The 57,671-nt window shown below is 71.4% G+C and carries 49 protein-coding genes (2 of these 49 running past the window's edge); 28 read left to right on the top strand and 21 right to left on the bottom strand.

The features are described from left to right. Together ACQVFL_RS26995 and hemB are read left to right on the top strand one after the other, a co-directional pair. Window positions 1-85 carry the 3' portion of a uroporphyrinogen-III synthase gene (locus ACQVFL_RS26995; RefSeq protein ID WP_396690104.1) on the top strand. Its footprint begins 1,496 nt before the window's first position, so 85 of the gene's 1,581 nt are visible here — the last part of the coding sequence; the start codon falls outside the window, past its left edge; the stop codon is at window positions 83-85. 17 nt (window positions 86-102) lie between these two features. Beyond that, window positions 103-1,086, top strand: coding sequence for a porphobilinogen synthase (hemB, locus tag ACQVFL_RS26990; protein WP_431727855.1), 984 nt, complete (start codon window positions 103-105; stop codon window positions 1,084-1,086). A gap of 49 nt (window positions 1,087-1,135) precedes the next feature. Here hemB and ACQVFL_RS26985 read toward each other — a convergent pair whose 3' ends face one another. Together ACQVFL_RS26985 and ACQVFL_RS26980 are read right to left on the bottom strand one after the other, a co-directional pair. Beyond that, the gene (locus ACQVFL_RS26985) at window positions 1,136-2,152 is read right to left on the bottom strand and encodes a GNAT family N-acetyltransferase (RefSeq protein WP_396690959.1); all 1,017 of its coding nucleotides are present in this window, start codon (window positions 2,150-2,152) and stop codon (window positions 1,136-1,138) included. A gap of 72 nt (window positions 2,153-2,224) precedes the next feature. Next, window positions 2,225-3,592, bottom strand: coding sequence for a lytic murein transglycosylase (locus ACQVFL_RS26980; RefSeq protein ID WP_431727854.1), 1,368 nt, complete (start codon window positions 3,590-3,592; stop codon window positions 2,225-2,227). 176 nt (window positions 3,593-3,768) lie between these two features. Between ACQVFL_RS26980 and ACQVFL_RS26975 the strand changes: the two genes are divergently transcribed. Both ACQVFL_RS26975 and ACQVFL_RS26970 read left to right on the top strand, forming a co-directional pair. Next, window positions 3,769-3,987, top strand: a complete 219-nt coding sequence (locus ACQVFL_RS26975; protein WP_396690110.1) for a zinc ribbon domain-containing protein — start codon at window positions 3,769-3,771, stop codon at window positions 3,985-3,987. A gap of 202 nt (window positions 3,988-4,189) precedes the next feature. Then, window positions 4,190-7,021, top strand: coding sequence for an ATP-binding protein (locus tag ACQVFL_RS26970; RefSeq protein ID WP_431727853.1), 2,832 nt, complete (start codon window positions 4,190-4,192; stop codon window positions 7,019-7,021). Window positions 7,022-7,062: 41 nt separating this feature from the next. On the opposite strand, the gene ACQVFL_RS26965 is transcribed toward ACQVFL_RS26970, so the two are convergent. The 4 genes from ACQVFL_RS26965 to ACQVFL_RS26950 form a co-directional block, all read right to left on the bottom strand. Beyond that, the gene (locus ACQVFL_RS26965; RefSeq protein ID WP_396690114.1) at window positions 7,063-7,599 is read right to left on the bottom strand and encodes a phospholipase; all 537 of its coding nucleotides are present in this window, start codon (window positions 7,597-7,599) and stop codon (window positions 7,063-7,065) included. A gap of 222 nt (window positions 7,600-7,821) precedes the next feature. Beyond that, on the bottom strand, window positions 7,822-8,547 hold the full coding sequence (locus ACQVFL_RS26960) for a methyltransferase domain-containing protein (RefSeq protein ID WP_396690116.1): 726 nt from the start codon (window positions 8,545-8,547) through the stop codon (window positions 7,822-7,824). A 110-nt stretch (window positions 8,548-8,657) separates the two neighbouring features. Beyond that, the gene (locus ACQVFL_RS26955) at window positions 8,658-8,969 is read right to left on the bottom strand and encodes a hypothetical protein (protein ID WP_350692997.1); all 312 of its coding nucleotides are present in this window, start codon (window positions 8,967-8,969) and stop codon (window positions 8,658-8,660) included. 38 nt (window positions 8,970-9,007) lie between these two features. After that, window positions 9,008-10,645: an ABC-F family ATP-binding cassette domain-containing protein gene (locus tag ACQVFL_RS26950; protein WP_431727852.1), complete on the bottom strand. Its 1,638-nt coding sequence runs from the start codon at window positions 10,643-10,645 to the stop codon at window positions 9,008-9,010. 79 nt (window positions 10,646-10,724) lie between these two features. Here ACQVFL_RS26950 and ACQVFL_RS26945 point away from each other — a divergent pair, with 79 nt between their 5' ends. The 3 genes from ACQVFL_RS26945 (at window position 10,725) to ACQVFL_RS26935 (ending at window position 12,478) form a co-directional block, all read left to right on the top strand. Continuing rightward, window positions 10,725-11,477: an ROK family protein gene (locus ACQVFL_RS26945; RefSeq protein WP_396690120.1), complete on the top strand. Its 753-nt coding sequence runs from the start codon at window positions 10,725-10,727 to the stop codon at window positions 11,475-11,477. Window positions 11,478-11,732: 255 nt separating this feature from the next. Beyond that, window positions 11,733-12,101 (top strand): tetratricopeptide repeat protein, encoded by a 369-nt coding sequence (locus ACQVFL_RS26940; RefSeq protein WP_396690122.1) that lies wholly within the window; start codon window positions 11,733-11,735, stop codon window positions 12,099-12,101. A 122-nt stretch (window positions 12,102-12,223) separates the two neighbouring features. Then, window positions 12,224-12,478, top strand: a complete 255-nt coding sequence (locus ACQVFL_RS26935) for a Smr/MutS family protein (protein ID WP_013736060.1) — start codon at window positions 12,224-12,226, stop codon at window positions 12,476-12,478. Window positions 12,479-12,567: 89 nt separating this feature from the next. Here ACQVFL_RS26935 and ACQVFL_RS26930 read toward each other — a convergent pair whose 3' ends face one another. Next, window positions 12,568-13,872, bottom strand: coding sequence for an IS256 family transposase (locus ACQVFL_RS26930; RefSeq protein WP_431727848.1), 1,305 nt, complete (start codon window positions 13,870-13,872; stop codon window positions 12,568-12,570). A 290-nt stretch (window positions 13,873-14,162) separates the two neighbouring features. On the opposite strand from ACQVFL_RS26930, the gene ACQVFL_RS26925 reads away from it, so the two are divergent. The 3 genes from ACQVFL_RS26925 (at window position 14,163) to ACQVFL_RS26915 (ending at window position 19,723) form a co-directional block, all read left to right on the top strand. After that, on the top strand, window positions 14,163-15,407 hold the full coding sequence (locus tag ACQVFL_RS26925; RefSeq protein WP_431727851.1) for an IS256 family transposase: 1,245 nt from the start codon (window positions 14,163-14,165) through the stop codon (window positions 15,405-15,407). Window positions 15,408-16,879: 1,472 nt separating this feature from the next. Next, window positions 16,880-18,445 carry a DNA methyltransferase gene (locus ACQVFL_RS26920; protein ID WP_431727850.1) on the top strand — a complete coding sequence of 522 codons (1,566 nt, stop codon included), beginning with the start codon at window positions 16,880-16,882 and terminating at the stop codon, window positions 18,443-18,445. Between the two features lie 18 nt (window positions 18,446-18,463). Further along, complete coding sequence (locus ACQVFL_RS26915; protein ID WP_431727849.1) at window positions 18,464-19,723, top strand: phospholipase D family protein; 1,260 nt, start codon at window positions 18,464-18,466, stop codon at window positions 19,721-19,723. A gap of 281 nt (window positions 19,724-20,004) precedes the next feature. On the opposite strand, the gene ACQVFL_RS26910 is transcribed toward ACQVFL_RS26915, so the two are convergent. After that, a complete protein-coding gene (locus tag ACQVFL_RS26910; RefSeq protein ID WP_431727848.1) occupies window positions 20,005-21,309 on the bottom strand; it encodes an IS256 family transposase in 1,305 nt (434 codons plus the stop codon). 143 nt (window positions 21,310-21,452) lie between these two features. Here ACQVFL_RS26910 and ACQVFL_RS26905 point away from each other — a divergent pair, with 143 nt between their 5' ends. Further along, window positions 21,453-21,635 carry a hypothetical protein gene (locus ACQVFL_RS26905; protein ID WP_431727847.1) on the top strand — a complete coding sequence of 61 codons (183 nt, stop codon included), beginning with the start codon at window positions 21,453-21,455 and terminating at the stop codon, window positions 21,633-21,635. 57 nt (window positions 21,636-21,692) lie between these two features. On the opposite strand, the gene ACQVFL_RS26900 is transcribed toward ACQVFL_RS26905, so the two are convergent. After that, window positions 21,693-21,980 carry a replication initiator gene (locus tag ACQVFL_RS26900; RefSeq protein WP_431729899.1) on the bottom strand — a complete coding sequence of 96 codons (288 nt, stop codon included), beginning with the start codon at window positions 21,978-21,980 and terminating at the stop codon, window positions 21,693-21,695. Between the two features lie 435 nt (window positions 21,981-22,415). Next, a protein-coding gene (locus ACQVFL_RS26895; RefSeq protein WP_431727846.1) for an IS5 family transposase occupies window positions 22,416-23,320 on the bottom strand; the annotation gives its coding sequence in 2 pieces (ribosomal slippage) (window positions 22,416-22,759 and window positions 22,759-23,320; 906 coding nt in all). 291 nt (window positions 23,321-23,611) lie between these two features. Between ACQVFL_RS26895 and ACQVFL_RS26890 the strand changes: the two genes are divergently transcribed. Further along, entirely contained in the window at window positions 23,612-24,394 is a 783-nt protein-coding gene (locus ACQVFL_RS26890; protein WP_431727845.1) for an IS5 family transposase, read from the top strand. Between the two features lie 259 nt (window positions 24,395-24,653). On the opposite strand, the gene ACQVFL_RS26885 is transcribed toward ACQVFL_RS26890, so the two are convergent. Next, window positions 24,654-27,032 (bottom strand): M28 family peptidase, encoded by a 2,379-nt coding sequence (locus ACQVFL_RS26885; protein WP_396690123.1) that lies wholly within the window; start codon window positions 27,030-27,032, stop codon window positions 24,654-24,656. A 157-nt stretch (window positions 27,033-27,189) separates the two neighbouring features. Here ACQVFL_RS26885 and ACQVFL_RS26880 point away from each other — a divergent pair, with 157 nt between their 5' ends. The 7 genes from ACQVFL_RS26880 to ACQVFL_RS26850 all read left to right on the top strand — a co-directional run bounded on the left by ACQVFL_RS26880 (window position 27,190) and on the right by ACQVFL_RS26850 (window position 36,173). Further along, window positions 27,190-28,440 (top strand): PP2C family protein-serine/threonine phosphatase, encoded by a 1,251-nt coding sequence (locus tag ACQVFL_RS26880; protein WP_396690125.1) that lies wholly within the window; start codon window positions 27,190-27,192, stop codon window positions 28,438-28,440. Continuing rightward, a complete protein-coding gene (locus tag ACQVFL_RS26875; RefSeq protein ID WP_431727844.1) occupies window positions 28,437-30,320 on the top strand; it encodes a CHASE3 domain-containing protein in 1,884 nt (627 codons plus the stop codon). Before ACQVFL_RS26880 ends, ACQVFL_RS26875 begins: the two co-directional genes overlap by 4 nt. Further along, the gene (locus tag ACQVFL_RS26870; protein WP_396690128.1) at window positions 30,317-30,769 is read left to right on the top strand and encodes a response regulator; all 453 of its coding nucleotides are present in this window, start codon (window positions 30,317-30,319) and stop codon (window positions 30,767-30,769) included. The genes ACQVFL_RS26875 and ACQVFL_RS26870 overlap by 4 nt, the downstream gene beginning before the upstream one ends. Next, window positions 30,762-31,571: an inositol monophosphatase family protein gene (locus tag ACQVFL_RS26865; RefSeq protein WP_431727843.1), complete on the top strand. Its 810-nt coding sequence runs from the start codon at window positions 30,762-30,764 to the stop codon at window positions 31,569-31,571. The genes ACQVFL_RS26870 and ACQVFL_RS26865 overlap by 8 nt, the downstream gene beginning before the upstream one ends. Window positions 31,572-31,822: 251 nt before the next feature. Next, window positions 31,823-32,839 carry a coiled-coil domain-containing protein gene (locus tag ACQVFL_RS26860; protein WP_396690132.1) on the top strand — a complete coding sequence of 339 codons (1,017 nt, stop codon included), beginning with the start codon at window positions 31,823-31,825 and terminating at the stop codon, window positions 32,837-32,839. A 36-nt stretch (window positions 32,840-32,875) separates the two neighbouring features. Further along, window positions 32,876-34,429 (top strand): fused MFS/spermidine synthase, encoded by a 1,554-nt coding sequence (locus tag ACQVFL_RS26855; RefSeq protein WP_431727842.1) that lies wholly within the window; start codon window positions 32,876-32,878, stop codon window positions 34,427-34,429. A 70-nt stretch (window positions 34,430-34,499) separates the two neighbouring features. After that, on the top strand, window positions 34,500-36,173 hold the full coding sequence (locus tag ACQVFL_RS26850; protein WP_431727841.1) for a protein kinase domain-containing protein: 1,674 nt from the start codon (window positions 34,500-34,502) through the stop codon (window positions 36,171-36,173). Between the two features lie 2 nt (window positions 36,174-36,175). Here ACQVFL_RS26850 and ACQVFL_RS26845 read toward each other — a convergent pair whose 3' ends face one another. The 3 genes from ACQVFL_RS26845 to ACQVFL_RS26835 form a co-directional block, all read right to left on the bottom strand. Next, window positions 36,176-36,847, bottom strand: a complete 672-nt coding sequence (locus ACQVFL_RS26845; RefSeq protein ID WP_431727840.1) for a potassium channel family protein — start codon at window positions 36,845-36,847, stop codon at window positions 36,176-36,178. After that, window positions 36,837-38,171 (bottom strand): TrkH family potassium uptake protein, encoded by a 1,335-nt coding sequence (locus ACQVFL_RS26840; protein WP_396690139.1) that lies wholly within the window; start codon window positions 38,169-38,171, stop codon window positions 36,837-36,839. The genes ACQVFL_RS26845 and ACQVFL_RS26840 overlap by 11 nt, the downstream gene beginning before the upstream one ends. A gap of 80 nt (window positions 38,172-38,251) precedes the next feature. Beyond that, window positions 38,252-39,040: a hypothetical protein gene (locus tag ACQVFL_RS26835; RefSeq protein ID WP_431727839.1), complete on the bottom strand. Its 789-nt coding sequence runs from the start codon at window positions 39,038-39,040 to the stop codon at window positions 38,252-38,254. A 209-nt stretch (window positions 39,041-39,249) separates the two neighbouring features. Between ACQVFL_RS26835 and ACQVFL_RS26830 the strand changes: the two genes are divergently transcribed. Continuing rightward, entirely contained in the window at window positions 39,250-41,409 is a 2,160-nt protein-coding gene (locus ACQVFL_RS26830; RefSeq protein WP_431727838.1) for a DEAD/DEAH box helicase, read from the top strand. Between the two features lie 132 nt (window positions 41,410-41,541). After that, window positions 41,542-42,543, top strand: coding sequence for a hypothetical protein (locus ACQVFL_RS26825; RefSeq protein ID WP_396690144.1), 1,002 nt, complete (start codon window positions 41,542-41,544; stop codon window positions 42,541-42,543). A 1-nt stretch (window position 42,544) separates the two neighbouring features. On the opposite strand, the gene ACQVFL_RS26820 is transcribed toward ACQVFL_RS26825, so the two are convergent. The 3 genes from ACQVFL_RS26820 to ACQVFL_RS26810 form a co-directional block, all read right to left on the bottom strand. Further along, window positions 42,545-42,961 carry a helix-turn-helix domain-containing protein gene (locus ACQVFL_RS26820; RefSeq protein WP_396690146.1) on the bottom strand — a complete coding sequence of 139 codons (417 nt, stop codon included), beginning with the start codon at window positions 42,959-42,961 and terminating at the stop codon, window positions 42,545-42,547. A 118-nt stretch (window positions 42,962-43,079) separates the two neighbouring features. Beyond that, window positions 43,080-44,234 (bottom strand): class I SAM-dependent methyltransferase, encoded by a 1,155-nt coding sequence (locus ACQVFL_RS26815; protein WP_396690148.1) that lies wholly within the window; start codon window positions 44,232-44,234, stop codon window positions 43,080-43,082. A gap of 250 nt (window positions 44,235-44,484) precedes the next feature. Then, window positions 44,485-46,209, bottom strand: a complete 1,725-nt coding sequence (locus ACQVFL_RS26810) for a DEAD/DEAH box helicase (protein ID WP_431727837.1) — start codon at window positions 46,207-46,209, stop codon at window positions 44,485-44,487. Between the two features lie 356 nt (window positions 46,210-46,565). Here ACQVFL_RS26810 and ACQVFL_RS26805 point away from each other — a divergent pair, with 356 nt between their 5' ends. Continuing rightward, entirely contained in the window at window positions 46,566-47,219 is a 654-nt protein-coding gene (locus ACQVFL_RS26805; RefSeq protein ID WP_396690152.1) for a ferritin-like fold-containing protein, read from the top strand. 3 nt (window positions 47,220-47,222) lie between these two features. Here ACQVFL_RS26805 and ACQVFL_RS26800 read toward each other — a convergent pair whose 3' ends face one another. Together ACQVFL_RS26800 and ACQVFL_RS26795 are read right to left on the bottom strand one after the other, a co-directional pair. Next, entirely contained in the window at window positions 47,223-47,453 is a 231-nt protein-coding gene (locus ACQVFL_RS26800) for a DUF3107 domain-containing protein (protein ID WP_131056703.1), read from the bottom strand. Between the two features lie 63 nt (window positions 47,454-47,516). Beyond that, window positions 47,517-48,155: a TetR/AcrR family transcriptional regulator gene (locus ACQVFL_RS26795; RefSeq protein WP_350692955.1), complete on the bottom strand. Its 639-nt coding sequence runs from the start codon at window positions 48,153-48,155 to the stop codon at window positions 47,517-47,519. 145 nt (window positions 48,156-48,300) lie between these two features. Here ACQVFL_RS26795 and ACQVFL_RS26790 point away from each other — a divergent pair, with 145 nt between their 5' ends. The 6 genes from ACQVFL_RS26790 (at window position 48,301) to ACQVFL_RS26765 (ending at window position 56,259) form a co-directional block, all read left to right on the top strand. Beyond that, the gene (locus ACQVFL_RS26790) at window positions 48,301-51,177 is read left to right on the top strand and encodes a hypothetical protein (RefSeq protein WP_431727836.1); all 2,877 of its coding nucleotides are present in this window, start codon (window positions 48,301-48,303) and stop codon (window positions 51,175-51,177) included. 23 nt (window positions 51,178-51,200) lie between these two features. Further along, entirely contained in the window at window positions 51,201-52,163 is a 963-nt protein-coding gene (locus tag ACQVFL_RS26785) for an alpha/beta fold hydrolase (RefSeq protein ID WP_396690156.1), read from the top strand. Window positions 52,164-52,181: 18 nt separating this feature from the next. Next, window positions 52,182-53,090: a DUF3152 domain-containing protein gene (locus ACQVFL_RS26780; RefSeq protein ID WP_396690157.1), complete on the top strand. Its 909-nt coding sequence runs from the start codon at window positions 52,182-52,184 to the stop codon at window positions 53,088-53,090. A 60-nt stretch (window positions 53,091-53,150) separates the two neighbouring features. Next, on the top strand, window positions 53,151-53,969 hold the full coding sequence (locus tag ACQVFL_RS26775) for a DUF3152 domain-containing protein (RefSeq protein ID WP_431727835.1): 819 nt from the start codon (window positions 53,151-53,153) through the stop codon (window positions 53,967-53,969). A gap of 92 nt (window positions 53,970-54,061) precedes the next feature. Continuing rightward, window positions 54,062-55,285: an adenylyltransferase/sulfurtransferase MoeZ gene (gene moeZ / locus ACQVFL_RS26770; protein WP_396690159.1), complete on the top strand. Its 1,224-nt coding sequence runs from the start codon at window positions 54,062-54,064 to the stop codon at window positions 55,283-55,285. A gap of 101 nt (window positions 55,286-55,386) precedes the next feature. Next, entirely contained in the window at window positions 55,387-56,259 is an 873-nt protein-coding gene (locus ACQVFL_RS26765) for a prenyltransferase/squalene oxidase repeat-containing protein (protein ID WP_431729898.1), read from the top strand. Between the two features lie 69 nt (window positions 56,260-56,328). Here ACQVFL_RS26765 and ACQVFL_RS26760 read toward each other — a convergent pair whose 3' ends face one another. Continuing rightward, entirely contained in the window at window positions 56,329-57,573 is a 1,245-nt protein-coding gene (locus tag ACQVFL_RS26760; protein WP_396690161.1) for a glutamate-5-semialdehyde dehydrogenase, read from the bottom strand. A 77-nt stretch (window positions 57,574-57,650) separates the two neighbouring features. After that, window positions 57,651-57,671, bottom strand: the end of a protein-coding gene (proB, locus tag ACQVFL_RS26755) for a glutamate 5-kinase (protein WP_396690163.1). Its footprint extends 1,137 nt past the window's final position; 21 of the gene's 1,158 nt are visible here — the last part of the coding sequence; its start codon lies off the right edge, out of view; the stop codon is at window positions 57,651-57,653.

Genomic DNA, 57,671 nt, shown 5'->3' with positions numbered 1-57,671 from the left:
GCTGCGGGAGAAGCTCGCCGCGATGCCGGCGAAGCAGCGCCGTGGCTCGAAGGTCCAGGGGCCGACCGCGCTCAGGTTCCGGTAGTCGTCAGGGAGGGCACCGTGCCGTACCCCGAGAACCGCCCCCGCCGGCTGCGGCGTTCCGCAGCCGTGCGGCGGCTGGTCTCCGAGACCCGTCTCGACCCGGCCGAGCTGATCGTGCCGATGTTCGTCAAGGAGGGGCTGACCGAGCCCCGGGCCATCGGCTCGCTGCCCGGGGTGCTCCAGCACTCCCGCGACTCGCTGCGCAAGGCGGCCGTCGAGGCGGTACGCGCCGGGGTCGGCGGGATCATGCTGTTCGGGGTGCCGACGTCGCGCGACGAGCGTGGCTCCGGCGGCCTCGACCCGAACGGGATCCTCAACGTCGCCATCCGGGACGTGGTCTCCGAGGTGGGTGACGCCACCGTCGTGATGAGCGACCTCTGCCTGGACGAGTTCACCTCGCACGGGCACTGCGGCCTGCTCCGGCCGGACGGTTCGGTGGACAACGACGCCACCCTGGCGGCGTACGCCGAGATGGCGGTGGCCCAGGCCGACGCCGGAGTCGGCATGGTCGGCCCGTCCGGGATGATGGACGGCCAGGTCGCAGTGGTACGCCGGGCGCTCGACGCGGCCGGTCACACCGACGTCGCCGTGCTGGCCTACACCGCCAAGTACGCGTCGGCGTTCTACGGTCCGTTCCGCGACGCGGTCGAGTCGGCGCTCGACGGCGACCGCCGGACCTACCAGCAGGACCCGGCGAACCTGCGCGAGTCCCTGCGCGAGGTCGAACTGGACGTGGCCGAGGGCGCCGACATCGTGATGGTCAAGCCGGCCCTGCCCTACCTCGACGTGGTCGCCGCGGTCCGGGCCGCGGTCGACGTGCCGGTCGCCGCCTACCAGGTCTCCGGCGAGTACGCCATGGTCGAGGCCGCCGCCGCCAACGGCTGGATCGACCGCGAGCGGGTGATGCTGGAGACGCTCACCTCGATCCGCCGCGCCGGAGCGCAGATCATCCTCACCTACTGGGCCGTGGAGGCCGCCGGCCTGCTCCGCGACCGCTACTGATCTCCACCCCGGTCCTGACCGACCACGACCCGGCGGCGCGACCCGAGCCCTAGCGGGCGGCGTCGAGGCGGTGCACCAACTCGGCCACGTCGACGCTGTATTCGCACCACTCCCGGTCGGGCCGGTAGCCCAGCTCCGCGTTGACCTTGAGCATGGCCTCGTTGGCCTGGGCGTTCCACGTCTGGACCTCGGTGAGCTGCGGCTCGGCCGAGCGCAACTCCAACAACATGCGGGCCTTGATCGCGCGGTCGATCCCGTAGCCACGGTGATCCTGCACCACGATCGTGTCGTACTGGTCCGCGCGGGTCGGGTGCTGCGCCGGCACGACCACCTCGGTCAGGCCGGCCACCTCGCCCGTCTGCTCGTGCAGGGCGAGCACGATGTACGGCTTCATCCCCCGACGGTGCAGGCAGTCGAGACTGTCGCGCAGCCGCTGCGGGTCGTACGAGCTGGGCCGTAGCTCGCCGTCCTCGACGTCCCGGATCTCGGCCTTGGCCCGGGCGTACGCCTCGATCAGCTCGTCCGGCGGCCCGCCGGGGTGGAACTGCACGTGGTAGCCGGCGCCGACACCGGTCGACATCTCGGCCAGCTCGGTCCAGTCGACACCGGCGAGGTCGAGCACGCTGCGGGTCTCGACGTACTCCCGGCTGAAGCCCAGCGACTCGTAGAAGCCGACGGCCGGGGTGTCACCCACCACCTCGACGCCGATCGACTCGAATCCCTCCTGGTAGACCCGGCGGGAGGCACGCAGGACGAGGTCACGGCCGAGGCCCCGGCGTCGGTGGTCGGGATGCACCAGCACCTCCAGCACACCGATGCTGCCGAGCAGCAGCACGTGCACCTGACCCAGGATCGGGCCGGGTGTCCCGTCGGCGGCCGGCTCGGCCTGGGCCACCCAGGCGATCCGTCGTTCGCCGGGCATCACCTCGGTGAGGTACTCCCGCACGGAACTCTCCCGCCACGGCGGATCCTGCGGAAGATCGACCGCCAGGACCGCGTTCAGCGTGTCCAACAGCGACGCGATCTCGGCGGACGACGCGGTCCTGGGGTCCCACTCGCGCACCATCACGCGTCTAGCTTGCCGTTAACCGCTGCCGGGGGGAAGTGTCCAGTCCTCCAATGTGCGCGGACGATCACTTCAGGTGCGACTGGCCTGTCCGTACCGGTTGGCCGTTTCGAAGACGGCCTGGGCGTACCGGCCGACGTTGTTGTACGACAGGATGGCGTTCCACCAGTCACCCGGAACGGTGAGGTTGCGGCCCCCCTTGCACAGGTACATTCCGGCGGCCAGCGCGGCGTCGTGGATGTTGTGCGGGTCCTTGACCCCGTCGCCGTCCGCGTCGGCGCCGTTCTCCTGCCAGGTGGTCGGGATGAACTGCATCGGTCCGACCGCCCGGTCGTAGGTGGTGTCCCGGTCCAGCTCGCCCCGGTCGGTGTCGGCGATCCGCATCCGGCCGCCCTGCCCGTCCAGCGGCAGTCCGATGATCTCCGGAGTGGCCCGGCCGTCCGGTCCGAGCCGCGCGTTGTTGGCCTGCCCGTGCCGGGACTCGACGAAGCCGATCGCGGCCAGCGTGGTCCAGCTCAGGCCGCAGGCCCGGTTGGTCTCGGCGAGCACCAACTCGGCGTAGCCGTACGCCTGCACCGCGATCGGGTCGATGCCGGTCTTGGCGCCGACCTCGCGGGCCCAGCCGGCGAGCGCGTCGGAGGGGCGGGCGCCCACCGGCGCCGTACCACCCGTCGCGCCCGGGAACGGCGTGGTCCCCGGCGGCAGCGTCCCGGTGGTCGGCGGGACGGCCCCGACCGGCGGAGCCTCGGTCAGCGGCGCGGTGCCGTCGGTCGCCTCCGGTTCGCCGGTCGCCCCGGCCGCCACCGGGCGCGGCGCACCGACGGTCGCCGGCACCAGCGTCGCGCCGGCTGTCGCGGTCGCGATGACCAGCGCGAGCAGGAACACCCCGGGCAGGGTGAGTCGTCCCCCGGGCCGCCGCGCCCAGTCGCGGGTCGCGCGGGCGGCGGCCCGAGGACCCGGCATGCGTACGGCGTGCGCGAAGCGCACCCGGCGTCGCCGGGCCCGCCGGGGCCGGGTCGCCGTCCCACCCGCCGCCTCGCCGTCGGTCTTGGTGGCGGCGTCGGCCTCTTCGCTCTCCTCGACCTTGCCGGGGTCGTCGGCCTTCGTGGTGTCGTCCGACGTTGTCGCGCTGTCGGGCGCGGTGCGGGCGTCGGGCGTCGCGCTGAGGCCGGTCCTTGTCACGGCGTCGGGCTCGGCGGCGGCGTCGGGCTTGGTGGCGGCGTCGGGCGGGGGCGCCGTCTCGCGGTCCGTCCCGCCGGGCTGCTCGCCGTCGTTCCGGGCGGGTGCGCCGCTGGTCGCGGCGGGCTTCCCGTCGATCGGGGGAGCGGCGGGCTCGGTGGGCGGTTCGGGCTCGGGCGTGGCGGCCCGGATCGTCGGCGTACCGGCAGCCGGCTCGGCCCCGGCGGTGGGCGACCCGCCGGCCGGTTCGCCGGATCTCAACCAGGGTCGGCGCGGCCGGGGTATCGCGCTGACCGGTCTGTCCGTAGTGGCACCGGTTTGGGCGCCCGGCGTGGCCGGTCGCAGGGGCCGAAGGGTCGTCCGCTCTTCGCCGTCTGCCACCCGTCGAGTATCACCCATGTCGCCGCGAGCGTCAGGTCCGGCCGTACCCTGATGTCATGCCCCGGTACGAGTTCCGCTGCCGCGCCTGTGGTGACACCTTCGAGGTCAACCGGCCGATGGCCCAGGCGGGCGAGCCCGCGTCCTGCCCGAAGGGGCACTCCGACACGGTGAAGTTGCTGTCGACGGTCGCGGTCACCGGACGGGGTGGCGGTGCCTCCGCCGGTCCGCCCGCGCCCTCCGGTGGCGGCTGCTGCGGTGGCGGTTGCGGCTGTTGAACGCCGCCGTCGACGGTGGCCGGTCGGAGGCGGCCGGACCGACCGGCGGACCGTCGTACGTGGTGGGACGGTTGATGTCGGTCTTGCCTGGACGCCCGGTGCGATGGCACCTTGGGGCGGAGTCTCGGCCGACCGTTCTCACGATGCGTGATGATCTGGTTTCGGGAAGTATGAAGCCGAGGCCAGGGGGGAGGTTCCACGCATGCCGCCACGGATCCACCTCCCCAGTGGCTGGGTGACGTTCGTCTTCACCGACATCGAGGGCTCCACGCGGCTGGCGCAGATGCTCGGCTCCGGATACCGCCCGGTGTTGCGGGAACACCGCCGTCTGCTGCGTCGGACGATCGCCGCGACCGAGGGTGCCGAGCTGCTGACCGAGGGGGACTCGTTCTTCCTGGCCTTCGGGGACGCCGGTGCCGCGCTGACCGCCTGCCTGACCGCGCAGCGGGCGCTCGGCGAGCACGAGTGGCCGACCCCGGAGGCGGCGCCCCGGGTGCGGATGGGCCTGCACACCGGCTGGGCGGAGCCGCGTGACGGCGAGTACGCCAGCCCGGAGGTGCACCGGGCCGCCCGGGTGGCCGCCGCCGCGCACGGCGGGCAGGTGCTCTGTTCCGCCGCGACCGCGCGGCACGCCGATCCGCTGCCGACCGGGGCGTCCCTGATCGACCTCGGGCTGCACCGGTTGCGTGGTTTCGACGACCGGGAACGCCTCTTCCAACTCGTCGCGCCGGGCCTGGAACGGCAGTTCCCGCGTCCGCGTACGGCCGACGCGGTGGCGCACAACCTGCCGATCCCGGTCACCTCGTTCGTCGGTCGGCACGCCGAACGGGCCGAGTTGCGCGGGTTGGTGGCCGGGCACCGGTTGGTCACCGTGCTCGGTGCCGGTGGCGGCGGCAAGACCCGGTTGGCCGTGGAACTCTCCATCGACCTGGTGGACGAGTACCCCGACGGGGTCTGGTTCGTCGACATCGCCTCGGTGACCGATCCGGGGCTGGTGGCGTTCGCGATCGCCGCGGTGCTCGGGCTGCGTCCCGAACCGGGTCGGCCCATGGTGGACACCCTGGTCGAGTACGCGGCCGGTCGCCGGATGCTGATCGTCCTCGACACCTGCGACGTGCAGCCGACGGCCTGCGCCGAGGCGGTGTCCCGGCTGCTCTCCGGAGGCAGCGGGGTGAAGGTGCTGGCGACCACCCGGGAACCTCTGGCGTTGCCGGGCGAGGTGGTGTGGCGTATCCCGCCGCTCTCGGTCGACCCGTCACCGGACGGCACCGAGAGCGACGCGGTCGCGTTGCTGCTGGACCGGACCGCCGCCGCTCGGGGCGGGCGACGTCCGGACGCGGCCGAGTCGGCGGACCTGCGCCGGGTGGTACGTCGGCTGGACGGACTGCCGCTGGCGATCGAGCTGGCTGCGGCCCGGCTGCGGGTGCTCTCCGTCGGGCAGCTCGCCGAACGCCTCGACGACGTGCTGGGCACGCTGGACGCCGGCCGGGACGACCCCGAGCCGCTACCGACCGATCACGGCAACACCGGTAACCAGCGGGACACCGTCGACCTGGCGGCGGCGGCGACCGGGGCGAGTCCGCAGTCCCCGGAGACGCGGGCGGTGGCACGGTCGGCGATCGAACGTCACCTGACGATGCAGGCGACGGTCACCTGGTCGTACCGCACGCTCGGTCCCCGGGCCGCGCGGCTGCTGCGCTGGCTGGCGGTGTTCGCCGGTCCGGTCGATCTGCCGACCGTGGAGTGGCTGCTCGACGACGATCCGCTCGACCCGCTCTCGGTGCTGGTGGACAAGTCGATGGTGCTGGCCGAGCCGCAGGCCGGTGGCTTCACGTACCGGATGCTCGATCCGATAAGGGCGTACGCGGCCCGTCGGCTCGCCGAGGCCGGTGAGGAACGGGACGCGCGGAACCGGCACGTGGGCTGGTCGGCGCACGCCTTGGAACGGGCGCACCTGGGTCCGGACGGCCAGCCGGTGACGCTGTCGCTGTACGCGCTCGACCCGCTCGCCGGGGAGCTGCGCGCCGCCCTGCGCTGGTGCGCCACCGGTGGTAGTGCCCGGGCGGGCCTGCGGCTCGCCAGCGGCCTGGACCAGTGGTGGCGTGAGCGCGGGCTGGCCCGGGAGGGGCGGCTGTGGTTGTTCCGGCTCTACAGCCGGATCGCCGAGACCGGGGAGACGATCCCCGAGGCCGAGCTGGCAGCGGCCTACCACATGCATTCGCTGCACGCCGGTGGCGACGGCGAGTACGCCGAGGAGCTGCGCTACTCGCAGCGGGCCGAGGCGGCGGCGCGGCAGGCGGGCGACGCCGGGCTGCTGGCCCGGGTGCTCGCCGGGCGGGCGGCGCCGCTGGTGGACATGGGGCAGTTCGCCGAGGCCGAACGGGTCTGCCGGGAGGTCATCGACTGGGCCCGTGAGCAGGGGGTGGAGTCCGAGGCGCTGTTCGCGGTGTTCCGGTTGGCCGAGCTGCTCTGGCGGCGGGGTGCCCTGGACGAGGCGGCCGACCTGCTCGCGGCGGCGCGCCCGGTGGAGGCGGCCCGCCCGATCGACCGGGGCCGGCGTTCGGTGGACATGCTGCTCGGCGTGGTGGCGTTGGCCCGGGGCGATCTGGTGGCCGCGCACGAACACCTGCTGGCGGCGTTGCGGTCCCGGATGAACCACGGTTTCCACGGTCGGGCCTGCGACACGCTCAACGCGATCGCGGTGCGCTGCCAGGCCGGGGACGAGCCGCTGACCGCAGCCCGGCTGTTCGGCGCGGCGCAGGCGACCCGGGCGGGGCTGCGGTCGCCCACCGGCATCTACGACGGCTACTGGAACGAGCGGCAGGTGGCGCTGCGGCGGACGCTCGGCGACGTCGCCTTCGACGAGGCGTACGGGGAAGGCGCCGAGTTGGGTCTGGACGAGGCGGTGGCGTTGGCGCTCGGCGTCGAGCATCCCGACCTGGCCGCCGACTCGGCCCGGTTCGCGGCGCGGGCAGCCCGGGCGACGCCCCGCCAGTCGACCGCTGCCGCCGACCGGCACACCGAGCACGCCTGACCGAGGGGTCCGCGTCGGACGTGGACCCCTCGGTCGGGAGATCAGGCGCGGGCCAGCCGTTCCGCGTCGGCCTTCATCCGGGCGGCCCGGTCGATGTCGGACTGCTGGACGGCGGCGGCCGAGCCGAAGATGCTCACCGCCTGGTAGTAGGTCCAGGCCAGGCTGAGGCAGGCCGGCCGGACGACCGAGTTGTACGTCGCGCAGACCCGCTTGAGGTCCTCGTAGAAGGCGCTGTCCAGGCGGGACTTGTTGGCGCTGAACTGGCCGACCGCCTTGTAGTTGCGGTAGCCGAAGTCGTGGCGGTGGCAGGAGAGGGAGAACCGGAACCCGAGCGGGTTGTCCGGGCTGGAGGAGCAGAAGTCGGTGGACCAGTCGAAGTTGTAGCCGGCCCACGGCGTGCGGTTCTGCCGGGCCGAGTTCCAGGCGTTGTAGCTGCTGGCGCTGGTCTGGGTCCAGCTCGACAGCACGGACAGCTTCTGGGCGGGCGTGACGGCCGCAGCCGCCGGGGACGCCACGGCGAGCGTGGCGGCCAGCGCGACCGCGCCGGAGGCCAGGACGGTGGTGAGACGTTTGAGCACGGGGGATACCTCCGCGGGGGTGTGCGGTGGGCAGTGGTTACCGGTGAGTACCCGGAGTTCGACCAGTCTCGATCAAGGTCGCGACATTCGGGTGTAACCATTGAGAAATATTGGTGACCAGTGCTGAAACAGACGAATGCCCCGGACGCCGAGGGTGTCCGGGGTGTTCCGCAGGCCGGTCAGCCTGATTCGCAGCTCAGTGCCGGGTGGGCCGGTGGGTGGTCAGTCGAAGAAGCGGGCCATGTGGGCGGGGGAGGGCCCCTCGTCGTCCACGCCCAGCGGGGTGAGGTCGGCGAAGATCGACGCACCGTCGGTGCCGGCGTGCAGCGGGTGCCAGCGCGGTGTGCCCGGCGGGCGCATCGCGCAGACCCCCTTGATGGTCTGGACGTCGAGCAGTCGGACGTGGGTCGGGTCGGCGACCGCGTTCACATGCCCCCACCAGGGGCTCATCACGTGCAGGACGCCGCCGGGACGCAGCACCCGGTGGCACTCGTCGAGCAGCGGCAGGAAGTCGATCAGGTGCTCCAGGATGTGCACCGCGAAGAACACGTCCACCGAGTCGTCGGCGAGGGGGAGTGAGCCGGAGAGGTCGGCCACCGCGTCCACCCCGGGTGCCGGATAGATGTCCAGCCCGAGGTTGCCCGACCACTGCTTGGTGCCGCCGCAGCCGAGGTCCACCACCACCGGGTCGCGTCCGCCGACGCGTACCCGGCACCAGACGCCGAAGACCCCGGCGAGTCGGCCGACCTGCTCGCGGACCAGGCGGAGCTGGGCCGGCTCGTCGACCTCGCCGGTCAGGTGGGCGACGCCCCGGTCGAAGCGGACCTCGACGGCCAGCGACCGGAGCCGGTCGTCGTGGCGGGCCTGGTCCGCCCAGGACTCCGCGAGGAACCCGTCGACCGCCCGCAGCCGTTCGGCCGAGGGCGGGGTGTGTGCCAACGCGACCATTCGCCCACCTCCGGCCGGCGCGATACCCCGATCGCTGCCCGTTATGCGCAACTTAGCCCAGAAGGCGGCACTCGGGTGGGCGCTCGGCCGGACTGCCGCCGGAGGATCGATCAGCCCGGAGCGGTGCGCCGGGGACGGCCGGCCGCGCCGATCCGCTGTCGGGGTGCGGGCACCTTGGGGCGCTTGAGGTGGTACCGGTGCAACTCGGCGTGGCCTGCCAGGGACGGGTCCTCGCTCATCGAGACCAGTTCCCAGCCCTGGTCGCCGGCCCGGTTGAGATGGGCCAGCGCGGTGTCGCCGTACGGCGTGACGTCGATCATGGAACCGTCCGGGCCGTACCAGATGAAGACGATCTCCCAGCCGGCGTCGGTGCTCGCCGCCTGGCGGCGCCGCACCAACAGCGCGTACTCCCACCTGAGCATGCAGTGATTGTCACTCCGGTGGGGGCTGCCGGCCGGGATCAGGACTCGGCGATCCGCCCGGCGTCCACCCGCAGACGGCGGTCCACGCGGACCGCGTCCAACATCCGCCGGTCGTGCGTCACCAGCAGCAACGTCCCCGGGTAGCCGGCCAGCGCCGACTCCAACTGCTCGATCGCCGGCAGGTCCAGGTGGTTGGTCGGCTCGTCGAGCACCAGCAGGTTGACCCCGCGCCCCTGCAACAACGCCAGCGCGGCCCGGGTCCGCTCGCCCGGGGAGAGCGTCGCGGCCGGGCGCAGCACGTGCTGGGCGCGCAGGCCGAACTTGGCCAGCAGCGTCCGCGCGTCGGCCGGCGACAGGTCCGGTACGGCGACCCGGAAGGCGTCCAGCAGCGGCGCGTCCCCGAGGAACGCCCCGCGCGCCTGGTCCACCTCGCCGACCACCACACCGGGGCCCAACGCGGCCTGCCCGGCGTCCAGCGGCAGCCGGCCCAGCAGGGCGGCCAGCAACGTCGACTTGCCGGACCCGTTCGCCCCGGTGATCGCCACCCGGTCTGCCCAGTCGATCTGGAGGTTCACCGGGCCGAGGGTGAAGTCGCCCCGACGTACCACCGCGTCGCGCAGGGTGGCCACCACGGCCCCGGCGCGGGGCGCGGCGGCGATCTCCATCCGCAGCTCCCACTCCTTGCGCGGCTCCTCGACCACGTCCAGCCGCTCGATCAGCCGCTCGGTCTGCCGGGCCTTCGCCGCCTGCTTCTCGCTGGCCTCGGAGCGGAACCTCCGGCCGATCTTGTCGTTGTCGGTGGCCTTGCGGCGGGCGTTGCGGACACCCTTCTCCATCCAGGACCGCTGCGTGCGCGCCCGCGCCTCCAGTGCCGCCCGGGTGTCGGCGTACTCCTCGAACTCGGCGCGTGCCTGGCGGCGGGCCACCTCCCGCTCCTCCAGGTACGCCGCGTAACCGCCACCGAAGTGGTTGACCTGCTGCTGGTGCAGGTCCAGTTCCAGCACCCGGGTCACCGTCCGGGTCAGGAACTCCCGGTCGTGGCTGACCAGCACCGTGCCGGCCCGCAACCCGGTGACGAACTGCTCCAGGCGCTCCAGCCCGGCCAGGTCCAGGTCGTTGGTGGGCTCGTCGAGCAGGAAGACGTCGTACCGGCTGAGCAGCAGCGACGCGAGCCCGGCGCGGGCCGCCTGGCCGCCGGAGAGCCCGGTCATCTCGTGGTCGAGACCGACGCCGAGCCCCAGCTCCGCGGCGACCTCCTCGGCCCGCTCGTCCAGGTCGGCCCCGCCCAGGCCGAGCCAGCTCTCCAACGCCGAGGCGTACGCGTCGTCCGCGCCCGGCGCCCCGGCGGTCAGCGCCTCGGTGGCCGCGTCGAGGGCGGCCTGCGCCCAGGTCACCCCGGTCCGCCGGGCCAGGAACGCCCGGATCGTCTCGCCGGGACGCCGGTCCGGCTCCTGCGGCAGGTGCCCGACGCTCGCGCCGGGCGGACTCACCGCGACACTGCCCGCCTCCACCGGAAGCAGCCCGGCGAGGGTGCGCAGCAGCGTCGACTTGCCCGCCCCGTTCGGCCCGACCAGGCCGATCACGTCCCCGGGCGCGACCACCAGGTCCAGCCCGGTGAACAGCGTTCGCTCCCCGTGCCCGGCGGCCAGGTCCTTGGCGATCAGCGTGGCGCTCACAAGCAGCCGAGCCTACCCGCCGGCGTGGTTGGCGTGGCTCGCCATGCCCGGGCACGACACACGAGGCAGACTCACGGTCGTGCAGACCACTCTGGCGATCGACTGCGGCGGTGGCGGGATCAAGGCGTCCGTGCTGGACGCGGCCGGCACCATGCGGGCCCAACCGATGCGGGTGCCGACGCCGTACCCGCTGCCACCGGAGCTGTTCGTCCGGACCCTGCGGGAACTCGGCGACCGGCTGCCCGCCGCCGACCGGGTGACGGTCGGCATGCCGGGCATGATCCGGCACGGCGTGGTGGTCGCCACCCCGCACTACGTGACCCGCTCCGGCCCCCGCAGCCGGGTCGACCCGGCCCTGCACGACCAGTGGTCCGGGTACGACGCCCGCAGCGCCCTCGCCGCCGCGTTCGGGCTGCCCACCCTGGTGCTCAACGACGCCGAGGTGCACGGTGCCGGAGTGGTCGCGGGCACCGGCTGCGAACTGGTGCTGACCCTCGGCACCGGGCTGGGCAGCGCCCTCTTCGACGGCGGCGTGCTCGCCCCACACCTGGAGCTGTCGCACGCCCCGGTGCGCTGGGGCACCACCTACGACACGTACGTGGGCGAGCCGGAACGCCGCCGGTTGGGCGACGCGTTCTGGTCCCGGCGGATCCGGCAGGTGGTGGAGGGGCTGCGCCCCGTGTTTCGCTGGGACCGGCTCTATCTGGGCGGCGGCAACTCCCGGCTGATCCGCCCCGAACAGCTCGCCCGGATGGGCGACGACGTGGTGGTGGTGCCCAACAGCGCCGGCATCGTCGGCGGCGTCCGCGCCTGGGAGCTGGCGGCCGTGTGAGTGCGCGGCCGCGTGGGTGCGCGGCCGGGTGGGTGCGCGCCGGGTTGGTGCGCGGCCGGGTGGGTGCAAGGAAGGGCACCCTGCTAACGCCTGCGGTATAGCAGGGGTCCCCTGCTAACGTCCGGCACCGTCCGGCACCGTCCGGCACCGCCGACGCGACGCCCGCCCCCGCCCGCAGGCGCCCGGGAACACTCGCGCACCGGACGGTGTTGTGCCAGCGTCAGGGCAGTGGTGCGAACTAGGGGGTGGGCCGAGATGGATCTTCTGGCTGAGTACCGGCGAGCGACCCTGTTCTTCGAGTCGGGCGACCCGAGCGGAGCGGCCCGGCTGCTCGAACCGATCGTCGAGGCCGAGCCCGACAACTCCGCCGTCCGCCAGTTGCTGGCCCGGGCGTACTTCCAGTCGGCCCAGCTCCGGCGGGCCGAGGAGCAGTTGCAGGAGTTGATCGACCGCAACCCCAGCGACCACTACGCCCACCACGTGCTGGGCCGGACGCTGGAGCGGCTGAACCGGTACACCGACGCGCTGCGGCACCTGCGCATCGCGGCGGCCATGCACTCCGCCAACGACGACTACACGACCGCGCTGCGGCGGGTCGAGACCCGGGTCGGCAGCCGCCGCTGAGGCGGCGTACCCGACACCACGACGAGAGGGCGGCCCCCGGGCCGCCCTCTCGTCGTCTCCGGGCCCCGCCGCAGACGTGCCTACGATGGCCCTATGGGAGCCGACCGGACGGTGGACGGGGCATGAAGCTGAAGCTCGACCTGCACGACATCTTCAACAAGGGCCACGACATCGACCGGGCGCTGCGCGGGATCATGGACGAGGCGGTGGCCAAGAAGGCCACCCTCGTGGAGATCATCCCGGGCAAGGGCTCCGGTCAGCTCAAGAAGAGGGTGCTGCGCTTCCTCGACCAGAAGGACGTCAAGCAGCTCTACCACCGGGTGGAGAAGGACTCCAAGAACTTCGGTCGCCTCTTCGTGCACTTCCGCTGGAAGTAAGAGTCTCAGCCTTCCGACCTTCCGCGCGATAGTTGACATGCCTGCTGAAGGGTCTGTCAAACGAACGGTGTAACTCGGGTTGTTGAGGGTTACTTTCGGCTTGCGGTCAGGCGGCCTTCGAAGGCCATTTCGAAGGCGTTCAGGGCGGGTTTCCAGCGCATGGTCCATCGCCGGCGGCCCTGTCCGGTCGGGTCCAGGCTCATCACGGCGAGGTAGACGCATTTGAGGGCGGCGCCCTCGTTGGGGAAGTGGCCGCAGGCTCGAACGGCTCGGCGGATGCGGGCGTTGACCGACTCGATGGCGTTGGTGGAGCAGATCACGGTGCGGATTTCGGCGTCGAAGGCCAGGAACGGCACGAACTCCGCCCACGCCTGGTCCCACAGTCGGATGATGGCCGGATACTTTCCGCCCCAGGCCTGCGTGAACTCGGCGAAGCGTTCCCGGGCGGCGGCCTCGGTCGCCGCCGTGTAGACCGGTTTCAACGCCTTGGCGATGGAATCCCAGTGCTGCCGGCCGGCGTAGCGGAACGACGCCCGCAGCAGGTGGATGATGCAGGTCTGCACGACTGCCTCGGGCCAGGTCTGCCCGATCGCGTCGGGCAGGCCCTTGAGTCCGTCGCAGACCACCATGCACGCGTCGGCGACACCCCGGTTCTTCAGCTCGGTGAGGACGCTGAGCCAGAACTTCGCGCCCTCACCGCCGTCGCCGGCCCAGAGTCCGAGGATGTCCCGGTTGCCGTCGACCGTGACGGCCAGGGCCACGTAGATGGGCCGGTTCGCGACCTTCCCGTCGCGGATCTTGACGTGCACCGCGTCGAGGAAGATCACCGGGTAGACCGGATCGAGTGGCCGGTTCTGCCACTCGGCCATCCCGTCGACGACCTTGTTGGTGATCGTGGAGATCGTCTGCCGGGACACGTCCGCGCCATACACCTCGGACAGGTGGGCCTGAATCTCCCCGGTGGTCAATCCCTTGGCCGACAGGGAGATCACCATGTCCTCGACCCCGGACAACCGGCGCTGACGCTTACGCACGATCTGCGGCTCGAACGTGCCGTCGCGATCGCGGGGCACCTCGATCTGCACCCGACCGACCTCCGTCAGCACCGTCTTGCCTCGCACCCCGTTGCGGGAGTTCTGACCGTTGTTCCCGGCCGGGTCGCCCTTGTCATAGCCCAGGTGATCGGTGATCTCACCGTCCAAAGCAGCTTCCAGGACCCGCTTGGTCAACTGCTGCAGCAGCCCGCCCTCGCCGGTGAGCTGCAGACCCGCCGCACGAGCCTGTTCCACCACCTGCGCGACGAGCTGATCGTCGACCCCGTCTCCCACCGGCCGCGCCGGTCCACGCTTCGCCACCTGGCCAGTATCAGCCTCGGTGAACACGACATCCGTCATCAGGTGCTGCTCCTTGATCAGGAGTTACACCGTTCGTTTTACAATCCCTGAAGCGCATGCAGCTGGAGGTCACTACCCACTAGCGATCGATCCCAACCGCTGTCGGCGCTGATGCTGCCTTCTTGCTGCCTCACCGCTGGTCGGAGGTCTCGCTGACAAGCCCTTTTGTGCGGGTTGCGTCCACGGGTGTGGTGTACGACTTGCCCGTGATGGGCGTGTTGCGTAGATGAGAGACGGCCATCGCGTCGATCCTTCAAGACGACCAAGTCAGAGAAGGAAGAGAGAACGCGATGGCCGCTTCTGAGAGTGTGAACCCTGTTGACCTGCTGCGCGAGCAGATCGAGGGCGCGTCGCCGGATGTGTTGCAGGCGATGGTAAAGACGTTCGCGCAGGTGTTGATGTCGGCCGAGGCGGACGCCATCTGCGGCGCTGGCTACGGGCAGCGCAGCGCTGAGCGGGTGAATTCCCGCAACGGGTATCGGGTGCGGGAGTGGGATACCCGGGCTGGGACGATCGACTTGGCGGTGCCGAAGCTGCGCACCGGTTCGTACTTTCCGGACTGGTTGCTGACACACCGCCGACGAGCCGAGCAAGCCCTCGTCTCGGTGGTGGCGACGTCGTATCTGCTCGGGGTGTCGACCCGGCGGGTGGAGAAGCTGGTCGAGCAGCTTGGTGTCAAGCAGCTGTCCAAGTCGCAGGTGTCGGAGATGGCCGCCCACCTGGACGCCCAGGTGGAGGCGTTCCGCAATCGGCCTCTCGACGCCGCCCATTACGCGTTCGTGTGGATGGACGCGTTGACGATGAAGGTCCGTGAGCACGGGCGGACGATCAACGTCCACGCACTGGTCGCGGTCGGTGTCAACGCCGACGGTCAACGCGAGGTCCTCGGCGTGGACGTCGCCTCCGACGAGGACGGCGCCGGCTGGCTGGCGTTCCTGCGGTCGTTGACCGCCCGCGGCCTGTCCGGCGTTGCGCTCGTCATCTCCGATGCCCACCGCGGGCTCGTGGGCGCGATCGGCGCCGCCCTGCCCGGAGCCGCCTGGCAACGCTGCCGCACCCACTACCTGCGCAACCTGCTCACGAAAGTCCCGAAATCCGCGCAGCCATGGATCGCCACCCTCGTCCGGACGATCTTCGACCAACCAGACGCCGATGCCGTCCGAGCCCAGTTCGACCGCGTCGTGACCACGATCGAGGCGAAGTTCCCCGCCGCCGCCGAACATCTCGCCGACGCCCGCGACGACCTCCTCGCCTTCACCGGGTTCCCCCGCGAGATCTGGCGTCAGATCTGGTCGAACAATCCGCAGGAACGACTGAACAAGGAGATCCGCCGCCGCACCGACGTGGTCGGGATCTTCCCGAACCGACCAGCGATCATCCGTCTCGTCGGCGCCGTCCTGGCCGAGCAGACCGACGAATGGACCGAAGGACGCCGTTACATGGGCCTGGACCTCCTCGCCAAAGCCCGCCTCATCAACATCCAGCCACACCAACACGACAACGACCAGGCCGATCCCACCCCGATCGCCGCCTAACACCAGACCGGATCCTGCGATGGCCGTCTCTTACACCACCAGCGCGGACGTGACCCCTGTGGGGCGCCGCCTCGACCTGGACCCGCATACCGCATCGATATCTCAGCGGCCGCACAACCAGCCCGGGCTATCGCCGACCTCTCACTGGACGCGTGGCGGGTGGACAGCACCACCAGCCTTCGTACTAAGGTTCGAGCCATGCCTGAGCTCGGGCGGGAGGGCCTGGCCGAGCGGACATCCAAGGGAGGGGCCGGAGCCGATGCAGGGTGTGGCGAAGGTGCAACGGGATGCGACTTGAGTAGCCTAAACGACCCTGCGGCCGGCTCCAGAGACAGCTGGACAGCGATTGCTAGGGCCTTCGACGACGCAGACTGGAACCTCACAACTGCCGCACCATCCCGGGGTGGCGAGCTTCATCCATACCCGGCGCGCTTCATACCCGCAATTCCCCGGCAGGCTCTGGAAATCGTGCGCCCGCAGGGTCCGGTACTGGACCCATTCTGTGGATCAGGAACGACCCTCCTAGAGGTGCGCCGGCGCGGGTTGCCCGCAATCGGAAATGACCTCAACCCGATCGCATGCCTTATCTCACGGGTGCGCACGAGCGACTGGAAGCCAGAGGACGAGGGTCTGGCCCAACTGCACGCTTTTGCGCTGGCTGAGGCGGTATCGCGCGCTGGGCGAGAGCGTGCAGAAGCGGCCGCGGGCCATATCCCTCGAATAGACCATTGGTTCGACGAGTGGTCCCAGCGATCGCTCGTAGCTGCCACCTCGTATCTGCATAGCGTCCCGAAAACAGACCCATGGCATGACCGGATCGCCCTCGCCATTTCCGCCTGTGTGGTACGGCTCAGTCGACAGGAGTCGGACACGCGTTACGCCGCCATCGATAAGCCAGGCGACGAAGAATTGGCGGCTAACACTCTCTCGCGTTCGGTTCTGAAGGTGTCGGAGTGGCTGCGCGCCAACGCAGCGACGGGCAACCCGCCTGCCGCGGTCGTAAATGGAGACGCGCGAGCGCTTGAATCCGTGGATGAGGCAACGGTGTGCGCGGCAGTGTTTTCACCCCCCTACCCAAACGCTTACGAATACTGGCTCTATCACAAGTACCGCATGTACTGGCTTGGTCACGACCCAATCAGCGTCAGGGCGGAGGAGATTGGCGCTAGGCCCCACTACTGCCGCCCCAACGGGCTTGACGAGACTGACTTTTCGGATCAGATGGGCAGCGTGTTCAAAGAGCTTCAAAGGGTCCTGCGCCCGGAGTCGCCGGTGGTTGTAGTGCTGGGGGATTCTGTGATTGGCGGCCGGGAAATTGATAACGCCGAACTACTCACGGAGGCAGTGGCAAGCGAAGGTTTCGATCTAATAGCTCACCGTCAGCGCGACATTCTTCGGCGCAGAAGCTCGTTTAATTCCTCCCACACTCGGGGTCGCCGAACCGAGCACGTACTGCTCTACAGGGGCCCAGCGTGATCGAAATTCAAGGCCCGTCCTACCGGATGTTCGAGTATGAACAAGTCCTGCTAAACCGAGAAGTCGAGCAACTCGCCGGGGCAGCCGCAGCTGGGGACGGCGCAACTATCGATGGCAGCCAAGAATGGTCCTCGGACCGCATCGCAAGAGCCATTAAACTCCTAATCGAACGTAGCACCTACCTCTCAGCAGTTCGATCAGAGGGTCAGGACTGGCAGCCTACTGCCCAGGCAACGATCGAAGGAAAGCACTGGCAACTGAGAGGCGGTGGACAGCGGCGAAAGCAGAGTACCCGATTTGGGGTGCACGGCATCCACGAATATCGCGGCAAGTTCAACCCCCAGATGGCTCGTGCGCTAATCAATGTCGTTGACCCTGATGCAAATTCCCTCTTGGATCCATTCTGCGGTTCAGGCACTACTCTTGTAGAGGGCCTCCGGCTTAGCATGAGTGTTGCCGGGATCGACCTTTCGCCAATCGCTCATCACATCGCCACTGTCAAGACACAAGCCCTCCTGCACCACGACCACGAGGGGCTAACGAAGGACCTACGCGCTCTGAAGTCCCAGGCCGCCGCAGCGATGAAGGTTGCGCAGGATGAAGACTACTACGCAGGTCGGGATCCTCTTTCAACAGAAGCCGCCCGCTATCTAACGGACTGGTTCACGAGCCCAGCCCTCGCAGCTTTACGCGCAGGCCTCTCTATTATCCGAAACCACAGCGGCGACTGCACACGACTCCTCGCCGGAGTCGCGCTGTCTTCTATTCTCAGGGACGTATCACTCCAGGTACCCGAGGACCTGCGCGTCCGGCGCCGGCCAACGGGCTTCGTTGCGCCATCGCTGGCTGAGTTATTCAAGACGGCCTGCGAAAAGATCGAAGTGGGATTAGAAGAACTGGCCGAGACGCCAAGGGCCGTCGGGTCGGTTGAACTACTCCTTGGTTCGTCACATAACCCGGGCCTAGTTCAAAAGATTAAACAGGGTACGGATCGACGGCTGATTGTCACATCGCCACCCTACGCGACCGCGCTCCCATACATCGATACGGACCGGCTCTCGCTTATCGCCTTGGGACTCGTCGATCCGAATGAACTCCGCCCCTTGGAGGCAAGCCTGGTTGGAAGTCGCGAATGGAATAAAGCTGTACAGAAGCGTTGGGCAGATGCGCGCAGCGAGAACGCGTACGGGCTACCCCGGTCGGTTACCCAGCTTCTGCAGCAGCTCGATGAACGCAACAAAACCGTCGGTGCCGGCTTCCGGCGGGCGGCTGTCCCCACCCTTCTCTACCGCTACTTCGCACAGATGGGGGAGGCGTTCAACGCCTGGTCGTCCGGCTACTTGCGGCCAGGCGAGCGCGCCGTCCTGGTGGTGGGCCGGAACCGAACGGGGCCTGCGGACGATCGGATCCTGATCGATACGCCTCGACTGCTGGCTGATGTCGCAGAGCTGCACGGCTTTGCGGTCAGGGAGCTGATCCCGTTCGAGACGTGGCCGCGCTACGGGCTCCACAGCAGCAACGGCGTCAACGGCGAGGATGCGGTAGTGCTGGCTCGCGCATGAGGGCGGTAGATTCGCGTTGTGAGATACCTCGATACAGGCTCCCGGGACGCAAACCAGACAGTACATCGATGGCTAGCCGAGGTTCTGCCCGATGCGACCCTTTTTGCGTGTCAGACGGGATACTTCGGTCGTGACGGCCTTGATGAGTTTGAGACCGACTTCCGAGCCCTGCTCGATCGTGGCGGCGAGTTCCATCTAGTGGTGGGGTCGAACGATGGCGGACTACGCAGCGCGGACCTCAGGCATGTGGCCGAGTTGATCGATGGACGCGGGCCGGGCTGCACCCTCCATGTCGTAGGCGCGAGCGACGTCCTGATGCACCCCAAGACCTACTATGTGGAAACCCGATCCGGGGTGAAGCATGCGCTAGTCGGATCGGCAAATCTGACATTGCGGGGAATAACCGCAAATGTAGAGGCGGCCCTCGCGATTGATTCGGTTGGAGACCCAGACGCCCCCTTCGATCAAATCCTCGAAGCTATTCTGGCATGGGGATCAGGAACTCGACCGAATTCCATAAAGGTCAACCTGAGCAATATAGACGACCTCGTCTCGGCCGGAGCTGTAGATCTGCTAGCTCCGGCACCTCCCAATGCGACACCGGCGGAGTCGGAACGGCGCAAGAAGCTTTTCCCGGCCCTAGGCACCATGGTTGCGAGTAGTGGTCGAAGGAAAAAGGGTGGAAGTTCGGCGCCGAACGTCATGCCAACTCCGGACGGCGAGGCCACCGATGAACCGGAAGAGGTAGCCAGCTCGTGGGGGCTGCCAGGGGGTTCGATCGGCATCGTCAAGAGGCTTACCAGCCTTGACACGAAGGCGTTTCGGGGCGAGAGAGGGACTCCGCACATTGCACTCCCCCGAGACCTCGCAGCTTTCCTGCCAATGTCGCCGTACGGCCGCAATGGGGAACCGCGGATTAACGTGCATGTGGCAGCCTACCTGGACACGCTTCCAGGAACTACTTTTCTGCACGAACCTTCCAGGAGCGAAACGAACATCACCTACGTTGGGATGGGCGTGGTTGTGAAAAGCCACCGAGACCTTCGTTTCAACTACCTAAAACCGATTACCAATGGGATCGTGGACGCGGCAGCACGAGCACGGGTTCCCGTTCCATCGGAAGGGGATATAGCCGCTGTACTATTTGACGACGCCCAGGCCGTGCGCCTCGTCTTCGTGACACAAGAGCCACTGCTGCGCGAACTCGCCGCGTTGGTTACGGAGTCCAACGGGGTGTGGGGCTGGCTGCCTGCTGCCTTGGCAACACGGCTACCGTAGCTCGACCATACCGCCGCGCGAATGTGCCGAGCCCTGCTGGCGCCACGCCAGCGGAGCTGCGTGAACCTGGCCCTGGATGCCATCCCGTCTGCCGTCGACCTGCTCGGCTTGCCCGGGTCGATGGCAGACGGGATGGCTCTCCCACCGCAACCACCCACGGACCGCGACTCGCCGACGCAGCCCCGGCCATCCTGGAGCCGGAGCGCCCCCGCCGGAGGCGCCCTAATGCTGCACCAGCAGGGGGTCTGTCAAACGAACGGTGTAACTCGGGTTGTTGAGGGTTACTTTCGGCTTGCGGTCAGGCGGCCTTCGAAGGCCATTTCGAAGGCGTTCAGGGCGGGTTTCCAGCGCATGGTCCATCGCCGGCGGCCCTGTCCGGTCGGGTCCAGGCTCATCACGGCGAGGTAGACGCATTTGAGGGCGGCGCCCTCGTTGGGGAAGTGGCCGCAGGCTCGAACGGCTCGGCGGATGCGGGCGTTGACCGACTCGATGGCGTTGGTGGAGCAGATCACGGTGCGGATTTCGGCGTCGAAGGCCAGGAACGGCACGAACTCCGCCCACGCCTGGTCCCACAGTCGGATGATGGCCGGATACTTTCCGCCCCAGGCCTGCGTGAACTCGGCGAAGCGTTCCCGGGCGGCGGCCTCGGTCGCCGCCGTGTAGACCGGTTTCAACGCCTTGGCGATGGAATCCCAGTGCTGCCGGCCGGCGTAGCGGAACGACGCCCGCAGCAGGTGGATGATGCAGGTCTGCACGACTGCCTCGGGCCAGGTCTGCCCGATCGCGTCGGGCAGGCCCTTGAGTCCGTCGCAGACCACCATGCACGCGTCGGCGACACCCCGGTTCTTCAGCTCGGTGAGGACGCTGAGCCAGAACTTCGCGCCCTCACCGCCGTCGCCGGCCCAGAGTCCGAGGATGTCCCGGTTGCCGTCGACCGTGACGGCCAGGGCCACGTAGATGGGCCGGTTCGCGACCTTCCCGTCGCGGATCTTGACGTGCACCGCGTCGAGGAAGATCACCGGGTAGACCGGATCGAGTGGCCGGTTCTGCCACTCGGCCATCCCGTCGACGACCTTGTTGGTGATCGTGGAGATCGTCTGCCGGGACACGTCCGCGCCATACACCTCGGACAGGTGGGCCTGAATCTCCCCGGTGGTCAATCCCTTGGCCGACAGGGAGATCACCATGTCCTCGACCCCGGACAACCGGCGCTGACGCTTACGCACGATCTGCGGCTCGAACGTGCCGTCGCGATCGCGGGGCACCTCGATCTGCACCCGACCGACCTCCGTCAGCACCGTCTTGCCTCGCACCCCGTTGCGGGAGTTCTGACCGTTGTTCCCGGCCGGGTCGCCCTTGTCATAGCCCAGGTGATCGGTGATCTCACCGTCCAAAGCAGCTTCCAGGACCCGCTTGGTCAACTGCTGCAGCAGCCCGCCCTCGCCGGTGAGCTGCAGACCCGCCGCACGAGCCTGTTCCACCACCTGCGCGACGAGCTGATCGTCGACCCCGTCTCCCACCGGCCGCGCCGGTCCACGCTTCGCCACCTGGCCAGTATCAGCCTCGGTGAACACGACATCCGTCATCAGGTGCTGCTCCTTGATCAGGAGTTACACCGTTCGTTTTACAATCCCACCGGACACCTCCGACACGTCTTCGATTTCCCAGAGTGGTTCCGGGGTAGTGGGTGGGGTCATCGGGGCTCCTTCCGGGTCAAGGTGACGTCGGCGTGGCGTTCTCCAAGCGGTTCGCACACGAGCCGTTCTTTTCGCTGGTTGATCGGCTCTCGTACGGTGTGGAGGTGTTTCACTCGCTCATGGAGGCGGTGGTCCGGCCAGTTGTGGACCTTGTCCTTGCGGCAGTCGACTCGGCCGCTCGTTGGTTGTGGGAGCGGATGACGGGCCGCCATTGAGGTGTGTCGCTGTGGAGTTGTCAAGGAACGGGTTCACGGGTCGTTGACACGTACGTGTCAAGCGGCCAGGGGTTGGGCGGCGGTCCGGTGGTGGTTCGCCTGCTCGTCGGCCAGGGCGTCGAGTCCGGCTTGGTGTCGGGCGAGGGCGAGGGCGGCGGCGGTGTTGGCGAGTAGGGCGTCTCCGGTGGTGATCCAGCCGGGGGCTTGGTAGCCGAGTTCGTAGATGACGCGTTCGGCTTGTTCGTCGTCCCAGGTGTGGGGGTGGCCTTCGGTGCGTCGCCAGATGGTGCGCTGGTGGCGGAGGAAGCCGAGGGTGACGGAGAGGGCGCGGCTTTTGGTGGTGATGTGGCCGCTGTAGCCGAACTGGTGCGCCCAGCGTCGTAGCCGCTGGGGTGGTCGGGTCGCCGTGGATTTCTACGGACAGATCGTCGACGCGGCGCAGGTTGAGGCCGGTTACCTCGGTGCTTTTGGTGACGTACTTGGCGATGTAGCCGGTGATCTGGGCGAGGTTGACCCCTCCGCCGGGGGCGTTGACGGGCCCGCCGTCGCGCCTCTGGCCTTCGGCCGCCAGCGCGACGGTTCCAGCCCACCGAAGCCCCGGGCCGCCATGGTCGATGGCAGGTCCGGGGCCTCATGCATGGGGTCACAAGAGCAGTGCCTCCGGCGGGGCGCTCGGGCACTCTGGGATGGTTGGCCATCCCGACAACCTTCGTCCGGGCAGGCCCCACCCACTCCACAGAGTGCGGACGAAGGCCGACGGGATGGCTACTAGGCCGTGTTTCATAGCTCGGGTCGGAGCCACTCGTTGATCGCGGCGACGTGGACCGTGGCCTGGTAGCGCACGGCGAGCTTGTCGAACCTGGTGGCCATGGCTCGATGGCGTTTGAGCTGGTTGATGCCGCACTCCACGGCGTGACGTTGCTGGTAGATGTGGGCGTCGAAGGTCGGCGGTCGGCCGCCCTTGGACCCCTTTCTGCGCCGGCTTGCGGCCTGATCGATCTTGATCGGGATCGTGGCTGGGATGCCACGTCGGCGTAGGTGCTCCCGGTTGGCGCGGGAGCTGTATGCCTTGTCCGCGAGGACCCGGTCGGGTCGGGTGCGGGGTCGGCCGCCGTCGGGCCGGGGACCCGGATGCGGGCCAGGGCCCGGGTGAACTGCGGACTGTCACCGCGCTGCCCGCCGGTCAGCAGCATCGACAGCGGCTTGCGGCCCTGCTCGCAGGCCAGGTGCAGTTTGGTGGTCCAGCCACCTCGTGACCGACCCAGAGCGTGATCAGCCGGCTCGTCCTCGACCCCGCCGGGTGGTTCCTTCTGCAACTCGGGTCGGGTGCGGGCGCCGGCGGCGTGCTGATGCGCCCGAGCGATCGTCGAGTCGACGCTGACGTCCCAGGTGATCAGACCGGCGGCGTCGGCGCGGGTCTGCAACCCGGTGACGAACCGCTGCCACACCCCGGCACGCTGCCAACGGCGGAACAGCCCGTAGACCGTCTGCCAGGGCCCGTAACACTCCGGAACATCCCGCCAGGGCGAGCCCACCCGGACCCGCCACCGGATCCCATCGATGAGCTGCCGTTTACTCCACTTCAGCGGTCGCCCTGGCTTCTTACCCCTCGGCAGCAGCGGTTCCAGCGCCGCCCACTGCACGTCAGTCAGGTCGAACCGCCTCGTCACCGGTATGGTGGCCACGAGGTCTCCGTGCTGATGGTCTGTCTTGGTCGATGAACCATCTACCGGAGACCTCACTACGTATCGATCACCGACACGCCGAGATCTCCCTGGCCGGGACTAACTGGCCAACCGCAGCTATGAAACAGGGCCTAGGGCCTGTTTCAAAAGTGAAAGTTGTCTGACCGTCTGTGGTTGGCCGCGTTGGGCTGGTGTGGGCGTGTCGGTGATCGGTAGGCAGCGAGGTCTCCGGTAGAGGGTTCATCGACCAAGACGAACTTTCATACCGGAGGCCTCGTGGCCACCTTAGCGGTGACGAGGCGACACGATCTGACCGACGCTCAGTGGGCGGTGTTGGAGCCGTTGCTGCCCAGGCCGTGTGGGTCGGGAGGTCCGCCGAAGTGGAGCAGACGGCAGCGGACCGGAGTGTGGTGGGAGATGGTCATCGGGCTGCAGGCTCGGGCCGACGCGGCGGGGTTGATCACGTGGGACGTCAGCGTCGATTCCACCAGCGCCCGCGCTCATCAGCACGCCGCCGGCGCCCGCAACCGTGGCCAGTTGCAGGTCGAGTCGCCCGGTGGCGTCGATGACGAGCCCGACGATCATGCGTTGGGGCGGTCACGAGGTGGGTTGACCACGAAGCTTCACCTGGCCTGTGAACAGGGCCGTAAGCCGTTGTCGACGGTGCTCACCGCCGGACAGCATGGTGACAGTCCGCAGTTCGTCCCCGTGCTGGCCGGCATTCGGGTCCCCAGGGCCGGCGGTGGCCGTCCTCGCACACGACCGGATCGGGTCCTGGCGGACAAGGCCTACAGCTCCCGCGCCAACCGGCAGCACCTGGCCCGCCGAGGGATCGCCGCGACCATTCCGGTCAAGATCGACCAGGCGGCGAGCCGACGCAGGAAGGGCTCGAAAGGCGGGCGTCCACCCACCTTCGACCCCGGCACCTACCGGCAACGCCACGCCGTCGAGTGCGGCATCAACCAGCTCAAACGCAACCGAGCTTTGGCCACCCGCTACGACAAACTCGCCGTCCGCTACCACGCCACCGTGCACATCGCCACGATCAACGAATGGCTCCGCCCCGACAAATGAAACAGGCCCTAGAAGTAAGGTCGCGTCAAGGTTAGCCGACGAGGGGACAATGTTTCGCACCCGTCCAAGATCATGCCGTTGCCAGGCCGCCGGAGGGCAGCCGACGGTGACCGACGTTGACCAGACCTGACGGATGTAGCACCATCTCGCGGCCGCACTTGCCCGCTTTTGGTCGACTGCGTCCCCTAGATCAATACCGCTGGAAGTAGGACCCGGCGCGGCCCAGGCCGGGCGCCCGGCACACCGGCCGGGCGCCTGCTCACAGCGGGTAGGTGCGGGCCACGGCGAGCATCTCGGAGCTGTGCGAGCCGGCGACACCGACGTCCGGCGGGCGGGGACGGAAGCCGGGTACCGCGTCGAGACCGTCGCTGGCGTCCATCGCGCGGAACGCGACCTGCGGGGCCTTCGGCGCGACGGTGAGCGTGATCTCGATGCCCTCCGGCGGCGGGGCGTGGAAGACCACCCCGAAACCCCACCGGCCGTCGCGCACCTCGACCGGCACCGGCCGCCCCGCGACCGCAGCGCTGCGGACCGTCGCGGTGGAGGTGTCGACGTGCAGGGTGGTCAGGCGTACCGGGCGCTGCGGGGTGAGCCGTAGCCGCAGCGTGCGCTCGTCGGCCGTGCCGGTGTCGGCGAGCACCTCCAGCCGGGGCGCGGGCAGGTCCGTCACCTCCGCCGGGCCGCCGAGCAGTTCCTCGGCGCCGATGCCGGGGAACTCGTCGGCGATCCGGACCGGCCCGTCCACGTACTCGCCGGTCCAGGGTTGCGGGGTCGACTCGTGACTGAGCCAGCGGGCCGTCGCGGTGTCGGTGTCCAGGGCGTACATCAGGTGGGTGGGTACCGGGTGTGCGGCGTCGAACCGGTCGACGGCGAAACCGGTCGCGGCGAGGACCACGGTGGCCAGCGCGGCGGCGCCGGCCGGCAGCGCGCCGTGTCGGCGGGCCCGCAGCGCCACCATGCCGCGCTGTCCACCGGCCTCCGGGTGCAGCAGGTCGACGACCGACAGCGCGGCCAGGCCGAGCAGTACGGCGAAGAGGGCGGCCACGCCGCCCATGCCCATGCCGAGTGCGGGGAACAGCAGCACCACGGTGGGCAGCAGCACGATCACCGCCACCGCCGCGCCGAGGGTGACCGCGACCACCGGCACCGGGCCGTCCCGGCGGGCGGCGAGCGCGACCAGGCCGGCGAGCGCCCCGGCCAGCGCGGGCAGCGTCGCCAGGTACGCCCCGCCGGGCACCAGCACGGCGAGGAGAACGCCGAGCAGCGCCAGCCAGGCGAGGCCGCCGACGGCCAGCGCGGCGGGGCCGACCCGACGACGGGTCAGCGCGTACCAGGTGAACAGGACGGTGGCGGCGAGCGCCAGGACGGCCAGCCGGTAGAGGGTCGGCCGGTACGGGTCGAGCAACTCGGCGTACCCGGGGCGCAGGGCGCTGATCGCCGCCCAGAGCAGTTGTGCGCCGACCGGAGCGACCACGATCGGCACCAGCCCCAGGGCGAAGCCGGCGGCCAGCCGACCGGTGGTGACCCGGCCGCGGCGGCGGGCCAGCCAGCCGAGGACGACGACGGCCGCCAACGCCAGCAGTGCCAGCGGCAGCACCAGGGTGCCGGGATACCGGACCAGCCCGCCCGGCACCGGGAAGTAGGTGGCGTCGTGACCGGCGCGCAGGTCGCCGAGGTCGATCGTGCCGAACTCGCGGGCCAGCCCCAGGGTGTTGTCGCCGTGGTGTTGGAGGCTGGCCCGGTCCATCGACTCCGGGGTGTCCAGCGGGGTGTGGTAGATCGCCCCGCCGTCGAGGTACGCCGAGTTCAGTCCGACGAACTCGGCGTCGAGGAAGGCGGTGAAGTCGGTGTCGTTGGGCAGGGCCCGGTAGACCTCCACGGCGAACGAGGTGCCCACCGGATGCGGCGCGGCCCGACCGAAGACGTCGACCAGCGCGGCGTTCCGGGGCGACGTCTCGAACATGATCACCGGCCCGGTGCGCCCGCGCGCCTCCAGGTTGAGCACCACTCCCTTACCGGCCGCCAGCGGGTGCTCGGTGGCGAAGGCCGACGCCCCGCACAGGCACGCCTCCTCGGCGTCGGTGAGCACGAACACGATGTCGTTGCGTGGGGCGGGGCCGTCGGTCAGGGCCCGGGCCACCTCCAGGATGGTGCCGACCCCCGCGCCGTCGTCGTTGCCGCCCGGGCCGGTCTGCACCGCGTCGTAGTGGGCGACCAGGAACACCGTGCCGGTGGAGGCGGTGCCGGGCAGCCGGGCCACCACGTTGCGTACCCGGGCCAGGGTGGCCCCGCCCGCCGCCCCGCTGAGCTGACCGGCCTCCTCGGCGACCGTGTCCTGCACCTCGGTCTCCAGGCCGAGACCGCGCAGCACCGTCTCCAGGTGGGCGCGGACCTCGTCGTTCGCCGGGCTGCCCGCCACGTGCGGCCGACTCGCCACCTGCTGCACGTGCGCGTACGCCCGCCCGGCGCTGAACGCGTCCGTCGCCGCGTCCGTTCCACGGGGTGCCGGCGGCCGGATGTCGAGCAGCGCGGTGGTGCCGACGGCGACCAGTGCGACGAGCGCGGCCAGCGCGGCCAGGGGTCGCCGGGACGGTCGGCAGAGGGCACGGTCGGCGGCGGGGCTGGGGGGTGCGCCCACGGGTGGCTCCTCGGGGGGTGGGACCAGGGGTGGACATCATCCTCCATGCTGGGCCGGGCCGCCCCCTCGTGTTGTGTGCGAACGTTGTCTAATACAGGATCAGCAGGGCACTCGGAAGGAGCCCGACATCGCCAACGACCTCCCGCCCGCGGCGGCGGTGACCCGGCCGCACCGGGGGACCGGTATGACCGGTCCCTCCGTCGTGTCGTGGCCGTATCCGCAGGGCGGTCTCGGGAGCAATCCCAACCTGCCGCCCGGCGAGCGACTGCGGGTGCTGCTGGTCGAGGACGACGAGGCGGACGCGTTCCTGGTCGGCGAGCTGCTCGCCGAGACGAACTCGGGGGTCGACCTGCTGGTCGCGACGAGCCTGCGCGAGGCGCGCAGGAGCGTGGCCGGGGTCGACTGCGTCCTGCTCGACCTCGGGTTGCCCGACGCGCAGGGGCTGGACGGGCTGCGGCAGGTGCTGGAGATGTCCGGCAGTGCGGCGGTGTGCGTACTCACCGGGCGCTCGGACGAGCACCTGGGCATCGTCGCGGTCGCCGAGGGAGCACAGGACTACCTGGTCAAGGGCCAGGTCGACGGGGTGCTGCTGACCCGGGCGCTGCGATACGCGGTGGAGCGCAAGCGGGCCGACGAGAACGCCCGCCGGCTGCGCGAGGTGGAGCTGCGCCAGGCCGAGTCGGCGCGTCTGGAACGCGGCCTGCTGCCCCAGCCGCTGATGTCGACCGACCAGATCGCGGTGCACACGTTCTACCGCCCCGGCCGGCACGCCGCCCTGATCGGCGGGGACTTCTACGACGTGGTGCAGACCCGGCCGGACCGGGTCGACCTGATCGTCGGGGACGTCTGCGGGCACGGGGTGGACGAGGCGGCGCTCGGCGTCGAACTGCGGGTCGCCTGGCGGGCGTTGGTGCTCGCCGGGGTGCCCGACGACGAGGTGCTGCCCGCGTTGGAGCAGGTGCTGATGAGCGAGCGCCGTCTCCAGGAGATCTTCGCCACGGTCGCGGCGGTCCGCCTCGACCTGGCGGCCAACCGGGCGACGGTACGACTGGCGGGGCATCCGCCGCCGGTGCTGCTCGCCGGTGGGCGGGTGGTACCCGTACCGGCACCGGGTGGTCTGTTGCTCGGCGTACGGCCGCGCCGTCCGGTCGCCTTCGATCTGGAGTTCGACACCGATGACTGGTCCCTGTTGATGTACACCGACGGTCTGATCGAGGGCCGGGTGGGTGATGGTGACGAACGCCTCGACGTGCCCGGCCTCACCCGCCTGCTCGCCGAGCCGGACAGCCGCAGGCTCCCGCTCGCCGAGGTGCCGGCCTGGTTGGTCGGCCGGGCCGAGCAGCTCAACGGTGGCCCGTTCGCCGACGACGTGGCGATGCTGCTGGTGTCCCGGGGTGGTGGTCGATGAACCTGGCGGCGAGTACGTGGACGCTGCGTCGCCGGGTGCTGGTGATGCTCGGCGTGGTCGGCGCGATGCTGCTCAGCGTGGCGGGGGCCGAGGCGGTCGTGGCCACCAAGAACCGCGAGTACACCGACGTGCTGCTGATGCAGGTCGGGCCGCTGCGGGTGCAGGGCCAGGAGATGCTCAACGCGCTGCTCGACCAGGAGACCGGGGTACGCGGGTACGCGGTGACCGGTGACCCGGCGGACCTGGCCCCGTACGAGCAGGGGTTGGCGCGGGAGCGGGCGACGGCCCGGGAGATCCGGGAGTTGTCCGTCAAGTACCCGGCCATCGTGGAAGACCTCGTGGTGGTCGAGCAGCAGGCGGACGAGTGGCGGCGCAGCGTCGCCCAGCCGGTGATCGACACGACGAACAGCAGCGGTACGGCGGCCGGACAGGCCCTGCTAACCGACGAGAGCCGCCAGCGGTTCGATCAGTTGCGTGCCTCGGTCGCCGCGTTGCAGGAGGAGATCTTCACCGCCCGGGAGGCGACCGCCCGGGACGTCGAGCGGACCGGAAACCTGCTCGTCGTCCTGCTCATCATCGCTGCGCTGGTGGTCGCGCTGGCCGGTATCGCGCTGCTGCTCTCGCTGGACCGGATGGTGCTGCGACCGCTGACCACGCTGGCCGGGCAGGTCCGCCAGGTGGCGACCGGCGACTACTCGCACCGGATCTCCGGTGCGGGCCCGCCGGAGTTCCAGCGCCTCGGCGAGGACGTGGACGCGATGCGCCAGAAGATCGCCGCGGACCTGGCCGAGGTACGCGAGGCGCGGGAACGGATCGAGTGGGTCAACACCCAGTTGCAGAAGCAGGCGGAGGAGCTGACCCGGTCCAACCGTGACCTGGAGCAGTTCGCCTACGTCGCCTCGCACGACCTCCAGGAGCCGCTGCGCAAGGTGGCCAGCTTCTGCCAACTGCTCCAGCGCCGGTATGCCGGGCGGCTCGACGAACGCGCCGACCAGTACATCGCCTTCGCGGTGGACGGCGCGCAGCGGATGCAGCGGCTGATCAACGATCTGCTGGCGTTCTCCCGGATCGGCCGGATCACCGCCGGGTTCACCGAGGTCGACCTGAGCCGCCTGATGGGTGAGGTGGCCGCGCAGACCGAACCGGCCCGCCAGTACGCCGACGCGGAGCTGACCTGGGGCGACCTGCCGGTGATCCGGGGCGAGGAGCCGCTGCTCACCAACCTGCTGGTGAACCTGGTCAGCAACTCGGTGAAGTTCCGCCGCCCGGACGTCGCGCCGAAGGTGCACGTGTCGGCCCGGCTGGTCGACGACGAGTGGGAGATCACCTGCCAGGACAACGGCATCGGGATCGAGCCGGAGTTCGCCGAGAAGATCTTCGTGATCTTCCAGCGGCTGCACGCCAAGGACGCGTACCCGGGCACCGGGATCGGGCTGGCGATCGTGAAGAAGATCGTCGAGTACCACGGCGGCCGGGTCTGGGTGGACACCGACGTGCCCGAGGGCACCGCCATCCGCTTCACCCTGCCGGCGCTGCCCGCCGACGTGGAGCGCGCCCGGCAGGCCGCCGGGGCGGACGGGTCGACCGCCGAGGCGTCGGACGCCGATCGGAGCGGGTCGGACGCGGCGCAGCGGTCCGGTGACGAGGCGTCGACGACCGCTGCCACCGATGTCGACGGAGTGTCGTCGCGCGGTGACGCAGCCGGATCGGGTGCGGAAACCCCAGGTGACGGCGGTACGGTCGGCGAAGAGGTGGGCGCGGGACGGCCCTCGTCCGGCGTCGCGCAGCGCACCGGCGGGCCGACCGACGACAGCGGACCGCAGGCCCCGGACGGGGCGTCGGGCAACGGAACTGGTGGCATGAAGGAGGCGGTGAGATGACCGCGCCGGCTGACGGCAACAGCCCGATCGAGGTGCTGCTGGTCGAGGACGACCCGGGCGACGTGCTGATGACCCGGGAGGCGTTCGAGGAGCACAAGCTGCGCAACCGGCTGAACGTGGTCTCCGACGGCGCCGAGGCGCTGGCCTACCTGCGCCGCGAGGGCGAGTACGCGGACGTGCAGACGCCGGACCTGATCCTGCTCGACCTGAACCTGCCGCGTCGGGACGGCCGGGAGGTGCTTGAGGAGATCAAGAAGGACGAGCAGCTCTGCCGCATCCCGGTCGTGGTGCTCACCACCTCGCAGGCCGACGAGGACATACTGCGCAGCTACCAACTGCACGCCAACGCGTACGTCACCAAGCCGGTGGACTTCGAGCGGTTCATCGCGGTGGTCCGGCAGATCGACGAGTTCTTCGTCAGCGTGGTGAAGCTGCCGCCGCGTGGCTGACACCCTGGTCGACGACGTCGCCGGGCTGCTGCGGGAGACCGCGGACCGGGTGGTGCTGCCGCTGTTCCGGCACCTCGACGCCGCCGACGTGACCGAGAAGGCCCCGGGTGAGCTGGTCACCGTGGCCGACCGCCGCGCCGAGGACATGATCAGTGCCGGGCTGCGCCGGCTGCGCCCCGGCTCGGTGGTGGTCGGTGAGGAGGCGGTGGCCGACGACCCGGACCTGCTGCGTCACCTGGGTTTCACGGGCGAGGTGTGGCTGGTCGACCCGATCGACGGCACCGCCAACTTCGCGGCCGGCAAGTCCCCGTTCGCGTTGATGGTCGCCCTGCTCACCGACGGTCGGCCGAGCGCGGCCTGGATCCTCGACCCGATCGCCGGGACGCTGGCCACGACGCAGGACGGCGCGGGCGCGTACCTGGACGGGGTGCCGTTGCGCCTGCCCGCCGACGCGCCGCCGGTCGGCGAGTTGCGGGGGGCCGCGATGACCAAGTTCCTGCCGGTGTCGTCGCAGCGTACGGTCGTGGCCGGTGGGTCCCGGATCGGCGAGTTGCTGCCGGGCCAGCACTGCGCCGGACGCGAGTACCTCGACGTGCTCACCGGGCGGCAGCAGTTCGTACTGTTCTGGCGCACCCTGCCCTGGGACCACGCTCCGGGCACGCTGCTGGTCCGGGCCGCCGGTGGGGTGGCCCGTCGCCTCGACGGCACCGACTACCACCCGGCGGACACCGAGCCGGGTCTGCTGGTGGCCGCCAGCGACAAGGTCTGGACCGAGGTGCACAACACGCTGCTGGCTCCCTGACCGCCACCGCACCGGGAGGTCCGCAAGCCCGCGCACGTCGAGACCGACGTGAATGCGAGTGCGGTGCGTGAGGGCCTGGTGTCGGTGTGTCGACGGTGTGGCGCGTACCGGGTTCGGGGGCGTGGTTCCGCCGGCCAGGTCCGGTATCCTGACCGGCGGTCTCCGCCAGCAGGCCGCCGACCGACGTCGGCGGCGGCCGCCGCCGCGCAGCGCCTCATCGGAGGCCCGGCGGCCGACGAGAGGATGCTTCCGTGCGCAGGTCCATGCCCATCGGTCGGCGGGTAACACGGCCGCTGATCGCACTGCTCGCCGCTGTGGCACTGCTGTTCGGCCTCGGTGCTGTGCCGGCGTACGCCGAGCCCAACGAGGGGGGCACCAAGAAGCTGCGGGACGCCCTGGAGTCGACCGCCAAGGCGCACATCGAGGCCAAACGGAAGCTCGAAGGCTCGGAGAAGCGGCAGAAGGAGATGGCCAAGCAGTTGGCCGACGTGGAGGGCCGGCTGGGCGAGCTGACCGATCTGGTCGGCGAGGTGGCCGCGCAGTCCTACCGGGTGGGTCGGCTGAGCGCGGCGGCCGCGCTGCTGGACAGCGGCACCCCGGAGGCGTTCGTGCAGCGCGCCGCCAGCCTCGACATGATGGCCCAGCGTGACGGTCGTCGGGTACGTGAGCTGAGCGCGGCCCGCGAGGAGGCCCGGCAGGCCAAGCTCGCGATCAACGCCGAGGTGCGCGAGCAGCGCAAGCAGCTCGCCGTGATGGCGAAGAAGAAGAAGGAGGCCGAGACGGCCCTGGCCGCGGTCAGCTCGGGCGGCAGCGGCGGCTTCAGCGGCGGCAACTCCAGCTCGGCCAGCCCGGCACCGCGCAACTCAGACGGATCCTGGCCCGGCGAGTCGTGCTCGGTGAACGACCCGACCACCTCCGGCTGCATCACCGCGCGCACGCTGCACATGCTCAACCAGACCAAGGCCGCCGGCTACAAGCGGCACGTCTCCTGCTACCGCAGCGGCGGCTCGGGCGAGCATCCGAAGGGCCGGGCCTGCGACTTCTCGGCGGCCACGAACGGCTTCGAGGACCGTACGGCCACCGGCGGCGACAAATCGTACGGGGACAGCCTGGCCGCCTGGCACGTCCGCAACGCGGACCGGCTGGGCATCCTCTACGTCATCTGGTACCGCCAGATCTGGCACCCCGGCACCGGCTGGCGGGCGTACGGCGGCAGCGGCAGTCCGGCCGCGGATCACACGAACCATGTTCACACCTCGATGTACTGACCCGGCACCCGTCTCCTGCTGCGTACCATCGCCACGATGAACTCTCCATCGCCTGAGGTGGCGGTGCCTGCGGTGCCCTCCGAACCGGAGGCACCCCGGGCCCTGCCCAACGGGCTCGCCGCGTTCCTGGTCTTCTACTCCAGCGGAGCCGTCCTGGTCCTGGAGACCGCCGCGCTGCGCCTGGTCGGGCCGTATGTGGGGGTCACTCTCCAGGTGACCAGCTCGGTCATCGGCATCGCGTTGGCCGCGATCGCGTACGGGGCGTGGGCGGGCGGCTGGCTGGCCGACCGGCGCAACCCGCGTACGCTGCTGGCGCCCGCGCTGGTGCTCTCCGGCATCGCCACCGCGATCACCCTGCCGGCGGTGCGGTACGCCGGTGAGGTGCTGCGTGGCGGTGCGGAGAGCGCGATCCTGCTGCTGGTGGTGGTCGCCGTCTTCGCGCCCGCGATGCTGCTCTCCTCGGTCAGCCCGCTGGTGATCAAGCTCCAGCTCGCCGACCTGCGCCGGACCGGTCAGGTGGTCGGCCGGCTCTCCGGCATCGGCACGCTGGGCGCGGTGACGGCCACCCTGGTCACCGGCTTCGTGTTGGTCGCCGCGCTGCCCAGCACGGTCATCCTGTTCGGGCTGGCCGCCTCGCTGGGCATCACCGGCATCGCGCTCGGGGTGTACCTGCACCGGCAGGACCGGGCGAGCCTGCCCGGACCGGCCCGGGCCAAGGCCGCGTTGGCGTTGCTGGGCCTGGTCGGCGTGGGGCTGACCGTGGTGGCACCGGATCCGTGCGACGTGGAGACGGCGTACCACTGCGCCCGGGTGGAGGCCGATCCCGGCCGGTCCACCGGGCGGACGCTGCTGCTGAACTCGGCCCAGCACTCGTACGTCGACCTGGCCGACCCGACCCACCTGGAGTACGCGTACACCCGCTGGATCGGGGCGGTGGCGGACGTGTTGGCACCGCCGGGGCAGCGGCTCGATGCGTTGCACCTGGGCGGCGGTGGGTTCACCGTGCCGCGCTACCTGACCGCCACCCGGCCGGGCACCGACAACCTGGTCTTCGAGATCGACGGCGGGCTGGTCGAGTTGGGCGAGCGCCACCTCGGCGTACGCCAGGGGCCGGACCTGCGGGCCGAGGTGGGTGACGCCCGGATGCTGGTGGCCGCGGAGGGCACCGACACGCGGGACTTCGTGGTCGGCGACGCGTTCGGGCACCTGGTGGTGCCGTGGCACCTGGCGACCCGGGAGATGGCCGCCGAGGTGCGGCGGGTCACCCGGCCCGGCGGGGTGTACGTGCAGAACGTGATCGACTATCCGCCGCTGCGCTTCATCCGTAGCGAGGTCGCCACCGTCGCCGCCGAGTTCCGGCACGTGGCGCTGATCGCCCCGCCGGAGGCACTGGCCGGGGAGCGGGGTGCGAACTTCCTCATCGTCGCCTCGGACGCCCCGCTGCCGCTGGCCGCCGTCCGGGCCCGTCTGGACGACCGCAACGAGGCGGTCAGCCTGCTCTCCGGCGGCGACCTGACCGACTTCGTCGGTGACGCACTGGTGTTGACCGATGATTACGCGCCGGTGGACCAACTGCTCGCGACCGCCTGATCGGGTGAGATCCTGACCGAATCTGACCAGAAAGGTGTAGGCGGGTTCGTGTCGGGCAACAACGCCGACCATGGGTGGTGGCCAACGCATGGGCACGCAACTGCTCGGTGAGCGGTACCGGTTGATCGAGCAGGTCGGCACCGGCGGCATGTCGGTGGTCTGGCGCGGCTACGACGAGGTGCTGGGCCGCCAGGTGGCGGTCAAGGTCCTCGCGTCCCGGCTGGCCAGCGACCGGGCGTTCCGGCACCGGATCCGGATCGAGGCGCAGGCCGCCGCCCGGCTCTGCCACCCCAACATCACCAACGTGTACGACTACGGGGAGTCCGAGCAGGTGGGGCTGACCGTGCCGTACGTGGTGATGGAACTCATCGACGGCGCTCCGTTGACCGCACGGCTGCGCCGGGACGCCCGGCTGCCCTGGCGGGAGGCGGTGACGGTGGCGGCGGAGGTGTCCTCCGCGCTGGCCACCGCGCACGCCCGGGGCGTGGTGCACCGCGACGTCACGCCCGGCAACGTGATGCTCACCCCGACCGGCGTGAAGGTCGTCGACTTCGGCATCTCGGCGCTGGTCGGAGAGAGCGAGAAGGGGCCGGACGGCACGCTGCTCGGCACCCCCGCCTACCTCGCCCCGGAACGGCTCGACAACGGCCAGGTCAGCCCCGCCACCGACGTGTACGCGGTCGGGCTGCTGCTCTACCGGATGCTCACCGGGCGGCTGCCCTGGCAGGCCGACACCACCACCCAGATGCTGCGGGCACATCTGTACCGCGAACCCGAGCCGATGCCGGACGTGCCGGAGCTGCCCGACGGCGTCGCCGAGCTGGTGCGCCGCTGCCTGGCGAAGCGGCCGGAGGACCGGCCGCGCACCGCCGACCTGGCCCGGTGCCTCGCCGAGGCGGTCGGCAAGGTGACCGCGCGGGCCGACGACGGGCGGGCCGCCACGCCGATGCTGCTGGCCAGCGTCGGCACCACGATCCTGCCGTGGTCGGCCGCGACCGACGCGCTGCCCTTCGCCGGCCTGCGTACCCGCCGCGCGGCGACCCGTCGCCGCCGGATCGAGGCGGCGGTGGCCGCCACCGCGCTGATCGGCGTGACGGCGATGGTCTGGACGATGACCTCGCACAACCCGGCCAGTGGCGGCATCGACCAGCCCACCCAGGCCCGGATGGGCATCGAGCAGACGATCCCCTGCCAGGTCAGCTACGCGTTGCGGAAGGACTCGGGCACCGAGTTCACCGCCGAGCTGAGCCTGACCAACACCGGTGAGCGGGAACTGCGCGACTGGACGATGAGCTTCACCTTCCCCGGCAAGCAGAAGGTGACCAAGGCGAGCCCGGCCCAGGCACGCCAGCAGGGGCGGTCGGTCGCGGTGCAGCCGGCGTCGGAGAAGCCGGCGCTGGCGCCGGGTGCCACCGAGAAGTTGAGCCTGACCGGCCGGTACACCGGGCCGAACCCGCTGCCGCTGGAGTTCCGGGTCGGCGACGCGCGGTGCGGCGTGCAGGTCTCCGGGGTCGCCGGGAGCACGCCGCCCGCCGCGAAACCGGTGAAGGCCGCCACGACGTCCAAGGGCTCGGGTGGCTCCGGTGGTGCCAAGACCAAGAGCGGCGCGGAGAAGAAGCCGGCCGGCACGAAGACCAAGTCGGGCAAGGACAAGTCGGGTAAGGACAAGCAGCCGGGTAAGGAGAAGCAGCCGGGCAAGGACAAGCCGAAGAAGAAGGGCAAGCCCGGCAAGGGAAAGAACTGACCTCAGGTCATCAGGGAGAACCGCTGTACGTGGTCGATGGTCCCCTCGACGATGAGGGTGCTGCCCCGGACCAGCTCCAGCCCGTCGTTGACGTAGCGGAAACGGGTCTCGTCGGGCGGCTTGACGCCGATGACGCGTATGCCGTAGCGGTCCAGGAGGCGTACCTCGCTGACCGCGTGCCCCACAAGTGACTCGGGTACGCGCAGCTTGGCGATGGCGAACGCGTCGTCGAACTCCATGAAGTCGAGCATCCGGCTGACGATCAGGTGGGCCAGCCGCTCGCCGGTCTCCGCCTCGGGAAAGATCACGTGCTGCGCGCCGACCGAGGACAGGATCTTCGCGTGCTGCGCCGAGGTGGCCCGTGCCCAGATCTGCGGTACGCCGAGTTCGACCAGGGCCAGCACGGTCAACACACTGGCCTGCACCGAGGCGCCGATGGCCACCACCACACGTTGCAGGTCGGCGACGCCGAGCTGGCGCAAGGCGTCCTCGTCGGTGGAGTCGGCCTGGGCCACCTCGTCGAGCTGGGCCGACCACTTCTGCACCTGCTGGGCGTTGCGGTCGATGGCCAGCACGTCGTGCCCGAGGGCGCTGAGCGACTCGGCCAGATGGCAGCCGAAGCGGCCCAGCCCGATCACGGCGATGGCCTCGTCGTCGGATCTTCTAGCCGACAATGGGTTGCTCCTCTGGATAGCGGTAGAGCCGGCGGCGGGTGTTCAGGGCGATGGCCGAGCCGAGGGTGAGCGGACCGACCCGGCCGATGTACATCAGGACGGTCAGCAGGAACACACCGCCGTCCTCCAGTGACGACGTCAGCCCGACCGTGAGCCCGGTGGTGCTGAACGCCGAGGTGATCTCGAACAGCGCGTCGCTGAGCGGCACCCCGTCGGTGAGCAGGATCAACACGCTGGTGCCGGCGGCCACCATCGCAACGCTGAGCAGGGTGACGGTCAACGCCTGCCGCTGGCTCGACGTGGCGATCCGGCGGTGCCCGACCGTGACGTCCGGCTCACCCCGGATCTCCGCCCACATGATGAACGCGAGCAGGAAGAACGTGGACACCTTGATGCCACCGGCGGTGCTGGCGCTGCCGCCGCCGATGAACATCAAGGCGGTCAGCAACGGGTAGCTCTCCTCCCGCAACCGGTCGATCGGCATCACCTCGAAGCCGCCGGTACGCGAGAGCGTGATCTGGGTGAACGCGGCGTTCACCTTGCCCGGTACGTCGTACTGGCCGATGGTCCACGGGTTGGACCATTCGCTGGCCAGCAGCATCACGAACCCGACGCCCACCAGCACGACGCTGCCCCAGATTGTGAGCTTGGTGGCCACCGCCCAACGCATCGGCCGCCGCCACTGGCGGACCGCCTCGAACAACGCCGGGAAGCCCAGCCCACCCACGATCGAACCGAGGGCCAACGGCAGGGTCACCCAGGGGTCCCGCGAGAAGGCCAGCAGCCCGTCGGAGTAGAGCGAGAAGCCGGAGTTGTTGAACGCCTGGATCGAGTGGAACAACGCCGACCAGAGCGCCCGCCTCGGGGTGTACTCGTAGCCGAGCCAGAGCCGGGCGGCGACCAGGACCGTCATCACCGCCTCGCAGGCCAGCACCGTCGCAGCGATGCGCACCAGCAACCGGCGTACGTCACCCGGCCCGTACTCCAGAGTCTCGGCCTGCACCAGCATCCGGTTGTGCAGACCGAGGCGGCGGGACACGGTCAGGATCACCAGGGCGGCGAGCGTCAGGATGCCGATGCCGCCGATCTGGGTCAGCACCGTGATCACCACCAGCCCCGTCTCGGACCAGTAGTTCGGCGTGTCGGTGACGGCCAGCCCGGTGACCGAGACCGCCGAGGTAGCGGTGAACAGGGCGACGAGGAAGGGGGCGTCCTGCCGGGTGAGCGTCATCGGGCTCAGCATCAGCAGACCGGTGCTGAGCAGGATCGTCACCAGGAAGCCGACCGGCACCAGCCGGACGGGGTGACGAAGGAACCGGCGCACCAGCCAATCTTCCGATTCCGGCCGGTTGAGGGTGCAGGAATCCAGAGGATGCGGCACGGAGCCGGGCCGCCCCGGGCCGATCAGCCGTTGAGCAGGTCGTACGCCGCCTTGGGTGCCTTCTTCGCCTCGTCCTCGGTGAACGCGACGATCGCGGGGGCGGTGCCGAAGTCGAAGTACTCGACCACGTACTCCGATGCCTTCTGCTCCCCGGCGGCCGGGATATCCAGGGTGAGCGAGGTGAGGTTGCCGTCCGCGCCCACCACGGCGGTGAGCGGGACCTGGGTGGCGGTGTCGCCGAGCTTGGCCACGCCGTCCAGGACGTCTGCCAGGTCCGGCTGGGCGGACAGGTCCACCGTGCCGGTGTACGTCCCACCCTCACCGGCCTGGATGTCGCTGGCCGCCTGCATGATCACCTGGACGTTGCCGGGGTCGGTGCCCTCGTAGGTGGGCAGGGAGTCCGGTCCCTCGATCTTGGCCGGGTCCAGCTCCATCCACGTGGTGGGCAGTTTCATCAACTCCTGGATGTCCTTCGAGCCCTTGAAGTTGACCTTCATCCAGGTGCGCGACTCGATCATGCGGAAGGACATCTCCAGGGTGAAGTCCTTGTCCTTGGTGACCGTGTCGATGTCCATGCCCCGATTCGTCGGGTCGACCACTCCGGACACCCCGCCCGAGGTGGTGAAGCGGAACGCCGGATCCTGCTCACCGGGTACGGCCGCCAGCAGTTCCTGCTTGGGGTCGGGTGGCGGCGGTGCCGCCTCCGGGGTGGCCTTGTCGTCACAGCCGGCCACCAGGGTCGCGGTCAGCAGGGCGATCGCCGCGACCGCGAAGCGCCGGGTCGTGGCGGTGGTGCCGGTTCGCTGAGTCATCTCGTCTCTCTTCCGCGGATCGAACGGAATCGTATGCCAGGCGCCCCGGCACCGCCGTACACCACCACGTCGCCCGCCCAGCCCGCCGCCCACACGGCCACCGCGCACCGCACCAACCGTCCGGCCATCGCGCCGCCCACTCCCGCCATCGCGCCGCCCACCGGTCACCGCACCGGTCGATCGTCTGACGGTGCTGGTAGAAAGGCCGGATGAGCCAGGAACGGACGGCGATCCGGCAGCGGGCCGAGGCGGTGCTGCGGCGGCTGGCGGGCGAGGACGCCCGGCTCCGGGAGGACCAGTGGCGGGCGATCGAGGCGCTGGTGGTGGACCGGCGACGGGTGCTCTGCGTGCAGCGCACCGGTTGGGGCAAGTCGGCGGTCTACTTCGTGGCCACCGCGCTGCTGCGGCAACAGGTGGACGGCCGGGAACCGGCCGGGCCCACCGTGATCGTGTCGCCGCTGCTGGCGTTGATGCGTAACCAGGTCGAGGCGGCGGCCCGCGCGGGTATCCGGGCGCGCACCATCAACTCGGCCAACCTGGACGAGTGGGACGAGATCACCGGCGAGATCCACGCCGGTGCGGTGGACGTGCTGCTGATCAGCCCGGAGCGGCTCAACAACCCGGACTTCCGGGACGGCGTACTGCCGAGGCTGGCCGCCACCACCGGCCTGCTGGTGGTCGACGAGGCGCACTGCGTGTCGGACTGGGGGCACGACTTCCGGCCGGACTACCGCCGGCTGCGGACCTTCCTCGGCAACCTGCCCGAGCAGACGCCGGTGCTGGCCACCACCGCCACCGCCAACGAGCGGGTGACGCGGGACGTGGCCGAGCAGCTCGGCACGGAGACGGCCACGCCGGGTCAGCAGCGTCCGGACGTGCTCGTGCTGCGCGGCAGCCTGGACCGGGAGTCGCTGCGGTTGGCCGTACTCGACCTGCCGAGCCCGGCGCACCGGCTCGGCTGGCTCGCCGACCACCTGGACCGGCTGCCCGGCTCCGGCATCGTCTACACGCTGACCGTGGCGTCGGCGACCGAGACCGCCGAGTTCCTGCGGTCGCGGGGCTGGACGGTGGCCGCGTACACCGGGCAGGCCGAGGACGCCGACCGTCGCGCCGCCGAGCAGGACCTGCTCGACAACAAGATCAAGGCGTTGGTCGCCACCAGCGCGCTCGGCATGGGCTTCGACAAACCCGACCTCGGCTTCGTGGTGCACCTGGGCGCGCCGCCGTCGCCGATCGCCTACTACCAGCAGGTCGGGCGTGCCGGCCGAGCGGTCGAGCACGCCGAGGTGCTGCTGCTGCCCGGCACCGAGGACCAGGCCATCTGGCGATACTTCGCGTCGCTCGCCTTCCCGCCCGAGGAGCAGGTCCGCGCGGTGCTGGCCGCCCTGCACACCGACCGGCCGCTCTCCACCCAGGCCCTGGAGCCCCTGGTCGACCTGCGCCGGGCCCGGCTGGAGCTGATGCTCAAGGTGCTCGACGTGGACGGCGCCGTCCGCCGGGTGCGCGGTGGTTGGCTCGCCACCGGCGAACCCTGGGTCTACGACGAGCCCCGGTTGCGGCGCGTCGCCGCCGCCCGCGCCGACGAGCAACAGGCGATGCTCGGGTACGCCACGACGACCGACTGCCGGATGCGATACCTCCGCGACTGCCTGGACGACGCGGAGGCGACCGAGTGTGGACGCTGCGACCGGTGCGCCGAGCCGCTGTTCACGGCGGAGGTGTCACCGGCCGCGCTGACCACCGCGCAGACGTTCCTGGGCCGCCCCGGCGTGCCGCTCGCGCCCAAGAAGCTCTGGCCGACCGGGCTGGAGGCGGTCGGCGTACCGCTGAAGGGCCGGATCGCCCCGACGGAGCAGGCGCTTCCCGGACGGGCCGTGGGTCGGCTCTCCGATCTCGGCTGGGGTTCTCGCCTACGCGGTCTGGTCGGAGCGGGCACCTCGGACGGCCCGCTCCCGGACGACCTGGCCGCCGCCGTCATCGAGGTGCTCAAGGCGTGGGCGCACGGCGACGACCCGTGGCCCCGCCGCCCGGCGGGCGTGGTCGCGGTCGACTCACGGACCCACCCGCTGCTGGTCGGGTCGCTGGCCGAGCGGATCGCCGCCGTCGGGCGGCTGCCGCTGTTGGGCCGGGTCGTCTCGGCGGGTCCGCCGGCCGGGCCGCGTGGCAACAGCGCCCAGCGGGTACGCACCCTGCACGGCACCCTCACCGTGCCCGAGCCGCTCCCCGACGCCCTCGCCGGGCTGGACGGCCCGGTGCTGCTCGTCGACGACCTGGTCGACTCGGGTTGGACGATGACGATGGCGGCCCGGGAACTGCGCCGCGCCGGTGCCCCCGACGTCCTGCCGCTGGCCCTGGCGGTGGCGGGCTGACGCTCTGCACACGGTCGGCGGACACCTCCGCCCACGTGCCGAGCCCGACCGGGACCGGTCTGCGGGTGCGACCGGAGCCACGACCGGGCGGACCCGCCGGGGCACCGGAGCACCCGGCGGTACGGTGGGCGCATGGCTGACCAGGAACCCGACGCTCCCGCGTTCGGGTCGGTGCGGGTCGCCGAGCGACCGACGGCGGGCGGCGACCCGGACGCGGTCTCCGCGACGCCGGACCGGGCCACGCTGCGGCTGGCCCTGGTGGTCGGCGGGCTGGTGCTGGCGGTGCTGCTCGGCTTCGGGCTCGGCCGGCTCAACGGCGGCGGTCCGGCGACGGCCCTCGGCGGCGCGGGGGACAGCGCGCTGGCCGACCACAGCCACGCACCCGGCGTCGGCGCGCACTCGCACGGCGCCGACCAGGACGCCGCCGCCGAGGCCGGCGGGCTGGCGATCAGCCGGGACGGCTACACGCTCGCCCCGCTGTCCGCCGAGTTCACCGCCGGGCGCCAAGGTGAGCTGCGGTTCCGGATCGAGGACGGGCAACGGCGTACGGTCACCCGGTTCGCGGTCGTGCACGACAAGCCGATGCACGTCATCGTGGTGCGCCGCGACCTGAGCGGCTTCCAGCACCTGCACCCGACCATGACGCCGGACGGCACCTGGTCGGTGCCGCTCACCCTGGCGCAGCCCGGCCTCTGGCGGGCGTACGCCGACTTCACCGCGCTCGCCGACGACGGGCGGCAGACCGCCACCACGCTCGGTGTGGACCTGGTCGCCCCGGGCACGTACCAGCCCCGGGACCTGCCCGCCCCGGCCACCACCGACACGGTCGACGGGTGGACCGTCGGATACCAGGGCGACCCCGAACCCGGGCTGACGGTGCCACTGAGTTTCCGGGTCGGCGGTGCGGACGGCACCGCCCCGGAGCTGGAGCGGTACCTCGGCGCGTACGGGCACCTCGTCGCGTTGCGCGAGGGCGACCTCGGGTATCTGCACGTGCACCCCGAGACGGAGCTGGTCGACGGCACGATCCGGTTCTGGCTGACCACGCCGGGTCCGGGGCGCTACCGCCTCTATCTGGACTTCGCGACCGGCGGGGAGGTCCGCACCGCCGAGTTCACGGTGACGGTGGGCTAGCTCAGCCGGCCCGGCGGATCGGTCGGCGGGCGAGGTAGCGCAGCAGGTCACGGATGTGGTGTTTCTCCTCGGCCGGGACGCTCGGATCGGCCAGCCGTTGCAGGATCACCCGGACGTCGGCCTCGACCGGACCCTCGTCGCCGCGCCGCCACGGCCCGGGGCCGGCGTCGGGCAGGCCGAGCGCCCGGAAGGCCGCCGCCACCGGCAGGTCCAGCGCGGCGCAGAAGCCGCGTACCTTCGCCAACTCGGGGTAGTCCTGCCAGTCACCGGCCAGCCAGCGGAAGACGGTGGACCGACCGACGCCGGTGTGCCCGGCCAGGTCGGTGACCGTCCAGCCGCGTTCCTCCCGGGCGTCGTCGATGGCACGGCGCACGAAGCGCGCGAACGCCATCTGCGGCGAGACCTCTGCCGAACCCATCCGGTGGGTATGCCCTCCCGACCGGCACCCGACGGTGCGTTCTTCGAGACTAGTACGCGAAGGTGCGGAAACAACTGACTGATCGACCAGACGACAGAGACGGCGGAGACGAGTCGGGTCAACGCTTCTCGGGCGGCGGCGCGAGCAGCGTCTCCAGTCGTGGTGAGACCCGCCACTGCGCCACCAGCTCCTGGTACTCCGCGCGCTGGGCGTCGGTCGGCCCGGCATCGGTGCGTCGTGCCCGGATCAGCAGGTTGCGCGGGGTGTGCGCCGAGTCGACGAACTCGACCACCTCGGCCCGGTAGCCGTGCAGCCGCAACAGCCCGGCCCGCAGCGCGTCGGTGAGGACGTCCGCGAGGCGTTCCCGGAGGATCCCCTGCCGGGTCAGCAGCTCGTAGGGCGTGGGTGCCGGGCGGGTGCGGAGCTGTGCGGCGATGTCGTGGTGGCAGCAGGGCGCGGCCAGTACCCACCGGGCTCCCCAGCGCACCGCGCGGGCCAGCGCCTCGTCGGTGGCGGTGTCGCAGGCGTGCAGGGCGAGGACCAGGTCCGGTGCCGGCTCGACGACCGCGTCGGCGATGGTGCCGGCCACGAAGCGGACCCGTTCGGCCCAGCCGAGCCGCTGCGCCAGCGCGGTGTTGCGCTGGCGCTGGTCGTCGCGGACGTCGACGCCGATCAGGTCGACGTCCCACCCGAGCCCGGACAGATAGCGGTACGCGGCGAAGCTCAGGTACGCGTTGCCGCAGCCCAGGTCCACCACGCGCAGCGGACCCGGCGTGTCGGGCAGCGTCGCCGCCAGCGCCCGCAGGAACGCGTCCACCTGACGACGCTTGGCCGCCGAGCCGCCGATCTCGGCGAAGAGCGGGTCACCCGGGTCGAGCAGGTACTCCTTGGCCCGGTCGTGCCCGGTCGGCGCGGCGGCCGGGCGGGTGCCGGCACTGCGGTGCACCTGCGCCTCACCCGACTTGGTGACCCGCAGTTGCAGCGTGGCCCCGGTGGTCTCCACGTGCCAGTTGCCGAACGGCTCGGCCAGCAGCGCCTCGACCGCCGCGTCCGCCTCCGGCCCGGAGGCCACGTTGCGGGTGTACGGCCGCTCGCCGTCGGAGGTGGAGATCTGCAACCTCGGGCCGGCCTTGAGCGCGACCGGCCGCAGCTCGGCCCGGACCACGGAGGGCCGCTGGCCGCGTCGGCGACCGGCGGCCACCGCCCGGGTCAGCGCGGGATCCAGCAGCATCGAGCGGACCTCGGCCAGGGCGGAGTCCAACGGTTCGGGCATCGCTCCATCTTCCATGTCGTGCAGGGGTACGCCGACAGCGGCGGGCCGTCGGTGACGCCGGGCACCCGGCAGCGGGTGCAGGGGACCGGGGCGACGGCGACCGGACGGGCGATGCTGGGCGTTCCGGGCGGGCGGTGGCGCTGTGCGTGCGGGGCGGCGGGTGCTGACGCAGCGCGCCGACGACCGGGCAGGTCGTCGGCGCGATGTCGTTGCGTGTCTCGCTGTGCTCCGCCCGACGGGCGGAACGGGATCAGTCGGTGCTCGCCTCGGCCGGTCCACCGCTGGCGGAGGCGGTGGCCCGGCGGCGGCGTCGGCGGCGCGGGCGGGACGCCTCGGCGCTGCCCTCGGTGCCGGTGGCGGCCTCGGCGGGGGTGCCCGTCTCGGCCGGGTTGGTCGAGTCGACACCGGCGATGACCTCGCCGGCCCGACGGCGCCGACGGCGGCGCGGCGTGCGGGTGCCCTCGCCGGCCTCGTCGGACAGCTCCGCGCTGGACTCGGCGGACTCCGGTCCGGCGTCGTCGCCCTGCCCACGACCGCTCTCGGCGCGGCCACGGCCCTCGCCGCGACCTCGGCCCTCACCGCGTCCACCGCCTTCGCCGCGACCGCGACCCTGGCGCCGTCCGGCGCCGCGCGGCTCGCCGCCCCGGCGGGAGCGACCGCCACCCAGGTCCTCCTCGACCTCGGCGGCCAACCCGGCGCGGGTCCGCTCGGCGGTCGGCAGGGTGCCGGTCACCTCGGTCGAGATGTGCAGGTCGGTGTAGAGGTGCGGGGAGGTGTGGTACGTCTCCTGCGGCTCGGGCATGTCCAGCCCGAGCGTCTTGTCGATGATCCGCCAGCGGGGCATGTCGTCCCAGTCGACGAACGTGACCGCCACACCGGTCGCTCCGGCCCGGCCGGTCCGGCCGATGCGGTGCGTGTAGGTGTCCTGGTCCTCGGGGCAGTCGTAGTTGATCACGTGCGTCACGCCGCTGACGTCGATGCCCCGGGCCGCGACGTCGGTGGCGACCAGAGTGTCGATCTTGCCGGCGCGGAACGCCCGCAGGGCCCGCTCACGGGCGCCCTGCCCGAGGTCGCCGTGCACGGCCGCGACCGCGAAGCCACGGAAGTCCAGGTCCTCGGCGACCCGGTCGGCGGCCCGCTTCGTCCGCGTGAAGATCATCGTGAGGCCACGGCTCTCGGCCTGGAGGATCCGGGCGACGATCTCGATCTTGTTCATCGAGTGGGTGCGGTAGACCAACTGCTCGGTCTGCGGGGACGGACCGGTCTCGGCGGTGTGCCCGGCGTGGATCGTGATCGGGTGCCGCAGGAACCGGCGGGACAGCGTCACGATCGGGTCCGGCATGGTGGCGGAGAACAGCATGGTCTGCCGGTCCTCCGGGAGCATCGCCAGGATCCGCTCGACGTCGTCGAGGAAGCCCAGGTCGAGCATCCGGTCGGCCTCGTCCAGCACCAGCGCGCGTACGCCGTGCAGGCGCAGGTGCTTCTGCTTGGCCAGGTCGAGCAGGCGGCCGGGCGTGCCGACGAGGATCTCCACGCCCTTGCGCAGCGCGTCGACCTGCGGCTCGTACGCGACGCCGCCGTAGATCGGAAGCACCCGGACGCCCCGGGTGCGGCCGGCGGCGGCGATGTCCTTGGCTACCTGGATGCCCAGTTCACGGGTGGGTACGACGACGAGTGCCTGCGGCACGCCGTCGCTGCCCTCGTTCGGTGCGAAGACCCGCTCCAGCAGCGGGACGCCGAAGCCGAGGGTCTTGCCGGTGCCGGTCGGGGCCTGCCCGATCAGGTCGGCGCCGCGCAGCGCGATCGGCAGCGCGTACTCCTGGATGGCGAAGGCGCGGGTGATGCCGGCCGCGGCCAGCGCGTCCACCGTCTCGGCGCGTGCGCCCAGCTCGGCGAAGGTCGGTGCCTCCGGTCGGACCGGGGCGGTCGGGGCCAGTTCCTGGCCGTCTGTGAGGTCTTGAATCGGCTCACTCATGTGGATTTGGGGGTGCCCTCTCGTGGGTGCGCCCCGTCATGTCCTCAGGGCGCGTTCGGTTTTGGCGCGGGCCACACGGTCGGCGGCAGAAGTGCCGAGCGGACCGGGCCGCACGCGCGCCGTGGGTCGGACTTCGACCGGGTTGGATCTGAATCCGGTCGGGATCGGCGCCTACGGCAACTAGTCCATGTTACCTGAACGGCGGTGAAGCCGTCCCGATTCCAATCCGGCAAGAGCCGCCGGGAGAGCCGATGTGTGAGCCGTATCACACATGCGGATGGCTGTGGGTGGTCGACGCGCGCCACGGTGCCTCGTCGGGCACTCCGGGGCGGAACGGTGAGCGGTAGCCTGCGCGGGTGTCCGCCCCCGCCGCGCCCGACCACGCCGTCGCCGATCTGCTCGGTCTGGTGGCCCTCGGTGAACTGCTCGCCTTCGAACGTCTGGCGGCCGATGCCCGGTTCGCCCCGGATCTGCGCCGTCGTGCCGCGTTGGGCGAGATGGCCGCCGCCGAGATCACCAACTACCGGCGGCTGGCCGACCGGCTGGCGGTGCTCGGCGTACCGGTCGAGGAGGCGATGGCGGCCTACGTCGAACCGTTGCAGGGATACCACGACTCCACCGAGCCCCGGGACTGGGCCGAGGCGGTCACCAAGGCGTACGTGGGGGACGGGATCACCGACGACTTCCTCCGCGAGATCGCCGAGGCGCTGCGGGAGCCGGACCGGCAACTGGTCCTGGACGTGCTGCACGAGTCGCGGTACGCGGAGTTCGCCGCCGCCGAGATCCGGCACGCCCTCGCGGCGGATCCGAAGGTCGCGGGACGGCTGTCGATGTGGGCCCGGCGGCTGGTCGGTGAGGCGTTGTCCCAGGCGGGCCGGGTGGTCGCCGCCGACCAGGGGGCGTTCACCGCCCTGATCGTCGCGGACGGGCGGACGGACGTGCCCGGATTGTTCCGGCGGCTGACCGCCGCGCACACCGCGCGGATGGCCGCCGCCGGCCTCAACAACTGATCGTCAGCGGACGGTGAAGCCCACCGCCCGAGGGGACGCCTCGGCGATCTCGACGTAAGCGACCTTGCTGACCGGCACGATGACCCGCCGGCCCTTCTCGTCGGTCAGGGAGAGCGTGCCGCCCTCGTTCCTGGCCATCGCGTCGGTCACGATCTGCTCGATCTCGGCCGGCGACTGCGCGCTCTCCAGGACCAGCTCGCGCGGTGCGTACTGCACCCCGATCTTGACCTCCACTGTGCCTCCTCCGTCGGGCGAAATGGTCGCCGTGCGAAGGCTATCCGATCACAAGGTGCGAGTTCAGGCTGACTCACCTTGCAGCGGGAAGCTGGCGATGCCCCGCCAGGACAGCGCGGCGACCAACGCCTCCGCCTCGGCCTTGGGTACCTGCCGCCCGCGGGCCAGCCAGAACTGTGCCGCGGTCTCGGCGGCCCCGACCAGGCCGGAGGCGAGCAGTTCCGCGTGCGCCCGACTGACCCCGGTGTCCGAGATGATGGTGTCGGTGATCGCCGCGATGCAGCCCTGCTCGACCCGCTCCACGCGCTGGCGCACGGCCGGGTCGTTGCGCAGGTCCGACTCGAAGACCAGGCGGAACGCCTCGCTCTCGTGGTCCACGAAGTCGAAGTACGCCCGTACCGACGCGCTGACCCGCTCCTTGTTGTCGGCGGTGCTCGCCATCGCGTCGTGCACCTTGGCGACGATTGCGTCACAGTGCGTGTCGAGCAGGGCGAGGTACAGCTCCATCTTGCCGGGGAAGTGCTGGTACAACACGGGCTTGGAGACCCCGGCCCGCTCGGCGATGTCGTCCATGGCCGCGGCGTGGTAGCCCTGCGCGACGAATACCTCCTGAGCAGCGGCGAGTAGCTGCTTGCGGCGTGCCGAACGGGGCAGGCGGGTCGGCCTGCCGGTGGTCTGGGCGCCGTTCCCCACAGCGGTCATGGGAACCTCCGAGTCTGTAGACGGGCCGCATTTCGCCCGAACCGCCCAAGGCCGCCATGGCCCCGTGCGGAATTGGCCCGCCGCTGTAACTTATCGCCACTGTCGCCACACGGTAGCCTCAGCGGGGGCGACCAAGGAGCGCGCGGTGAGTGAAGCAGGGCAACCCGGTGCCGCCACCCCGGGAGAGCACGGCGACGGGACGGGTCAGCGGGATGACCTGGCCCGTTCCGGCAACGGGTGGGCACCGTCGGCGGCCGACTGGTCGTGGGGGGCGGAAGGTCCCCGCGACCTCGACGCGACCCGCCGTCGCCCCGAGCCGCCCTCCGGTTGGGCGACCGCCTCACCACGCTACGCCGACCTGCCGGCTCCCGCCGGTGACCAGCCCGAGCCGGAACGCGCGACGCGCACGAACGGACACCACGTCAACGGCGTGCACCCCGAGGACGAGTCGCCGGCCGGTCGGTACACCCCGGTCAGCGCCCCACCCGGCCTACGTGAGAGCGGCCGTGACGTCGGCCACGACCGGCTGGTGGTGCCGGCACCGCGTCCCACCCCCGCCGGTGAGCAACCGGTGACCTCGACCTCCGGCCTGCCCACCTCGGCGCCGCCGGCCGTCCAGGTGCCGCCCGTCGGCACCGCCGCCTCCGGTTTCGAGATGCCGCCCGGCCTGCACGCGCCCGCCGCCGAGCGGGCCGGGGACGACCCGTCCGCCGGGGGCCGGTCGCACGGCTGGGACGAGCCGTATCCGACCGAGTCGGCCGGTCCGTCCCACCCCACCGACGCCCCCGGGCCGTCCGGCGGCCACGGATACGACGACGACCAGGTCGGTTGGCCACCGCCGGGCACCGGCCGGCGCGGCGGCTGGGCGGCGGACGCCGATCCGGCCGATGACGAGCGTCCGAGCTGGGCCCGGTCCGGCCCACCGAGCGACTGGGCGCCGTCCTGGGCACGCGGCGAGGACGAGAGCGACCGACGCGGGCGGGAGACCTCGGGGCAGAGCTGGTCCAGCGAACCGAGTCGGCCGTACGAGCCGGTCCGGGTCGAGCCGACCCGCCCCTACCAGCCGGTACCGGTCGAGCGCCCCCGGCCGTACGAGCCGACCCGGCCGGAGGCCAGCGGGCCGCGTACCCCGGCCGAACCGCCGGAGTCCACCGGTCGGCCCTCATGGGCCGCCGCGCCGACCAGCGCGCCACCGGTCGACGAGCGACCGGCCCGGGAACCCGGCCCGACTGCCGTACCGCCGACGCGGGACCGGCCCTCGTGGGCGGCCGACGAGCGGCCTGCCTGGTCGACGTCACCGGTCAGCGGTGCGCCCGCCGACGAGCGGCCTGCCTGGTCGGCCTCGCCGGTCAGCGGTGTGCCCGCCGACGAGCACGCCTCCCGGCGAGCCCGTCCGGTGAGCGCCGCACCGGCCGACGAGAGCCTGCCGTGGGGGGCGCGCACCGAGGAGGGCCTGCCCTGGGGGGCGCGTACCGACGAGGGCCTGCCGTGGGGGGCGCGTGTCGGCGGGCCGCCGCCCGCCGACGACCGACTGCCCTGGGCGCTCGGCCCGGCCAGCGCGCCACCGGCCGCCACACCGGCCGGACCTCGCGAGACGACTCCGCCCGAGCCGCCGAAGCCGCCGGCCACCGAGGCCACGAGCGCCTCCGGCGGCGGCCCGGCCTACCGGCCGTTCCGGCTCCGACCGGTGCCCAGCGATCCGGGGCCGACCGCTCCGTCGCCCGCCTCGCCCTGTCCGCCCGCCACCCCGGCCCCGACCGAGCCGACGACCGGCGCGCGGGCGTCGGACGTGCCCACGCACCGTGAACGCACCCCGTCCGCGCCCGTCCCGACGAGCGCTGCCCCCTACGCGGCCCGCCGATCCGCGGCCGAGCCCGAAACACCCGGCGACCGGTCGCCGGAGCGCACCTCGGCGGTGTTGCCGCAGCGCGTCCCCGCCGAGCCGGACGTGCCCGTCGTGCCGGAGCCGCCAGCCGTGGACCCACCCGCCGAAACCCCGGAACTCGCCAGGATCGCCACCCATCTGCGTCGCGACGACGAACCGGCACCACTGCGCGAGCGGCCCGAGGGCTTCGACGTCAACGCGATCCTCGACGCGGTGCGGGGCGTGGAGGGAGTACGCGACGCGGCCCTGCGACGTACCCCGGCCGGTGCCCACAGCCTGCGTCTGGACCTGTCCGACGGTGCCGACCCGGCGGAGGTGAGCCGGCACGTCGCCCGCCTGCTCCAGGAACGGATGGGGCTGGCCGCCGCGCCGAGCGGGGCGCCGGCTCCACCGACCGCGCCGGTGCGCCGTCGGTCCACCGAGCCCCGCGACGGCGGCGAGTCGCGTCCGTCCGCCGAGCCCCGACGCCCGGTGATCCGTCCGGCCGGAGCCCGGACGGAGGCCCCACCGGCCCGCCCGGCGACAGCCCGGACGGAGACGCCACCGGCCCGCGTCGAGCCGGAGCCCGCCCGCCGTCGACGCCCGACGCCCGCCCCGCCGAGGGGACGGGCCGTCGTCGAGGAGCCCGGCCCGACCGGTAGCCCGGCGACGCTCGGTGCCTCCTACTCGGGCGGGCAGCTCACCACCACCGAGTCCGCGCCGTCCCGACCGCTGGACACCGGTGGGGTACCCGGTCCCCGCGTGGTGCTCGACCACGTCCAGGTCAGCACGTTCGGTCTCGACGCGACCGTCGAGGTACGCCTGCTCGCCGGGGACCAGAGCGCCGCCGGGTACGCCACCGGCCCGGCCGTCGACGGGTACGTGCTGCGGCTCTGCGCGGTGGCCGCCGCGGCGGCCATCGACGAGCTGCTGCGCAGTGCCGACCCCACCGCCGAGCGGGGACGCTGTTTCGTGGAGCACGCCGCGGTGGTGCCGTTCGGCAACTGCGAGGTGGCCACCGTCGTGGTGTTGCTGGTCTGCGACGGATGGGTCGAGCAGTTGGCCGGGTCGGCGCTGGTGGCCGGTGATCCCCGGCAGGCGGTGGTCCGCGCCAGCCTGGCCGCGGTCAACCGGCGGCTGGAGGCTCTGCTGGCCTGATCCGTTCGGGGCAGACTGGAGTGGTGAAGCCTGCCACCCTCTGGCCCGATCGGTTGTTGCCCGCCCCCTCCATGCCGCCGCCCTGGCCGGGACGGCAGGTACGGCTGGACGGCACGGTGACCTACGTCCGGGAGACACCGGCCACCGGCCCGGACGCGGAGCCGGCGCTCTACGTGCACGGCCTGGGCGGGTCCGCGCAGAACTGGACCGACCTGGCCGGCCTGCTCGCCGACCGCCTCGACGGCCAGGCGATCGACCTGCCGGGGTTCGGGCGCAGCGAGCCGGGTCTGCGCTACACCGTGCCCGCCTTCGCGGACCGGGTGATCCGCTGGATCGAGCACTCCGACCGGGGCCCGGTGCACCTGTTCGGCAACTCGCTGGGCGGGGCGATCTCGGTCCGGGTGGCCGCGCTGCGGCCGGATCTGGTGCGGACGCTGACCCTGGTGTCGCCGGCCCTGCCGTTCCTCGACTTCCGCCGCTCGTTGCAGGGCCGGATGCTGCCGCTGCTGGCGATCCCCCGCGCCGAGCGGCTGGCCGCCTGGCGGCTGGCCCAGTTCGCGCCGGAGGTGATGGCGCAGCAGACGATGGAGGCGTGCGTGGCCGATCTCAGCCGGATCTCCGAACAGCGCAGGCAGGAGGCGGTGGAGGAGATCCGGGTGCGGTACGAGGCGACCCACTACGCCGCCGCGTACGTGCGGACGTTCCGGGGGATCGTCTCCAGCTTCCTGCGGTCGTACCTGCCGGGGTCGGGGTCGTTGTGGGCGATGGCCCGGTCGGTGCGGGCCCGCACGCTGGTCGTGGGCGGTCGGCAGGACCGGCTGGTCGACGTACGTGTGGCACCGCAGACCGCGCGGATGATCCCGGACAGCCGGTTGCTGATGCTCGACGGTGTCGGTCACGTCGCACAGTTGGAGGTGCCGCGCGTGGTGGCGCGGGCCGTAGTCGGGCTTCTGACCGAGTCGACGGACTGCGCCCGGGAGCCCTGACCTGGCAGGATGACGCGAATGCGCAGTCCTGGTGGTCGTCGACGGTCGCGCCCCACCGGTCGGCACAGCCGGTCACCGGAGCCCGTCGCGGCCACCACGTCGATCCGCGCCGTGGTGCGCCGGTCGGCCGTGCTGGTGGTGGCGATCGGTGCCGGTGCGGCGCTGGTGAGCGGTATGAACCGGCCCTCGGCCGGCTCCGCCGAGGAGGTGGCGGCGGTGACCTCCCCGCCGGTGGTGCCGCCCTCGGTGTCGCCGTCGGCCGTTCCCTTGCCCGAGTCGGCACCGGTGTCGCCGTCGGCCGTTTCTTCGCCTGAGCCGGTGTTGCAGGAGTCCGGGCCGGTGCCGTCGGCCGGGCCGGGCCGCTTCGTCGACGACGACCGGACCGGGCCGGTGCTGGGTACCGCCGGTGCCGCCCGGCGGTACCGGGTGGCGGTGGAGTCCGGCGCGGGCGTGGACCCGGGCGAGTTCGGCCTGGCGGTCCGTGCGGCGCTGGCCGGTCCGGGGAGCTGGGTGGACAGCGGGCGGCTGCGGTTGCGGCAGGTGGCGCCCGCGTCCCGCTACGACTTCACCGTCTACCTGGCGACGGCCACCACGGCGGGACGGATGTGTGCCGCCGGTGGGGTCGACATCCGGGTCGGTGGCCGCCCGTACACCTCGTGCCGTGCCCCCGGGAAGGTGATCATCAACCTGGACCGGTGGCGGCAGTCGGTGCCGCACTACGTCGAGGCCGAGGTGCCGCTCTCGGTCTACCGCACGTACGTGCTCAACCACGAGGTCGGGCACGAGTTGGGTCATCGGCACGAGCGCTGTCCGGGGCGGGGTGAACCGGCCCCGGTGATGATGCAGCAGACGCTCTTCCTCAAGGGGTGCGTGGCCAATCCGTGGCCCTACCTGGACGGGAAGCGGTACGCCGGTCCGCCGCTGTAGAGGCGAACCGACCGTACGGTAATGCTCTGATATGCCCGATTAGGGTGCGACCATGATGTCATGCCGTCTTCGCCCCTGAACGGCCGCTCCGGCCTGCCGGACCGTCCGCCGGACCCCCGGCCGGAGGGTCCGCTGCCGGGGCACCGGCCGGCGGCACGTCGCCGTCGCCGTCGACTGGTCGTGACCCTCTCCGTGGCGCTGGCCCTGGCGGCCACCGTCGTGCTGCGGATCGCACCGGCCGAGGAGCGCTCCACCGGCGCGGCACCGGCCGGACGGGCGTACGAGGCGGCGACCTCACCGGGACCGGCGTACCCGACGGCGGGCGCGGGCAGTTTCGCGGCGGCCACCGGGGAGTCCCCGGTGCGTGGTCTGGACGGCCCGGTCGTGCACTACCGGGTGGCCGTCGAGCAGGGCACCGGCCAGGACCCGGACGCCTTCGCCGCCGAGGTCGACGCGGTGCTCGGCGATCCGCGGAGCTGGATCGGCTCGGGTGAGCTGCGGGTGCGCCGGATCGACGACCCGGAGTACACCGACTTCACCGTCTACCTGGCCACCCCGGACACCTCCGAGGCGATGTGCGCGGCCGGTGGGTTGAGCACCGAGGGCTACACCTCGTGCCGGCTGCCCGGCAAGGTGATCATCAACCTGGCGCGTTGGTCGGAGGCGGTACCCGACTACGGGGCGCCGCTGGCGGTGTACCGGGCCTACGTGATCAACCACGAGGTGGGCCACGAGTTCGGGGAGGGGCACCAGACGTGCCCCGGCGCGGGCCGACCGGCACCCGTGATGCAGCAGCAGACGTACGGCCTGGACGGCTGTCTGGCGTACGCCTGGCCGTACCTGGAGGGTGTGCGGTACGTCGGCGACCCGGTGACCTGACCGCGGCCGTCACCCGAGGCGGGATATTCCCGCTCCCGCATGCCGGGCGACGTGTCGCTGCTCATGGTCGGCGGGCGGGCCGGCGAGCAACAATGGCTCGGTTGACCGCCACATCGATCCCCGGGGAGTCCACCGTGTCGTTGCCCCCGCTCGTCGAGCCTGCCGCCGAGCTGACCGTTGACGAGATCCGCCGCTACTCCCGTCACCTGATCATCCCCGACGTGGGAGTCACCGGGCAGAAGCGGCTGAAGAACGCCCGGGTGCTCTGTGTGGGCGCCGGTGGCCTCGGCTCGCCCGCGCTGATGTACCTGGCCGCCGCCGGTGTCGGCACGCTCGGCATCATCGATTTCGACACCGTCGACGAGTCGAACCTGCAACGGCAGATCATCCACGGGGTCTCCGACATCGGCCGGTCCAAGGCCGAGTCCGCCGCGGCGAGCATCCGCGAGATCAACCCGCTGGTCAACGTCGAGATCCACAACACCGCGCTGGACCGGGACAACGTCCGGGACATCTTCGCCCAGTACGACCTGATCGTGGACGGGACCGACAACTTCGCCACCCGGTACATGGTCAACGACGCGGCGGTGCTGCTCGGCAAGCCGTACGTCTGGGGGTCGATCTACCGGTTCGACGGCCAGGCGTCGGTGTTCTGGGCCGAGCACGGCCCCTGCTACCGCTGCCTCTACCCGGAGCCCCCGCCGCCCGGCATGGTCCCCTCCTGCGCCGAGGGCGGCGTGCTCGGCGTGCTCTGCGCCTCGATCGGCTCGATCCAGGTCAACGAGGCGATCAAGCTGCTCGCCGGCATCGGTGAGCCGCTGGTCGGCCGGCTGATGGTCTACGACGCCCTGGAGATGAGCTACCGCAAGATCAAGGTCCGCAAGGACCCGAACTGCGTGCTCTGCGGCGAGAACGCCACCCTGACCGACCTGATGGAGGACTACGAGGACTTCTGCGGCGCGGTCTCCGAGGAGGCGCAGGAGGCGACCGTCGACGCGACGATCACCGCCGCCGAGCTCAAGGAGTGGCAGGACGCCGGCAAGGACATCTTCCTGGTCGACGTGCGCGAGCCGGCCGAGTACGAGATCGTCCGCATCCCCGGCGCGACGCTGATCCCGAAGGGGGAGTTCCTCTCCGGCGAGGCGCTGTCCAAGCTCCCGCAGGACCGGCAGATCGTGCTGCACTGCAAGTCCGGGGTCCGCTCCGCCGAGGCGCTCGCCGCCGTGAAGGCGGCCGGGTTCCGGGACGCCGTGCACGTCCAGGGCGGTGTGCTCTCCTGGATCAAGCAGATCGATCCCTCGCTGCCCGCGTACTGACGTAAGGAGGGGTCCCCTGCTATCGCCTCAGGCATAGCAGGGGACCCCTGCCGACACCCGGCCGGCGGCCTCTCACACCACCCGCTGACGGCCGGTCCCACCTGCCCGTTGTACCGAGGCGGGATCATGTTCCCGCCGGTAGCGTGACCGCCGTGGTCGACATCGACGCCGCGATCGGGTTCGTGGTGGCACACGGGGACACGGTCGAACGTGCCCGCCTCTCCTGGCTGCGCACCGGCGCGCCGCCGCCACCGGAGACCCTGGACAGTGCCGAGGTCGGCCAGACCCCCGGCGGGGGTTGGCCCGCCTCCTGGGGCGATCCGGTCGCCTCGGTCGACGCGACCTGCTTCCGGCTGGCCGAGCTGGACGACCTCGGTGCGCTGGGTCGCCCGGCCGCCCGTCGCGCCCTCGACTGGCTCGCCGCCGGTCAGCAGCGCGACGGCTGCTGGGAGGAGGACCCGACGCTGGCCGAGACCGCCCCGGAGTGGGCCCGGCCGGGCAGCCCGGAGGCACGGCTCTACCTGACCGCCAACGCCGCCTTCTGGCTCACCGTCGCCGGCCTGGACGCGCGGGCCGCCGGGCCGCTGGACCACCGGGTCGGCGGCGCGTACGCCGGGGTGGTGCACGCCGCCGGGCAGGCGCTCGCCGCGCAGTTGCGCCCCGACGGCAGTTGGCCGTCCTTCCTGGCCGCCGGTTGGCTGAGCGCGGCGGTCCTGCACCGGCAGCAACTCTTCTACGAGTCGGCGCGGATCAAGGCGGTGCTCGCCGAGCGGATGCCCGAGGCGTCCCCGGCCGACGCCGCCTGGCTCGCCGCGACCCTGCGCCGGGTCGAGGTCGACGAACAGGAGTGGACCATGGTGGCGGCCCGTCGCCGGCTCACCGAGACGCAACGCAGCGACGGCGGCTGGAGCAGCGACGACGGGCACCAGTTCGACGTACACGCCACCCTGGCGGTGATCCGCGCCTTCCGCTGAACCGGCCGGGCGCTGGCCGTACTGGTGCCGCCGGCCGTGCCGGGCCTGACCTCCGGCCGCCGTCAGCCGTCAGCTCCGCAGGTGACCGTCCCCGGTGACCACGTACTTGGTGCTGGTCAGCTCCGGCAGACCCATCGGGCCACGGGCGTGCAGCTTCTGGGTGGAGATGCCGATCTCGGCGCCGAAGCCGAACTCGCCGCCGTCGGTGAACCGGGTCGACGCGTTGACCATCACGGCCGCCGAGTCCACCCGGGCCACGAACTCGCGGGCGGCCGACTGCGAGTCGGTGACGATCGCCTCGGTGTGGCCGCTGCCGTACCGGCGGATGTGTGCCACCGCCGCGTCGAGCGAGTCGACCACGGCCACCGCGATGTCGGCCGAGAGGTACTCGGTGGCGAAGTCCTCGTCGGTCGCGGCGATGACCGCGTCGGAGTACGCCGCCGTCCGGGCGTCGCCGTGCACCGTCACCCCGGCCTCGGCGAACGCCGCCAGCATCGGGGGCAGTACGGCGTCCGCCACGTCCCGGTGCACCAGCAGCGACTCAGCGGTGTTGCAGGTGGACAGTCGCTGCGTCTTCGCGTTCAGCGTGATCGACACGGCCTTGACGGGGTCGGCGGCGGCGTCCACGTAGACGTGGCAGTTGCCCACCCCGGTCTCGATCACCGGCACCGTCGACTCCTCGACCACGGTGCGGATCAGCGAGGCGCCGCCGCGCGGGATCAGCACGTCCACCAGCCCCCGGGCCCGCATCAGCTCCTTGACCGAGTCGCGCGAGGCGGCGTCGAGCAACTGCACCGTGTCGGCGGGCAGCCCGGCACCGTCGATGGCGTCGCGCAACACCGCCACCAGCGCCGCGTTCGAGTGCGCGGCGGACGAGGAACCGCGCAGCAACGCCGCGTTGCCCGACTTCAGGCAGATGCCGGCGGCGTCCACGGTCACGTTCGGCCGGGCCTCGTAGATGATCCCGACCACGCCGAACGGCACCCGGATCTGCCGCAACTCCAACCCGTTGGGCAGGGTCGAGCCACGGACCACCTCACCCACCGGGTCGGGCAGCCCGGCCATCTGGCGCAGCGCGTCGGCGATGCCGGCCACCCGGGACTCGTCGAGGGCGAGCCGGTCCAGCACGGCCGCGCTCAGTCCGGCCTCCCGTCCGGCCGCCAGGTCCGCCTCGTTCGCGGTGAGGATCTCCGGCGTACGCGCCACCAGCGCGTCGGCCATCGCGTGCAGCGCCGCGTCCTTGGCCGTACGCGTCGCCACGGCCAGCGCCTCCGCCGCCGTACGCGCCCGTCGGGCCTGCTCGCTCACGCTCATACCCACGCTCCTTGGATGTAAGGAAGGGCCCCCTGCTAACGCCTCGTGTATAGGAGGGGTCCCCTGCTTTCGATAGCTCACAGCAGCACCAGGTCGTC

It is taken from the genome of Verrucosispora sp. TAA-831 (assembly GCF_050780145.1).
Lineage (GTDB): Bacteria > Actinomycetota > Actinomycetes > Mycobacteriales > Micromonosporaceae > Micromonospora.
This window is presented reverse-complemented; position numbering and strand designations above follow the sequence as displayed.

Excerpts from the sequence above, each read along its gene's own strand:
- ACQVFL_RS26935 (WP_013736060.1), top strand. The coding sequence starts at position 12,224 with ATGAAGCTGAAGCTCGACCTGCACGACATCTTCAACAAGGGCCACGAC.
- ACQVFL_RS26825 (WP_396690144.1), top strand. The coding sequence starts at position 41,542 with ATGGCTGACCAGGAACCCGACGCTCCCGCGTTCGGGTCGGTGCGGGTC.
- ACQVFL_RS26870 (WP_396690128.1), top strand. The coding sequence starts at position 30,317 with ATGACCGCGCCGGCTGACGGCAACAGCCCGATCGAGGTGCTGCTGGTC.
- ACQVFL_RS26930 (WP_431727848.1), bottom strand. The coding sequence starts at position 13,872 with ATGACGGATGTCGTGTTCACCGAGGCTGATACTGGCCAGGTGGCGAAG.
- ACQVFL_RS26850 (WP_431727841.1), top strand. The coding sequence starts at position 34,500 with ATGGGTGGTGGCCAACGCATGGGCACGCAACTGCTCGGTGAGCGGTAC.
- ACQVFL_RS26830 (WP_431727838.1), top strand. The coding sequence starts at position 39,250 with ATGAGCCAGGAACGGACGGCGATCCGGCAGCGGGCCGAGGCGGTGCTG.
- ACQVFL_RS26835 (WP_431727839.1), bottom strand. The coding sequence starts at position 39,040 with ATGACTCAGCGAACCGGCACCACCGCCACGACCCGGCGCTTCGCGGTC.
- ACQVFL_RS26960 (WP_396690116.1), bottom strand. The coding sequence starts at position 8,547 with ATGGTCGCGTTGGCACACACCCCGCCCTCGGCCGAACGGCTGCGGGCG.
- moeZ (WP_396690159.1), top strand. The coding sequence starts at position 54,062 with ATGGCTCGGTTGACCGCCACATCGATCCCCGGGGAGTCCACCGTGTCG.
- ACQVFL_RS26970 (WP_431727853.1), top strand. The coding sequence starts at position 4,190 with ATGCCGCCACGGATCCACCTCCCCAGTGGCTGGGTGACGTTCGTCTTC.
- ACQVFL_RS26855 (WP_431727842.1), top strand. The coding sequence starts at position 32,876 with ATGAACTCTCCATCGCCTGAGGTGGCGGTGCCTGCGGTGCCCTCCGAA.
- ACQVFL_RS26820 (WP_396690146.1), bottom strand. The coding sequence starts at position 42,961 with ATGGGTTCGGCAGAGGTCTCGCCGCAGATGGCGTTCGCGCGCTTCGTG.
- ACQVFL_RS26955 (WP_350692997.1), bottom strand. The coding sequence starts at position 8,969 with ATGCTCAGGTGGGAGTACGCGCTGTTGGTGCGGCGCCGCCAGGCGGCG.
- ACQVFL_RS26815 (WP_396690148.1), bottom strand. The coding sequence starts at position 44,234 with ATGCCCGAACCGTTGGACTCCGCCCTGGCCGAGGTCCGCTCGATGCTG.
- ACQVFL_RS26985 (WP_396690959.1), bottom strand. The coding sequence starts at position 2,152 with ATGGTGCGCGAGTGGGACCCCAGGACCGCGTCGTCCGCCGAGATCGCG.
- ACQVFL_RS26760 (WP_396690161.1), bottom strand. The coding sequence starts at position 57,573 with ATGAGCGTGAGCGAGCAGGCCCGACGGGCGCGTACGGCGGCGGAGGCG.
- ACQVFL_RS26940 (WP_396690122.1), top strand. The coding sequence starts at position 11,733 with ATGGATCTTCTGGCTGAGTACCGGCGAGCGACCCTGTTCTTCGAGTCG.
- ACQVFL_RS26975 (WP_396690110.1), top strand. The coding sequence starts at position 3,769 with ATGCCCCGGTACGAGTTCCGCTGCCGCGCCTGTGGTGACACCTTCGAG.
- ACQVFL_RS26875 (WP_431727844.1), top strand. The coding sequence starts at position 28,437 with ATGAACCTGGCGGCGAGTACGTGGACGCTGCGTCGCCGGGTGCTGGTG.
- ACQVFL_RS26780 (WP_396690157.1), top strand. The coding sequence starts at position 52,182 with ATGCGCAGTCCTGGTGGTCGTCGACGGTCGCGCCCCACCGGTCGGCAC.
- ACQVFL_RS26775 (WP_431727835.1), top strand. The coding sequence starts at position 53,151 with ATGCCGTCTTCGCCCCTGAACGGCCGCTCCGGCCTGCCGGACCGTCCG.
- ACQVFL_RS26910 (WP_431727848.1), bottom strand. The coding sequence starts at position 21,309 with ATGACGGATGTCGTGTTCACCGAGGCTGATACTGGCCAGGTGGCGAAG.
- ACQVFL_RS26795 (WP_350692955.1), bottom strand. The coding sequence starts at position 48,155 with ATGACCGCTGTGGGGAACGGCGCCCAGACCACCGGCAGGCCGACCCGC.
- ACQVFL_RS26925 (WP_431727851.1), top strand. The coding sequence starts at position 14,163 with ATGGCCGCTTCTGAGAGTGTGAACCCTGTTGACCTGCTGCGCGAGCAG.
- ACQVFL_RS26810 (WP_431727837.1), bottom strand. The coding sequence starts at position 46,209 with ATGAGTGAGCCGATTCAAGACCTCACAGACGGCCAGGAACTGGCCCCG.